Origin of the sequence: Enterobacter cloacae complex sp. P15RS, from assembly GCF_014895905.1 — a bacterium.
Lineage (GTDB): Bacteria > Pseudomonadota > Gammaproteobacteria > Enterobacterales > Enterobacteriaceae > Enterobacter > Enterobacter quasihormaechei.
Map to the genome: position 1 here is coordinate 1 of NZ_JADBQL010000004.1, position 57,671 is coordinate 57,671.

The following is a 57,671-nucleotide window of genomic DNA, read 5'->3' on the forward strand; positions in this document are numbered from 1 at the left end:
TAAGTAGTAAGCCGGTGCATCAATCCGGTGGTTACAGAAGTATTCGGTGGAGCGGTAGTTCAGTCGGTTAGAATACCTGCCTGTCACGCAGGGGGTCGCGGGTTCGAGTCCCGTCCGTTCCGCCACTTATTAAAAGCCCTGAGCTAACGCTCAGGGCTTTTTTCTTATCTACCGTTTAACTATTGCGAAATTAGCAAAAATCCTCTGCGTTTTAAGATCTTTTTCGACATAACAACCACAGCGATAATCCTCCTCAGTTTACGAACATAACGATTGAGGAATCATATGACTATCCCTGCACTGGGTCTCGGCACTTTTCGCCTGAAGGACGACGTTGTTATCGCATCTGTTAAAACCGCTCTGGAACTGGGCTATCGCGCCGTTGATACGGCGCAGATTTATGACAACGAAGCTGCCGTAGGCCTGGCCATCGAAGAGAGCGGCGTACCGCGCCACGAGCTTTTCATCACCACCAAAATCTGGATTGAAAACCTCAGCAAAGACAAGCTGATCCCAAGCCTGAAGGAAAGTCTGAAAAAGCTGCGTACTGATTATGTTGATCTGACGTTGATCCACTGGCCATCACCTGGCGATGCCGTCTCCGTAGAAGAGTTTATGCAGGCGCTGCTGGAAGCAAAAGAGCAGGGCTTAACGCGTGAAATTGGTATCTCAAATTTCACTATTCCATTGATGGAAAAAGCCATTGCCGCAGTGGGTAAAGAGAATATTGCTACTAACCAGATTGAACTCTCTCCCTACCTGCAAAACCGCAACGTAGTGGACTGGGCGAAACAGCATGGTATTCATATCACCTCGTACATGACGCTGGCTTATGGTAAAGCGTTGAAAGACGAAGTGATTGCACGCATCGCTGAAAAACACAATGCGACAGCTGCACAGGTGATCCTGGCATGGGCGATGGGTGAAGGTTATGCCGTGATCCCGTCTTCAACCAAACGTGAAAACCTGGCAAGTAACCTGTTAGCGCGGGATCTCCAGCTTGATGATGAAGATAAAAAAGCGATCGCAGCACTGGAATGCAACGATCGTCTGGTCAGCCCGGAAGGGTTAGCACCGGACTGGGATTAATAAAACCCTCCCTCTGTGACCTTAACCCTCACACAGCTCCTCCGGGAGCTGTTTTTATATGCTCACTCAGGAAGTCGATAAATGCGCGTATGCGCGTACTTACCGCTCGGTCACTGTAATACACCGCGCTAAAAGGCATCTCTACAGGCAAGCGTTTATCAGCCATTAGCTCAACTAGCTGGCCAGCTGCAATTTCCTTATCAATCATATAGTCGGATAAGCAGGCGATCCCATTCCCTTGCAGACACAGCTGCTTCAGCGTTTCCCCGCTGTTAGAAGAGATACCGCAGGTGATTTCATGAAGCTGGCCGTCATGGCAGGCGACAGGCCAGGTGTTCAGGCTTACAGGCTCCGTAAAACCCAGACACAGATGCTGCTTCAGCTCTTCAACCGTCTCCGGTCTGCCATGCTCGGCAATATATTGCGGTGACGCGATAATTTTGCGGTAGCTGGCGAACAAGGGGCGCGCGCGTAAGCTTGAGTCCGTCAGAGTGCCCGCGCGGATCGCCACGTCAACTTTACGCTCAATCAGGTTAATGAATGTCTCAGAAGAGACCAGCGACAGGGTCATCTCCGGGTAACGCTCCCGGAAGGGCTTGATTAACGGCATCAGGAAATGCAGCACGACCGGCGTCGCCGCATCTATGCGCAGCAGTCCACGCGGCGTGCTGCGTGATTCAATAATTTCCGTTTCTGCCGCCGCCATCTCCTGCAAAACCGACTGCACGCGTCGAAAATAACGCTCACCTTCTTCCGTCAGGCTGAGCTGGCGCGTTGTCCTGTTAAGCAGGCTTACCCCGAGCTTCATCTCAAGCTTTTTTACCGAGCGGCTGATGGCTGAGTTCGCCTGCCCGAGCTGTTCGGCGGCGCGGCTAAAGCTCCCGCTTTCGACCACGGCGACAAAGATAGTCAGTTCTTCAGATGTAGCCTTCATTATTGCACCACCTGCAAAATTCTATTGAGATTCTAACCATTTTTGTTATTTAAACACTGGCGCATACTGCCTGTCATCTTAATCCTGAAGAGACGGAGTATTTTATGCCACTGGCGCTTCTTGCCCTGACGATCAGTGCCTTTGCAATTGGCACGACCGAATTTGTTATTGTAGGACTGGTCCCTACCATTGCTCATCAACTTGCCATTTCGCTGCCCTCAGCCGGGCTGTTGGTATCTATTTATGCGTTAGGTGTCGCTGTTGGGGCGCCTGTGCTGACGGCGTTGACCGGCCGATTCCCGCGTAAACAACTGTTAGTCGCCCTGATGGTGCTCTTTACCGCCGGCAATATTCTGGCCTGGCAGGCACCGGATTACGCCACGCTGGTCATTGCCCGCCTGCTGACAGGCCTCGCGCACGGAGTCTTCTTCTCTATCGGTTCCACGATTGCAACCAGCCTGGTGCCAAAAGAGAAAGCGGCGTCAGCCATTGCGATTATGTTTGGTGGCTTAACCGTCGCGCTGGTCACCGGCGTGCCGTTAGGCACGTTTATCGGACAACATTTTGGCTGGCGTGAAACCTTCCTCGCGGTATCGCTGTTGGGCGTCATTGCTCTGGTGGCCAGCCTGCTGTTGGTCCCGTCGAATATCCCGGGGCGAGCGAGTGCCAGCCTGAGCGATCAGGTTAAGGTTCTTACACACCCGCGCCTGCTGCTTATCTATGCCGTAACGGCGCTGGGCTATGGTGGCGTGTTCACTGCGTTCACCTTCCTTGCGCCGATGATGCAGGAGCTGGCTGGTTTCTCCCCGGGGGCAGTGAGCTGGATTTTACTGGGCTACGGTATCTCCGTCGCAATCGGCAATATCTGGGGCGGCAAGCTTGCGGATAAGCATGGTGCGGTACCGGCGCTGAAGTTTATCTTCGCCGCACTGGTTGTTCTGCTGATGATTTTCCAGTTCACCGCATCGATGCAATACGCCGCGCTGGTAACGGTATTGGTTATGGGGGTATTCGCGTTTGGTAACGTACCGGGATTGCAGGTCTATGTTGTGCAGAAAGCTGAACGCTATACCCCCAATGCGGTGGATGTCGCATCCGGCCTGAATATTGCCGCATTCAATGTCGGTATCGCACTCGGCTCGGTTATCGGTGGGCAGACGGTTGAACACGTTGGATTAACCCAGACGCCGTGGATTGGCGCAGTGATTGTGCTTGTCGCTTTCTTCCTGATTGCTCTGAGTGGACGTCTTGATAAACCTGCTCGCGTCGCGCTGGGATGAGTATCAGTAAGTGCTTGCTTACAAAACTGGAAAGCGGTTTCTCAGTAATTGCGTTGAAAGTGTGACCTAAAATCCCTATAACATTAGAACCAGTCCGTTTTCCGGGCTGGTTCATGTTACAGAGGCCGTTTCCAAAAGTGCGAAAAAATACCTATGCCATGCGTTATGTTGCCGGAATGCCTGCGGAGAGGATCTTGCCTCCGGGGTCGTTTGCGAGCCTCAGCCAGGCATTACCTGCGGGCACTCCCTTAAGCAGTGACGATAAAATTCGCGTGCTGGTGTGGAACATCTTCAAGCAACAGCGTGCGGAGTGGTTATCCGTACTTCAAAATTTCGGCAAAGATGCGCATCTGGTTCTGTTACAGGAGGCGCAAACCACGCCTGAGCTGGTAAGGTTTGCAACAACAAACTATCTTGCAGCCGATCAGGTGCCTGCCTTTGTTCTGCCACAGCATCCATCTGGGGTGATGACCCTTTCAGCCGCACATCCGGTCTATTGCTGCCCGCTGCGTGAACGTGAACCGATCCTGCGTCTGGCAAAATCGGCGCTGGTCACGGTTTATCCGTTGCCTGATACCCGTCTGCTGATGGTGGTAAACATACATGCGGTGAACTTCAGCCTGGGCGTTGATGTGTATAGTAAGCAGTTACTTCCCATTGGCGATCAGATTGCTCATCACAGCGGGCCAATCATTATGGCCGGCGACTTCAATGCCTGGAGCCGTCCGCGCATGAACGCGTTGTACCGCTTTGCGCGTGAAATGTCGCTGCGTGAAGTGCGTTTTGGCGATGACCAGCGCAAGAAAGCGTTTGGCCGGCCTCTCGATTTCGTTTTCTATCGTGGTTTAAGCGTGCACGACGCCTCCGTACTGGTGACGCGCGCCTCCGATCATAATCCTCTACTCGTTGAATTCAGTCCCGGCAAATCTGATAAATAATGGTGCGTCAGGTCTGCCGTGGGGCAGGCCTGTGCGGGTGCTGCCCTTTATTATTTAACCCATAAAAGGACAGCAACATGACAACAACACACTCCCATCATGACAACGTCGAAAAACAGTTTGGTTCTCAGGCAAGTGCCTATCTGAGCAGCGCCGTGCACGCTTCTGGCCGCGATCTGGTGCGTCTTGGCGAACGGCTCGCCGCCTTTTCTGACGCGCACGTGCTGGACTTAGGCTGCGGGGCGGGGCACGCCAGTTTTACCGCCGCACAGCATGTCGGCCAGGTAACGGCGTATGATTTATCGAGCCAGATGCTGGACGTGGTTGCTGAGGCGGCAAAAGCGAAAGGGCTGAATAACGTCACGACGCGCCAGGGCTACGCTGAATCTTTACCCTTTGAGGATGCGTCGTTTGAGGTTGTGATTAGCCGTTACTCTGCACACCACTGGCATGATGTGGGTCAGGCATTACGGGAAGTGAAACGCGTGCTCAAACCGGGCGGGATCTTCATCATCATGGACGTGATGTCTCCGGGACATCCGGTGCGGAATATCTGGCTTCAGACGGTTGAAGCGCTGCGTGATACCTCGCACGTGCAAAACTACTCCAGTGGAGAGTGGCTTACGTTTATCACCGAAGCCGGCCTGATTTCACGCTCGTTGATAACCGACCGTTTGCCGCTGGAGTTTACGTCATGGATTGCGCGGATGCGCACACCGGAGGCATTAACGCAGGCGATCCGATTGTATCAGGAGAGCGCCTCTGCTGACGTGAAGGCGTACTTTGAATTGCATGGGGATGGTTCGTTTACCAGCGACACCATCATGGCCGAAGCGCATAAAGCGGGATAAACAAAAAAGGCACCGAGGGGAATCGGTGCCTTTTTAACAAGCGATCGTACTATCAGGAATCTGGCGTAGCGCTGTTTTTCACAAACAGCGTTAACTGGTCGCCAGGTTGCAGGTTGGCCGTATCGTTGTTCCAGCGCATCACATCTTTGATGTTTACGCCGTGACGCTTAGCGATACTGGACAGCGAGTCGCCTTTACGCACGCGATAGGTAATGCTATCGCTGTTTTTAGCGAGACGCTGTGCGCTGCTACCTGCACCTACGGTCAGCGTTTGACCCACTTTCAGACCCGACCCGCGCAGATTATTCCACTGCTGGAGATCTTTCGTATTCACGCCAAGACGTGATGCAATACCTGAAAGCGTATCACCTGAACGCACCTTATAGCTGCGGCTGCTTACAGGCGACGTATCAGCGATCAGCGTAGACTGAACGGCTGCAATTTCACCCGAAGCTAAAGACTCACGTAACTGTTCTGCGTGTTTCTGCGGAACCATCACATAGCGCGGGCCACTTGCACCCAGCGTAGAGCCTTTAACACCTGCATTAAAGGTTTTCAATTTACTTACCGACATACCCGTCATATCGGCAACCTGTTGAATATCAACCGGGCTGCTGAGGCGGACACGCGCCAGTGCACGACTTTCGTCTGGTGTTGGCAGTTGTACACCGTAACGTTTGCTGTTCTTGAGAATATCGCTCAGGGCCAGCATTTTCGGTACGTAAATCTTTGTTTCCTGTGGCAGTGAGAGCGACCAGAAGTCTGTGGATTTACCACGCGCTTTATTCGCTTTCATTGCCTTCAGTACACGACCTTCACCACTGTTATACGCTGCGACAGTCAATAACCAGTCGCCATCAAACATCTTATTCAGACGTTGCATCATGTCGAGAGCGGCTGTCGTTGAAGCGACAACATCACGACGCGCATCGTAGTTGCGGGTCTGCTTTAAACCATAATTTCGCCCTGTGCTCGGAATGATCTGCCAAATGCCTGCGGCATTGGCGCCAGACGTCGCGTGCGGGTCAAAAGCGCTCTCCACTATGGGTAGTAGTACCAGTTCCATAGGCATGTTACGTTTCTTAACTTGCCCGGCTATCCAGTACATATACGGCTCTGCCCGTAATGTTACATCGTGGAGATAGCTCTTATTTCTTAAATACTTCTGCTTCTGTTCGCGAATCCGGGTGTTCTCCGGAATTCCCATCTTTAGCTCGTCGCCAATAGAGGCCCACAAGTCTTGTTCCTGCGCGAAGGATGTCCCATCGTCCAACCATCGCGCCTGACTCGTAAACTTCCCTGCTTCCCCTTGACCAGCCGCAGAAAGGCTCTGTGCGTGCTGCTGTACGTTGCCGCCGTTCTGTGACTGGCAACCAACAAGCAGGACAGAGGCGAGTAATATCGCTTTTGCCTTCATGTGTGTGTCAATAGTTGCTTAAAAGACGAGCGATGATAACGGCGAAATTTTGAAAAGGCAACCCGCATTTATCTGAAGTTATCTTTCTTTGACCTTAACCATGCAAAACGCGCTTCTGGTTGTTGCAAATTTGTTTCTTGATTAATTTTATTAATTAAATCAACGTCATTCGTTCTTAAAAATAAATTTATTTGGCGCTCATTTTTCAGAATTACGGGGAGTGTTTTTTGGTTTTTTGCACGTAACTCCTTCACTTTCTGGTAATAATCCTGAATCGCCCGATCCTCGGGTAAGATGCTCGCAGCAAACTTCATATTTCCTAATGTATACTCGTGCGCACTACAAATAATGGTGTCGGCAGGCAATGCATTAATTTTTTGTAAAGATTGATACATTTGTTCTGGCGTGCCTTCAAAAAGCCTTCCGCATCCCCCTGAAAACAGCGTGTCGCCGCAAAACAGATAAGGTTTACTGTAGAAACAAAGATGTCCAGAAGTGTGACCTGGTGTAGCAAATACGGAAAACTCCCACCCAAGAATCTGGACACTTTCGCCCTCGCTAACGACTTGCGTTGTGCCCTTGTTTTGTGTCTCAGCCGGCCCATACACGGCAAGACCAGGATATTGCGCAAGCAGATCGGGAACTCCGCCCACGTGGTCATTGTGGTGGTGGGTGAGGAGAATCGCCTCCGGCTGCCAGCCGTTTTCATTTATTGCGTCCAGGATCGGAGTGGATTCGCCGGGATCGACAATGATGCATCTGCGATCGTCGTCGACTAAAACCCAGATGTAATTGTCCTGAAAGGCGGAAATACTGATAAGATTCATGCATTACCTCTTATAGCGTGGCGGGTGTTTTGATGAAACCGGCAAGGATACCTCAGACTGTCGCACCACCGGATCGTTGGGCAGAGTTGCCCTGGGGTGAATATTATCGCGAAGCTTTAGAACTTCAGCTTAAACCCTGGCTCGCGAAAATGTATGGTTTTCACCTGCTTAAGATTGGCAATCTCAGCGCAGAAATCAATACCGAAAGCTGCGCTATCTCGCATCAGGTTAACGTATCGCTTAAGGGTTCCCCGGTTCAGGTGAAAGCAGATCCGTTGCATTTGCCGTTTGCGGAAAAATCCATCGATGCCTGTCTGCTCGCCCACGCGCTGCCCTGGTGTAACGATCCCCATCGTCTGCTGCGGGAAGCCGACCGCGTGTTGATTGACGACGGCTGGCTGATCCTGAGCGGTTTTAATCCGCTGAGTCTGATGGGGCTGCGCAAGCTAACGCCCGTGCTGCGCCGCACGCCGCCGTATAACAGCCGGATGTTTACTATGATGCGCCAGCTGGACTGGCTTTCACTGCTGAATTTTGAAGTGCTGAGCTACGGCGGTTTTCAGGTCATTCCCTGGACGCGAAAAGGCGGTGTTTTACTCAGCACCCATTTACCCGCGCTGGGCTGCATGCAGTATATTATCGCGCGTAAGAGGACGATCCCCCTTACGCTTAATCCGATGAAGCAAAGCAAATCAAAAACGCGGATCCGCCAGACCGTGGGTGCCACGCGGCAGTACAAAAAACCGTGATCAGGATTCAGGCTGATAACCTGCGTCCTCATGGGTCGGGTTGGATGCCGCCGCGCGAGCCAGCTCATCACAGCGTTCGTTTTCAGGGTGCCCGGCGTGCCCCTTTACCCATTCCCATTTGATTTCGTGCTGACCGAGGGCGGCATCAAGACGCTTCCAGAGGTCGACATTTTTGACCGGCTTTTTCTCTGCCGTTTTCCAGCCGCGTTTTTTCCAGTTGTGGATCCACTGGGTGATGCCCTGGCGAACATACTGGCTGTCGGTACTCAGCACCACGTCACAATGTTCTTTTAACGCTTCCAGCGCCACGATGGCCGCCATCAGCTCCATGCGGTTGTTGGTGGTGAGAAAATAGCCTTCACTAAAGGTTTTTTCATGCTCACGATAACGCATAATGGCGCCATAGCCGCCGGGCCCTGGGTTACCGAGACAAGATCCATCGGTGAAAATTTCTACCTGTTTACGCATCTCTGGTAGACTTCCTGTATTTGAAACGTTCAGTAAAACGATAAGTCTGACATAAATGACCGCTATGAGCACTGCAATTACTCGCCAGATTGTTCTTGATACCGAAACCACCGGTATGAACCAGATTGGCGCCCACTATGAAGGGCACAAAATCATTGAGATTGGTGCCGTTGAAGTAGTGAACCGTCGTCTTACGGGCAACAACTTCCACGTTTACCTCAAACCCGATCGGCTGGTGGATCCGGAAGCGTTCGGCGTTCACGGGATTGCCGATGAGTTTTTGCTGGATAAGCCCACCTTCGCCGATGTCGCGGATGAATTTCTCGACTACATCAGAGGTGCGGAACTTGTCATTCATAACGCGTCGTTCGATATCGGCTTTATGGACTATGAGTTCAGCAAGCTCAACCGCGATATTCCAAAGACCAATACGTTCTGTAAAGTCACGGATAGCCTGGCGCTGGCAAGGAAGATGTTTCCCGGCAAGCGTAACAGCCTTGATGCCCTGTGCTCTCGCTATGAGATAGACAACACCAAGCGAACCCTGCACGGCGCATTGCTCGATGCCCAGATCCTGGCCGATGTTTACCTGACCATGACCGGCGGGCAAACGTCGATAAAATTCAGTATGGAAAATGAATCCCAGCAGACGCGGGACGAAGGCGGTATTCAGCGGGTCGTGCGTCAGGCGAATCGCCTGCGGGTTGTTTTAGCCAGTGATGAAGAGCTGATGAACCACGAATCTCGCCTCGATTTAGTTCAGAAGAAGGGCGGAAGCTGTCTGTGGCGTGGGTGAAAAAAGGCGGAAACGTTTGTTAAATCACCGTTTGGGTGATTTTTGCAGCAAACGATTCAAAACCTGAGAAAAAGCGTTGACGAGTTACGAGGCAGACCGTAATATTCGCCTCGTTCCCCAAACGGGAACAGTGGAGCGGTAGTTCAGTCGGTTAGAATACCTGCCTGTCACGCAGGGGGTCGCGGGTTCGAGTCCCGTCCGTTCCGCCACTATTCAGTTTTCGGGTGTTTCATAACATCCGATATAGTAAAGAAAACCGTATCACTGTTTACAGGATACGGTTTTTTTTCGTCTGTACTCTTCTCTCTCCGATACTGGGGAAGCCAAAGCCAACAGTCCTGCACTCAAAAGACATAAATTTCGCAGTCCCATTTCAGGCTTTATGCGGAGAAAATTCAAAAAAAAACAGAATATTGCTTACTTCTTCACTGAGATTGAAGGAGTGCGTTTTATGGCTGTTCTTACCCGTCCGTTATCGACTTTCTAAGTTCAGAAAATAAAACCCGCAGAAAAGTTAGTTGAACGGGAATATTCGGTGAGATCCCAGGCATGGCTGGAATGCCATAAGAATCATTAGATAAAGCTGTCCGGTCTTTTTCTTCAGTTTTGTCACAGGCTGAATACTACCAAGAGGAACTTACGGAAGAGGGGGAACTATCAGTCTGGTTTTTTTCTTTATGCGGTGCGAACAGCGAAAACGCGAAATCAGCAGTTGCAGCAGTGTGGCAACGGGCAGCCCGGCGTCCGGTTGCTGTCGGTGTCACGGAGGCCAAATCTATTTATTAAAGATCATAACCTCGATATCGGTGCCGATTTCACCCACCTCGTCCAGCATCGAGGCGTAAATAATACCGACAGTCTATGTTTCGGCTTTCTGACGTTAAAATTCAACTGGTTCTTGTCTTTGCTATAACTAAGTTGAATTTGTTATTGTTTACAAACACTACATGCCTTTCGTCCAGAGATGTGTTGTCTGTCTTATCTGGGTCACCTGTGACTAAAAGGTTGAGAGGAACAGCAACTTCTGACGCTAGTCCTCTGTTTTGGGATATGACAGTTATTAATTTATTCTTTGTTATGGGCGGCGTCATTTTTCTTGCTCCCATATACATAATGCTTTTGAATGATATATTAATGATATAGTTGTATCATTTATATTACTGCTTCGATTCATTTCTTTAAATAAGAAACAATAGGGGTCGTACAGTTATTTGCGTTGTGCTTTATGTAAAAAAATCCCCTATCTATCAGACTATTGGGCCTCTTGTGGGGAGGAACGAGCTTTATAAATTTAAAAGTATAATGCTGCAAATAAGTTTGCATGATCTTGGTCAAGTATATTAAGTGGGCGTTATTGGATACTTAAATTAATTTTTGAGTAGACGATTGAATGGTTTGCCTTATATTTATGAGATGAATGTATGTTGTTCAATGATGTAGGGTATGGTTTTTCCTCGATTCTCTCATAATAGGTGGCTGGTTTTACAAGTCTTTTTTTTTGTTATGCAGTAAAGTAAAGGTTGAAGAGTATTTATTTTTGTGATGTTTACGTCTTAATTATTTGTTTTTTCCCTTATCCAGCTAATATGGATGCGGAGATTCATTTTCCATTTGTCGGTTAACTGACTGATTAATCTCTTCCGGTTATGTGCCAGCCAGTAGCAGATTTTGACTTAAATGTTGTGGATACGTAAGGGAGTTAAGGATGCCAACGCCGTGTTATATCGCTATTCCCGATCAGACCAAGAGTAACATCACAAAGGGGCATTTACTGCGGAGCATGTGGGTATTATCTACGTTCAGGGGCATGAAGATGAGAGGCTGGTTCAGGAGTTTCAGCATAACGTCACAGTGCCAATCGACTCTTAGTCCGGCCAGCCTGCTAGTCTACGTGCGCATAAGCCGTGTTTTTTTACAGTGGCGCTAAATAAAGCCATTTTGATGCTGTTAAACGCGCTGGCTTCCGGTGAAATGTTGCCAAAGACAGAACGTCTGTTGAAGGGAAACAGGAGCACTTTTCATGACTCGCCTGACTCACTCGACCATTGTGGATATCGACTGCGATATGCCGCATTGTCAGGATTCGGCGAAGCTTGAATTCTTTCAGTTGATTAAGGTTTCGCTGTCTTATTGCGAGATTTAATGGAAACACGTTACCGCGGCATTTCTGGTGCCGACGACTGGCGAGCTGCGCTGGTAGCATATTTTTTATAGCTGGAAAGACATGCCGTGAAGTTACGGTATACCTCAGTTATTTGCGGGATCAGGAAGGTTGTTATGTCATCACAAGGATTACGTTTTACTCTGGATGTTGAAGGGCTCCCGCCGAATATGTTTCCGGTGGTCGATTTTAACCGGAACGAGTCGCTCTCTTCACTTTTTCGTCTTGATGTGCGCGTTTCCAGTGAATATTTCACCTCCCTTAGCCACGAGATGGTGACGGAGAAAACGGCAATTCTGAAAATATGGGAAGGGGAAACCATCCTTCGCCAAGTAAAAGGTATTGTCACCGCTTTCAGCCGGGGTGAGTTCGATGGTCAGCGGACGGATTACTGGCTGGAAATCCGTCCCCCGTTCTGGCGCAGCGCCCTGCGGCAGAATTTTCGCAGTTTTCAGAATCAGGATATCGAAACCATCATCGACACACTGCTGGGCGAGAATGGCGTCACTTGGTGACTCAGGCGTTAATAGTTCAATAGGCGCAAGCTGGAATCAAGAAGGAAGGTTGGCAACCTTAGATGATGCTTCTGAACAACATATTAAGTCAGAATTGTGCCGGGGTAGTGGAATTCGAGGATAAAGAAAATGCGCGATCAATATGTTAGAGAATACTCCATTTGAAGAAATGGATTCTTACCATGTTATAGTAAAAATGCTTTTGGCAACCTTTATATTTTCGGGGAGGCAATTGGTAGGGATATTAAAGTATTACCAATCCTGAATCGAATTTTATTTAATAAGGCTGATTGTTTAAGGAAAATATCAGAAGATCTGAATAGTGAAATAGAATCATTTTTCGCATTTTCAAGTCCAGATGAGTTTGATTTGCTCGATTGCAATGATAATTATATTTTTAATAAGCAGTAGAGATATACGGTCTTTTAAAGAAAAATGAGATATTTGGTTTGAAGCCTGCTTATGTCTTAGGGGGGGCGAATAAAAAAGAGAGCTTAAGGAAAGTAGACTGCCAGGTTCATTTGTCAATCCTTAGGGAGTTAGTTTCACCAGAATAGTTAAATTCTAGATTTTAGGGATGAAGTATTATATGAGTTAGGTGAGCATTTTTATGCATTACCTAACTCATTAGAATATAGGAAATGCATTTTTATGGCTAATGATAATATTTTTATAAGTACGCGCGCTAACAAAAATCCACTGACAAACTATCATTTTTACCTGACACCAAAAGAATCGCTCTATTTAAAAATAAATGGATTTGGCAGCGATGGGCAGCATCTCGTTTTAGGAGCGTCCGTCCAGGGAATCGTTTCAATCACACAGTCTTCCCGCCAAAATCAACGGGAGCAAAGCATTCAGATTACTGCGATAAAAGAAGGTTTCGTCATAATCCATGCTCGTGAGTCGTCTGCTAAATCAAGCAAATATATGAATAGTTGTATTCCTGCTAATGGACATTTTAATGGTTGTTTTCCAAATTTAACAATAGAGGTAATGAGTACAATCTCAATGCCAAAAGACTTAAATCCTGAACAAAAGGCTATGTTACTGGTATTATTAGCAGAAACCAAAAGACCAAGTGGTTCAGGATATAACGAAACAGATGCTATTAAGGCTATGCAATATATGAGGCAGGCATTATATAATCGTTTTAAATTCTCCCATCCCTATTTGCTTGATATTCCAAAAAATAATCCAACCCTGATCGGATTAATCAAGTCTGGAAGAGTTATTGAAGGCTTTCGGAATTACCCAGTTCTGAAACCAAGTGTCCAGAAAAATATTGACGCATTCTTCAATGAATGTAATAAGGGTAACAGTAAAAATTTTACAAAGTATCGTAATCTACTTCAGGCTGCAATCAAGATTGCTAGCGTGGAAAATTCAGGTGTTACCACTGGTGAAAAGGTTTATAGCTGGCGAACTCAGGGGAGTTCCAGCCCAGGGAGAAATTTTAAGCACTTGTTTGATCTGTCAGGTCAGAGTTTCTATGGGCTGCAAAAGAAATTTATCGATAACCCTAATAAACCCAACAATGATTGAGGGCTGTTATGAGATCTGTTCTTATCGTTATTTTCCTGTTTAGCTCTTTTGTGTCAAAGGCTGATGACTGGGGGATCTTTAATTCAAAGCCAGTTGCCAGATACAAAATAACTGCGACAACACCCTATAAAGAGGTCTATAAGGATGCTCTTGAATATTTTATATTAAAGGAAGGTAAAAGTCAGAATGATAATCATTTTTGCATGCTAGGTTATGACTGGCCTGATGGTCGCCGAAGTGCAGTCGTTTTCTGGAAAGAGAATAATTATATATTTTCTAATTGGACGCTGGGCCGTAATCTTGGTGAAAATGATTATATGTCTTTAAATGATGCCAATATTATTGATCAAGAAACGTCTGTCTTTACAATGGAAAAACTTCGAAAAATTTATACTGAAGAAGAAATTCGTCGCAATCCTGATGTCCTCCCGATGTATGGATATCGCCAGAAAGATGTTGATTTACAACGTCGTGATTGTGATGAATATGGTGAAAAAATAGTTATTCAGGCTTTTGCTCGGCCAAAAGATTGTAGGGATGCAGATGATCCTGAAGTGGCGCATCTTTGTGAAGCCGTTGGCGAATAAAGTCATATATGTAGATTAAAATCCAGCTAGCAAAGGGAGAAAGCGTCAGGTTGATATATGATCAGAGACAAAATCATAATAACAGGGAAAAGCGGATATATCGGAAAACGGACAGAAGACAAAGTATCAATGCTGGGTAAAAAAAAGTGGCCCGAAATCACTGTATGGCTGGAGTAAGCAGGAACAGTGATACCCTGAGGTAGGAATGGTTGTGGCTGACCAATTTTTTGAAAACAATAAAAATGGCGGTAAGGCAAAGAGAGTATGCGATGGGGCTCAATTTAGCGGATAATGAAGTAAGTTAGTTTCAAAAGTGGAGCTGGAAGAATAGCTGATGTTGGAAACAGTAAAGGTGAGTTACTGTATAGTAAAAAGTCTTCACATATCGAATGAGACGTGGCGAAAGTCATATTATCGGATTCAAAGGCATCTTTGATGAAAAACGGTGTCAAGAATTATTCAGCGCGTTTTCGGCGTTTATCCACAGAACTGAAACGTAAGACAAGTTGTTTCATGGTAAATAATTTCCATTCTAATGTTCAATTTTCTGGCAGTCATATCTGTACACATGGAAGAGAGCTTCCTGTATGGAAATGTAGCTACACACTGTAGAATGGTGATATCAGGATAACTGGTCTCGTCTAAAAAACGCCCGCTTTTCAGTTTTTGAAAATGAGCCTACAGTGAAGGTGAGATGAACTTTATCTATATTTTCAGGGTTCGAGTTCCGTCCGTTCCGCCACTATTTAGAAAGCCTGAATCAGAAATGATTCAGGCTTTCGTCGTTTTATACTCCCTACACTTGCTTATCTCTCTTCTTATTTCAGTTAACAAAAAGTTAATATATCCGGTGCAATTTATTAACATATGCACGGTTTTAGTGCATTATTTGCACTGTTTTTGTGCATTGTTTGCCCATCCCCTCTCCGAATCCCACTCTGTTATGTAATAATTATGTAAGAATAATTCATAAGAAATCATTCGGTTACCGATCATTTTTCAGAAAACACCTGAACCAATACGCTATTGGTTCGCTTATTGCTTAATCATTAGCACGATAAGTAGTGCGTCATATCAATAACTTATCTTTGATAAAAATAAAGTGATGATGAAAGCGAGCGAACCAATATGGAAAAGCCTTCACGGTTTTTAGCAAATTCCAGCACCGCGCTTGAGCAGTTGCGCGGTCTTATCAACCAGCACGAGTCAACACCAGGCATTCCGCTGCCCACTGAACGTGAGCTGTCGGACACGCTCGGCGTAGGGCGACGTGAAGTGCGTCGCGCGCTGGACGTGCTGGAAGAGGAAGGCCGTATCTGGCGCAAGCAGGGCAAGGGCACCTTCATTGGTCCGGCTGCCCCTGTTGAGCCGTTGGCGCTTCAGGGATTGGTTCAGCAAACCAACCTGCTTGAAGTCATGGAAGCTCGACTACAGCTCGAACCCGGCTTAGCCCGACTTGCGGCACTGCGTGCCACCAGGGAAAACCTCGCGCTCATGCAGCGCATGCTGGAACGCATTGATAAGGTCAGCCCGGATGACCGCGATCTCAACGAACTGTGGGATAGCGCCTTTCACCGCGCCATTGCGGAAGCAGCAGGCAACCGCCTGATGCTAGGGCTTTTCGATGCGATAGATGCCGTCCGCCGGGAGCCCGGCTGGCAGCATTTACGCGAACTTGCCCGCACCCCTGAACGTGTCGATAGCTACAACGACCACCATCACAACATCATGTCAGCGATTATTCATCGCCAGCCTAATGAAGCAGCCGCCGCCATGCGCGAACACCTGCTCAGCCTGCAAACCGCCCTGATTCAGGCTATCCACCTTGAGGACGATTCCACGCTATGACGACGATACCCTTTAAGGACTCCACGCCCGTACTGCGGCTGCAAAACCTCAACGTTAAATTCGCGGGCTCGCCGGTGAGCGTCCTCGAAGACATCTCGCTGACGGTCAGAGCGGGAGAGACGCTGGCGCTGGTGGGCGAGTCCGGCTGCGGCAAAAGCATCACTTCCCTGGCGCTGATGGGGTTATTGCCTGCCAGCGCCCGGATCGTTAGCGGGGAGATGCATTTCCGCCGCCACGATCTGCGCAAGCTCTCGCCACGCGAGTATGCCGATCTGCGCGGCAGCGAGCTGGCGATGATATTCCAGGAGCCCATGACCTCGCTCAACCCGGCCTTCACGCTTGGCGATCAGCTCAGTGAAGCGGTGATGCGCCATCAAACGATCTCCCAGGCTGAGGCGATGACGGTTGCGCTACAGATCCTGGAGAAGGTGCAGATCCCGGCCGCAGAGATGCGCCTCAAGTCTTACCCGCATCAGCTTTCCGGCGGTATGCGCCAGCGCGTGATGATTGCGATGGCCCTGATAAACCACCCCAAATTACTTATTGCTGACGAACCCACTACCGCTCTGGACGTGACCATTCAGGCGCAAATTCTCGCCCTGCTCAATACCCTAAAAGAAGAAACCGGCACGGCGGTGCTGATGATCACTCACGATTTAGGCGTGGTGGCCGAAGTCGCGCAGCAGGTGGCGGTAATGTACGCCGGACAGGTAGTGGAGCAGGGGAGCGTCGAGGCGATATTTGCCGACCCGCAGCACCCGTACACAATTGGCTTGATGGGCTCGATCCCCTCCCTTGGCGCACGCAAGGGCCAGCTTTCCACCATTCCCGGATCGGTCCCGCTGCCGGAATCCATGCCTCAAGGTTGCCGCTTTGCCACCCGATGCCCCTTCGCGCAGACGCGCTGTCATGCTGAAAAACCACCGCTCACTACGCTCGGCGCGGGCCATCAGGTTGCCTGCTTCCGCGTGCCGCTGGAACAACACATTGCCCTGGGAGAAATTGCATGACCACGCCCATACTTGAAGCCCGCGATCTAAGCAAGCTTTTCCCCGGCCCGAAAAAACTGTTTACGCCGGCCCGTTTTGTTACGGCTGTCGACCGCGTTTCGCTGTCGGTGATGCCTGGCGAAACGCTGGCCATTGTCGGTGAATCCGGTTCCGGAAAATCCACCCTCGGTCGTCTGCTGCTGCGCCTGCTGAGTGCCAGCGAAGGGCGCGTATTTTATCAGGGTGAGGAGATCACCCACGCCTCAGGTACTCGTCTGAACCAACTTCGGCGTGAGTTACAGATCATCTTTCAGGATCCCTTCGCCTCGCTGAACCCGCGCATGACGGTAGAGCAGATTGTTGGTGAGCCGCTGTGGCTGCATCAGAACATGAAAAAAGTGGATCGCCAGTACCGCGTTGCCGAGCTGCTCAGGACGGTCGGCTTGCCCGCGGCCTGGGCCGGGCGTTATCCGCACGAATTTTCCGGCGGGCAGCGCCAGCGTATCGGCATTGCGCGCGCGCTGGCGTCGGGCCCAACGCTGCTGCTGGGCGATGAACCGGTCTCTGCGCTGGACGTTTCCGTTCAGGCACAGGTGGTGAATTTACTGGAAAGCCTGAAGCACCAGCTGGGGCTAACGATGGTGATCGTCGCCCACGGGCTGGCAGTTATCCGTCATATGAGCGACCGCGTGGCGGTGATGTATCTTGGGCAAATCGTCGAGCTGGCCACCGTCGACGACATCTTCGACGCGCCGCTGCATCCTTATACTCAGGCGTTAATCGCCTCAGCACCGCAAATGCAGCCAGGCGTAGCGCGGGATGCGCCGCTGTTGCAGGGTGATTTACCGAACCCGGCTAATCCGCCCTCCGGCTGCCGTTTCCACACCCGTTGCCCCTACGTTACCGATGAATGCCGTCAGGTCGAGCCGATTAACCAGGTCATCGACGGCGGGCGTCAGGTCGCCTGCCACCGCTGGCAGGAGATTAACCGCGATCGCAGCGTTATCCAGATCGCACCGCCATCCGCCGCATTTTTGCGCCGCCGCGCGCTGTTTGAACACGCGGCCACTCACTCCTCCCTTCCTTCAAGGAACTCATGATAATGACAATGCGTAATTCTCTTTTGACCGTACTGGGAAGTGTTATGTTGCTTGGCGCGGCGCTGCCCGCCCATTCTGAAAGCGTGCTGCGAATCGGCCTGGGCGCAGACCCGGACATGCTGGACCCGCATCTGGCGCGTACCTATTATGGCCGCTTCGTGTTTGCCTCCCTGTGTGACCGGCTGGTGGACGTGGACGAACATCTCAAGGTGGTGCCGGGACTGGCAAAATCCTGGGCGTGGAGCAATGACGGTAAAACGCTGACCCTGGATCTCCGTGATGGCGTGACCTTCCACGACGGTGAAAAATTTGATGCCGCCGCCGCGAAATATAACCTCGACCGTGCCCTGACGCTAAAAGGTTCTCTGCGTAAAAGTGAACTCTCTTCCGTTGAGTCAGTGGAGGTCACCGGCCCGATGCAGATAGCCCTGCACCTGAAAACGCCGGATGCCGCACTTCTGATGCAGCTCACAGATCGTGCAGGCGCAATGATGGCGCCAGAAGCCGCGAAAAAAGCTGATTTTGCCGCGCATCCGGTCTGTTCCGGCCCGTATAAGTTCGACAGCCGCGTGTCGCAGGATCGCATTGTGCTGACCCGCTTCGACAACTACTGGAACAAAGACGCCTACCACTTCGATAAAATAATCTATCTGCCGATCCCGGATGCTTCCGTGCGCCTGGCGAACCTGCGCGCGGGCGATCTCGATCTGACCGAAGGCATTGCCGCCAGCGACGTCAAAACCGTCGAGGCCGACAGCAAGCTGGCGCTGGCGAAGGTAACGGGCCTCGGATACCAGGGCATCACTTTCAACATTAACAATGGCAAAGTCCCGGCGAACGATCCCTTCAAAGATGCCCGCGTGCGTGAAGCATTTTCTCAGGCCATCGATCGCGATGCTTTAAACCAGGTGGTGTTCGAGGGACTTTACACTCCGGCAAACCAGGCGTTTTCGCCGGTAAGCCCGTACCACGTCAATCTTCCGGTTCCCCCGCGTGACGTCGACAAAGCCAAAGCGCTGCTGAAAGCCGCAGGCGTCACCACGCCGCTGACCGTCAATCTGCTGGTGCCGAACAACCCAACCTCGCAGCAGGTGGGCCAGGTATTGCAGGCGATGGTGGCAGAGGCGGGCTTTAACCTGAACCTGCAAATGACCGAGTTCGCCACGCTGCTGGATCGCCAGCAGAGCGGTGACTACCAGTTGAGCTTCTCCGGCTGGTCGGGTCGCCCGGATCCAGATGGCAGCATCTACGGCTTTATCAACAGCAAAGGCACGCTTAACGATGGCCGCTACAGCAATGCTCAGGTGGATGAATGGTTAACGCAGGCGCGTCAGAGCACCGATCAGGCCGCCCGCCAGCCGCTGTACGACAAGGTGGTGAAGCAGCTGCAAACCGACATGCCGATTGCCTATCTCTACTTCGAACCGCGCATTTTTGGCCTGAACAAGCGCGTACAGGGCTTCAAAGCGTACCCGGACGGCATTGTGCGTCTGGCTGGCTTAACGCTGGCGAAATAAACCTCCTGAGGAGAACCCATGCTGGAACTGATTTGCAAACGTCTGCTGCTGGCTATTCCCACTCTGCTGCTGGTGAGCATGATGGTGTTCGGCCTGCAAAAGCTGCTGCCCGGCGACCCGCTGATCGCCATGGCCGGGGAGGAGCGCGATCCGGCGGTGATCGCCCAGCTGCGTGCTGAGCTGAATCTGGACGCGCCGATCCCCGTGCAGTATTTCAACTGGCTGACGCGCGCGCTGCAAGGCGATCTGGGTGTCTCCTTACGCACTCATGAGCCGGTCACGCAGCTGATTGCCAGCAAGCTGCCGGTCACGCTGGAGCTGTCGCTGCTGGCGATGATTATCGCGCTGGTGTTTGGTATCAGCATGGGGATCCTCGCGGCGGTGAACAAAAACAGCTGGGTCGATCACGGGGCGAATTTTGTGGCGATCTCGGGGATCTCAATACCGCACTTCTGGCTGGGGATCCTGCTGATTCTGGTCTTTTCAGTAAACCTGCAATGGCTGCCTGCGTCCGGTTATGTGCCGTTCAGTGAAGATCCGATCCAGAACCTGCGGACATTGCTGCTGCCCGCGTCCGTGCTCGGGACCGGCCTGGCGGCAACGCTGATGCGCCATACCCGTGCGTCGATGATTGCGGTGCTGAAAGCGGATTACATCCGCACCGCGCGCGCTAAGGGGTTGCTGCCGAAAGCGGTGGTCCTGAAGCACGCCTTTCGCAACGCGCTGGTGCCGGTGATCACCCTCACCACGCTGCTGTTCGGCGAGCTGCTGGGCGGGGCGGTGCTGACCGAGCAGGTCTTCACCATTCCGGGCTTCGGCAAAATGATCGTCGACTCGGTGTTCAACCGCGATTACGCGGTGGTGCAGGGCGTAGTGCTGATCGTGGCGATCGGTTTCCTGATGCTCAACCTTCTGGCTGACGTGCTCTACGTCCTTATCAACCCGAAAATGCGAGGTTAATCATGGCGGAACTGACGACGCAAACCGTAGCGCCCGCGCTGCCGCGCGCGCAAAACCGGGTGCTGAAAAAATTCCTCGCCAATAAAAGTGCGGTGATTGGCGCGATTGTGGTGGGCTTTTTTGTGCTGGTGGCGCTGCTGGCACCGTGGATCGCGCCGTTTGACCCGGTAAAGGCTAACTTCCTCGCGGTGCGCAAAGCGCCCTCGGCGATGTACTGGTTCGGCACCGACGAACTGGGGCGCGATATCGTGTCCCGCATTATCTGGGGGGCGAGAACCTCGCTGATGGCGGGCTGTATGTCGGTGGCGATCGCGGTGGTCATCGGCGTGCCGCTGGGGCTGGTGGCGGGGTATTTCCAGAAGATGTGGGACGGGGTGATCTCCCGCTTTATCGAGGCACTGCTGGCCTGTCCATTCCTGATCATGGCGATCGCGCTGGGGGCATTTTTAGGCCCAAGCCTGACCAATGCCATGATTGCCATTGGGCTCTCGGCGATGCCGATCTTCGCCCGCCTGACGCGCGGGCAGGTGATCGCCATTCGCAACGAAGAGTATATCGACGGCGCGCGGGCGATTGGCCTGCCGGACCGCTGGATCATTATCAAATACGTTCTGCCTAACGTGATGTCACCGATTCTGGTACAGGCCACGCTGGCCATTGCCTCGGCGATTATCGCCGAAGCCAGCCTCTCATTTTTAGGGTTAGGGCAACAGCCGCCCAACCCATCCTGGGGCTCCATGCTCAACACCGCCAAAGGGTTTCTGGAGCAGGCGCCGTGGATGTCCGTTTTCCCCGGCGTGGCGATTTTCCTTGCCGTTCAGGGCTTTAATTTACTCGGCGACGGGCTGCGCGATGCGCTCGATCCGCGCCACGACTAAGGAGTCATGATGACCAAAGCGCTCGATTTTACAACCGGTTACGATTCACGACGCCCGCCGATGATGGGCCACAACGCCGTTGCCACCTCGCAGCCGCTGGCGGCACAGGCGGGAATGAAGATGCTACAGCTGGGCGGAAACGCCGTTGATGCGGCGGTTGCCACCGCCATGGCGCTGACCGTTGTCGAGCCGACCGGCAACGGCATCGGCAGCGATGCTTTTGCGATTGTCTGGGACGGTGAAAAACTTCACGGCCTGAATGCGTCCGGTCGTTCGCCGGCCAGCTGGCATGCGGATCTGTTTGTCGGAAAAACCGCTGTACCGGAAATCGGCTGGGACGCGGTAACCGTACCGGGGGCGGTATCGGGCTGGGTAGCGCTGGCTGAACGTTTTGGCACATTGCCGCTGACCACCCTGGCGCAGCCGGCCATTGAGTATGCGCGTAACGGTTTTCCCGTCTCTCCGCTCATCGGGCACCTGTGGCAGCGCGGTTATAACAAGCTGAAAGATCAGCCGGGCTTTAGCGCCTGCTTCGCGCCGGAAGGCCGCGCGCCGCGCGTGGGCGAGATCTTCCGTAACCCCGCGCAGGCGAACACGCTGGAGCTGATCGCCAAAACCAACGGCGACGCGTTTTACCGTGGCGAACTGGCGCAGAAAATTGCCGCCTTTGCCAAAGCACACGGTGCACACCTGACGGCTGAAGATCTGGCAAACCATCGCGTGGACTGGGTAGAACTGCTGTCGCGCGACTTCGCGGGCGGGTCGGTGCAGGAGTTGCCGCCAAACGGTCAGGGGATCGCCACCCTGATTGCGCTCGGCATTCTGGAGCAGTGCGGCATCGAGAAACATCATCCGGACTCCGTGCAGGGGCTGCACCTCTCCATTGAGGCAATGAAGCTGGCGCTGGCGGATCTCGATCGCTACGTTGCGGATGAAGAGCATATGGAGTTCGCGGCCAAAGTGCTGCTGAGCGACCATTATCTGAAGTCGCGCGCCGCGCTTATCGACCACGATAAAGCCTCTGATTTTGTGTACGGATCGCCGACGCAGAGCGGCACGGTCTACATCAGCACCGCGGACGCCAGCGGGATGATGGTTTCGTTTATTCAGTCCAACTTTATGGGCTTCGGTTCAGGCATTGTGGTGCCGGATACCGGAATCAGCCTGCAAAACCGCGGCTGCGGCTTTGTGCTCGATCCCCAACACCCGAACGCGCTGACGGGCAGCAAGCGTCCTTTCCACACCATCATCCCGGGTTTTGCGATGGACGGTAACGGCAAGCCGCTGATGTCCTTCGGCGTGATGGGTGGCCCGATGCAGGCGCAGGGGCACATGCAGATGGCGTTGCGCATTATGCTGCACGGGCAAAACCCGCAGGCGGCGATTGATGCCCCGCGCTGGCGCGTGGTGCAGGGCAGGGAAGTGATTGTTGAATCGACCTTCGATCGCAATACCATCGCGGCGCTTCGCGAGCGCGGACACCAGATCGTGGTGGAAGATCCGCTCCAGGATTACAATTTTGGCGGCGCGCAGGTGATTTACCGTATGCCGGAAGGGCACTACGTGGCTGCGACGGAGAGCCGCAAAGACGGGCAGGCGTTGGTGAGCTGATTTGTAGGCCGGGTAAGGCGCAGCCGCCACCCGGCTTTTATTCAGCCAATGCTAAACGGATCCGCATCCTGCCACGCCGGAAACTTCTCCCGATACTCCCTTAACGCCGTTAACGAAATCTCCGCATCAATTCGTGTCGCCTGATGCGGCTCGGCGGTGGCAATAATTTCACCCTGTGGACTGATCACCCGGCTGTCACCGCGATAGTGATGCCCGTTGCCGTCCGTTCCTACGCGGTTACAGCCAACGACGTACGCCTGGTTTTCAATCGCGCGCGCTGTCAGTAGAGCCTGCCAGTGCAGGGAGCGTGGGGCGGGCCAGTTGGCGACATACAGCGCCAGATCGTAATCGTTGCGGTTGCGTGACCACACCGGGAAGCGCAGGTCATAGCAGACCAGCGGCAGAATACGCCAGCCGCGCCATTCCAATACCACGCGTTCGTTGCCGGCTTCATAATGCTGATGTTCATCCGCCATGCGGAACAGGTGGCGCTTATCGTAGAAGTGGACGTTCCCTTCCGGCTCGACGAGCAGGAAGCGGTTAACCGCTCCGCGCCCGGTCTGGAGCGCGACGCTTCCGGCAATCAGCGCGTTGGTATCCTGCGCCCTGGCGTGCATCCAGGACACCACCTCGTCCTGCGGCATAGACTGTGTTGCCGCCTCCATCGCGAAACCTGTGGTGAACATCTCCGGCAGAACAATCACGTCGCGTCCGGTTATCTCTTCCAGCTGGCGATCAAAATGGCGAAGGTTGGCGGGGCCGTCCATCCACACTAAAGGTTGCTGCAAAACAGAAATCTTTAAACCAGGCACGATACAGGCTCCTAAAAAAATACCTTTTGACACTGTAGCACGTCATTACGAGAAAATGTGGCAATAAAAAACCCCGCACGGGGCGGGGTTTGTGGGAGCGGGATGCCTTATGCCGCTTCAGGTTTGCGGTGCTTCTCCGGCAGCTTTACCGGCTGCGTTGCCAGCTCTTCTGGTTCGAAATCATCCACATTAATACTGCGCAGACGGCTCTCTTCGGCTTTCACCAGAAGCGCAGCTTCGCTGTTGTCGATGATGCCACCCGCCAGCGCCTGTTTTGCCAGCTCGTCCAGTCGTGTAAACGGCAGGTTTTTGCCCAGCTGTTTACAGATTTTCTGATGAATCGGGTCGGCGGCCATGACGTCCAGCAGCGCCTCTTCCAGCAAACCTACCGGGTTATGCGGGGTAGGCGCCAGGTATTGACCGCGGCCGATACGGGAACGGGTTGCGCTCGGTACCTGGAGGATCTTCGCCACTTTGTGATCCAGCTTGTCGGACGGCGCCAGATAATGACGTCCGGTCGGGAAGATCGCCACGCGCAGGGCGCCGGCCACAAAGCGGTTCGGGAAGTTTGCCAGCAGATCGTCAATCGCCTGTTCGGCCTGATACAGCGCATCCTGTACGCCCCAGTGCACCAGCGGCAGATCCGCTTCCTGACGGCCTTCATCGTCGTAGCGTTTCAGCACCGCAGAGGCCAGGAAAATCTGGCTCAGCACATCACCCAGACGGGCAGAGATGCGCTCGCGACGCTTCAGGCTTCCGCCCAGAACGGCCATGGAGACGTCAGACAGCAGCGCCAGGTTAGCGCTCAGACGGTTCAGGTGCTGATAGTAACGTTTGGTTGCATCGCGGGTCGGCGTCGCGCTGGTCAGCCCGCGCGTCAGGCCGAGCCAGAAGCTGCGAACTTCATTGCTGCCGACGTGACCGATATGTTTGAACAGCAGTTTGTCGAAGGCATCCACGTCGTTATTCTGCGCGGCGGCCATCTCTTCCAGCACGTAAGGATGGCAGCGGATCGCCCCCTGGCCGAAGATCATCATGCTGCGGGTCAGGATGTTTGCCCCTTCTACGGTGATGGCAATCGGTGCGCCCTGATAACCGCGCGCCAGGAAGTTGCCTTCGCCCAGCATAATGCCTTTACCACCAGCGATATCCATTGCATCAATAATTGACTGCTGGGCGCGGTGGGTACAGTGATACTTCACAATCGCCGACAGCACGGCAGGTTTTTCGCCCAGCATAATGCCGTAAGTAATCAGCGAGGCTGCGGCGTCCATGACGTAAGCGTTGCCCGCGATACGCGCCAGCGGCTCTTCGATGCCTTCCATCTTGCCGATAGAAATTTTGAACTGGCGGCGGATATGAGCGTACGCGCCAATCCCCATCGCCACGGACTTCAGACCACCGGTCGAGTTCGACGGCAGGGTAATGCCGCGGCCCACAGACAGACATTCCACCAGCATACGCCAGCCCTGGCCGGCCATTTTCGGGCCACCAATGATGTAATCAATCGGGACAAAGATATCCTGACCGCGGGTTGGGCCGTTCTGGAACGGCACGTTCAGCGGGAAGTGACGACGACCAATTTCCACGCCCGGCGTTGAGGTTGGGATCAGCGCACAGGTAATGCCCAGGTCTTCTTCGCCGCCCAGCAGTTTTTCCGGGTCGGAGAGCTTAAAGGCCAGGCCCAGCACGGTGGCGATAGGCGCCAGGGTGATATAGCGTTTGTTCCAGGTCAGGCGCATGCCCAGCACCTGCTGGCCCTGCCATTCGCCCATGCAGACCACGCCGGTATCCGGGATTGCGCCGGCATCAGAACCGGCTTCCGGGCTGGTCAGCGCGAAGCACGGGATTTCCTGACCGCGCGCCAGACGCGGCAGGTAGTGATCTTTCTGCTCTTCCGTACCGTAATGCTGCAACAGCTCGCCCGGACCTAAGGAGTTTGGTACGCCAACGGTGATCGCCAGGATCCCGGAAACGCCCGCCAGCTTTTGCAGGACGCGAGCCTGAGCGTAAGCGGAGAATTCCAGGCCGCCGTACTCTTTTTTGATGATCATCGCGAAGAAGCGATGCTCTTTCAGGTACGCCCACAGCTCCGGCGGCAGGTCGGCCATTTCATGGGTGATCGCAAAGTCATTGGCCATGCGGCACGCTTCTTCAACCGGGCCATCAATAAAGGCCTGTTCTTCGGCGGTCAGACGCGGCTGCGGATAGTTGTGCAGCTTTTTCCAGTCCGGGTTGCCCTGGAACAGATCGCCTTCCCACCAGGTGGTGCCGGCATCAATCGCTTCTTTCTCAGTACGCGACATCGGCGGCATCACTTTACGGAAGCCCTTAAACACCGGCGCGGAGATCATCGACTTACGCATCGGCGTCAGGTTGAACGGCAGCAAAATAATTGCCAGCGGGACGAGGACCCAGATATTCCACAGGCCAGCGACGCCAAGTGCAGCCGTCCAGGCCAGAAGAATCAGGCTGCTCAGGAATAAACTGACGCGGTGATAGAACAACACGCCGATCAGAACAACGGTTGCGAGAATGCTCAAAATCATCATAAAGAAAAGCTCCCTTGCTTGTAGGAGGTCTGACCACTTGTGATGATATGGTTGTAGTTGATGTCATTTCCTTTAGCAATGTGTTTACAAAATAATTACAACCTGGTTCACATTGTTCGCGTTTTAGCCGGCACAAAAAATCAAAACGCCGGACGATTCGCATGGCTTTAGCTTCTCGCTTTTAGCGCTATCCGGTACACTCCACTGTGTTATTTCATCAATACTGAAGGATTATCCTCATGTACCAGGATCTTATTCGTAACGAACTGAACGAAGCGGCGGAAACGCTGGCGAACTTTCTGAAAGATGATGCCAATATTCACGCTATTCAGCGCGCGGCGGTCCTGCTGGCCGACAGCTTCAAAGCCGGTGGCAAAGTGCTTTCGTGCGGTAACGGCGGCTCCCACTGCGACGCCATGCACTTCGCAGAAGAGCTGACCGGACGCTATCGCGAAAACCGTCCGGGCTACCCGGCGATTGCGATTTCCGACGTCAGCCACATCTCCTGCGTAGGCAATGACTTCGGTTACGACCACATCTTCTCCCGCTATGTTGAAGCGGTAGGCCGCGAAGGCGACGTGCTGCTGGGGATCTCCACGTCCGGTAACTCCGCTAACGTGATCAAAGCGATTGACGCGGCGCGTGAGAAAGGCATGAAGGTGATCACCCTGACCGGGAAAGATGGCGGTAAGATGGACGGTACGGCGGACGTTGAAATCCGTGTTCCACACTTCGGTTATGCCGACCGCATTCAGGAAATTCACATCAAAGTGATCCATATCCTGATTCAGTTAATCGAAAAAGAGATGGTTAAGTAAGGCTTCGCTGGGGGGCGCCGGTGCCCCCCGCTGTTGTGGAGGTAATCTATGTGCGAACTGCTCGGGATGAGCGCCAATGTGCCAACCGATATCTGCTTTAGCTTCACCGGGCTGGTTCAGCGCGGTGGAGGAACCGGGCCGCATAAAGACGGCTGGGGCATTACCTTCTACGAAGGCAAAGGCTGTCGCACGTTTAAAGATCCGCAGCCCAGCTTTAACTCACCCATTGCCAAACTGGTGCAGGACTACCCAATTAAATCCTGTTCGGTTATCGCCCACATTCGTCAGGCTAACCGCGGTGAAGTGGCGCTGGAAAATACTCATCCGTTTACCCGTGAACTGTGGGGCCGGAACTGGACCTACGCGCACAACGGCCAGCTAACGGGCTATAAGTCGCTGGAAACCGGGAATTTTCGACCGGTTGGCGAAACCGACAGTGAAAAAGCGTTTTGCTGGCTGCTGCACAAGCTAACCGAGCGCTACCCGCGCACGCCCGGCAACATGGCCGCCGTCTTTAAATACATTGCGTCGCTGGCGTCGGAATTACGCGAGAAGGGCGTTTTCAATATGCTGCTGTCAGACGGGCGTTACGTGATGGCGTTTTGCTCGACGAATCTTTTCTGGATCACGCGCCGCGCGCCGTTTGGCGTCGCCACGTTGCTCGATCAGGATGTGGAAATTGATTTTCAGAAGGAGACCACACCGAACGATGTGGTCACCGTCATTGCAACGCAGCCGCTGACGGGCAACGAAACCTGGCAAAAGATCATGCCAGGCGAGTGGGTGCTATTTTGCCTCGGGGACCGCGTAATTTGACGCAAGCTGCGGCTGAACCACTTCGTGGCTGAGCGGTTTACTCACCACGTAACGGCCATTGACGATGGATACCACCGGCGGCTTATGGGTCTGCTCGAAGTAGTCATAGCCCGGTTTTAGCTGTTTCCAGAAATCCGTGTATACAGAGTACTTATGGCGCGCCATGTTGGCATCCGTCATACGGAACGGATAAATGCTGACCTGAACATTCGGCTGACCAAAGACCAGAGCGCCGGTAACAAACTGGAAAATCTCATCAATGCCGGAATCCGTCATCGCATAACAGCCGACAGACACGCAGGCGCCGTGGATCATCAGGTATTTACCCTCGTAACCGTGAGCGCGGTCGAAGGCATTAGGGAAACCGATGTTAATCGCTTTATAGAAGCGGCTGTCCGGTTTTAGCTGATTACGCTGAACGTTATAAAACCCTTCCGGACTTTTGAAGTCGCCCTGACGCTGTTTTGGCCCCAGCCCGCCAGAGTAGTTACAAATTTTGTAGCTATCGAGCAGCTGATACGTCTCGCCCATTTTGACAAACAGATCGAGTGTGCGCTCTTCCTTGAAGATTTGAATATAAACCGGGGACCCCATCAACTGCTGTTTATATTCTTTGCTGACCGGCGTCGTTGAACTGTTACTGCTGAGCAGCCCGGCAAACGACATGCACGGTATCAGAAGCATCGCAATGAACAATGCGATTTTACGCATACTACTGGTTCCTTGATAAAACAATGACCAACTTGCCAGAACGGCAAAAGACACCCGAAATCAGACTAATCTGGACAGGAGCGCTCACATTAGCACCGATGGAGATTTTCGCAAGAGCCAACCTTTGCGTTTACAAATTAGTTTTACTTTATAACCCATTCAAATTGCCGTGACTCCAGGAACTTTGCGCAATAGCTCGCATTTCAGTGCGCCAGACGGCGGATTTGCTGCCCTTGCAGGGGCGGGAAATGGTACACTCCGGCCACTCTGGATTGTTGTTCATGGATACCTGCTAACCACATGTTTAGAATCAGAAAAGGACTCGATCTGCCAATCTCTGGCGTGCCTGAACAGCACGTAACAACCGGCGCCAGTATTCACCATGTCGCTATTGTGGGTGATGATTACGTGGGCATGCGTCCTGCGATGCTGGTACAGGAAGGCGATCGCGTAATAAAAGGCCAGGCGCTCTTCGAGGATAAAAAAAATCCTGGCGTTATGTTTACAGCCCCTGCCAGCGGCACCGTCGTGGCCATCCATCGTGGTGAACGTCGCGTCCTGCAATCGGTCGTTATTCAAATTGAAGGTGATGAAAAACGCGAGTTTGCGCGTTTTGACGCCGCCGATCTCGCTACCCTCAGCCACGACGCGGTGCAGACGCAACTGCTGGAGTCCGGTCTGTGGACGGCGCTTCGCACGCGTCCCTATAGCAAAACGCCCGTGCCAGGCACCGTACCCGCCGCTATCTTCGTCACGGCCATCGACACCAACCCGCTCAGCGCGGATCCGCAGCCTATTATCCTGGCCGAACGAAAAGCTTTCGATGCCGGTCTCACCGTGTTAACGCGCCTGACGCCGGGCAAAGTGCATGTCTGCCAGGCCAGCGGCGGCAAGCTGGGCGGGCATCCGCAGGGGCAGGTCGCTTTTAATGAATTTGCCGGCCCGCATCCGGCCGGGCTGGTGGGAACGCATATTCACTTCCTCGAGCCGGTGAGCCTGACGAAACAGGTCTGGCATCTCAATTACCAGGACGTTATTGCTATCGGTAAGCTGTTCACCACGGGTGAGCTGTGCGCGGAACGCATTATTGCCATCGGTGGCCCTCAGGCAACCCAGCCGCGTCTGGTTCGCACGCTGCTTGGATCAGATTTAACTGCGCTGCTGGCTGGCGAAACGAAAGAGGGCGAAAACCGCATTATTTCCGGTTCGGTGCTGAGCGGCAGGCACGCGACAGGCCCGAAGGCCTGGCTGGGCCGCTTCCATCTTCAGGTGAGCGTAGTGCTTGAAGGGCGCGAGAAAGAGCTGTTCGGCTGGGTGCTGCCTGGCGCGGAAAAATTCTCCGTGACCCGCACCACGCTGGGCCACTTCCTGCGTCATAAGCTGTTTAACTTCTCCACCAGCACGAACGGCGGCGAGCGCGCCATGGTCCCGATTGGCAACTACGAACGCGTTATGCCGCTGGATATTCTGCCTACCGTGCTGCTGCGCGATCTCCTGGCCGGCGATACCGACGGTGCCCAGGCGCTGGGCTGCCTGGAGCTGGATGAAGAAGATCTGGCGCTGTGTACCTATGTGTGTCCAGGTAAATACGAATACGGACCCGTATTGCGCGAGGTGTTAACCCGCATTGAGCAGGAAGGATAACCATGGGCTTAAAACACCTCTTCGAAAAAATTGAGCCGCATTTTACCGAGGGTAAGCTGAAGAAGTACTACCCGCTGTATGAAGCGACAACGACCATTTTCTATACCCCTGGGCTGGTGACGAAAGGCGCGGCGCACGTTCGCGACGCCATCGACCTCAAGCGAATGATGATTCTGGTCTGGTTTGCGGTCTTCCCGGCGATGTTCTGGGGGATGTATAACGTTGGATTGCAGACGATTCCGGCGCTGCATCATATGTACGATGCAGAGCAGCTGGCGCAGGTGATTCAGTCTGACTGGCACTACCGTCTGGCGCAGTCTCTTGGCGTAAGCTTTGCGGCAGATGCCGGCTGGGTCAGCATGATGACCCTGGGCGCCGTCTTCTTCCTGCCGATCTATATGACCGTCTTTATCGTGGGCGGTTTCTGGGAAGTCCTGTTCGCTATTATTCGCAAGCATGAGATCAACGAAGGTTTCTTTGTTACCTCTATTCTGTTTGCGCTGATTGTTCCGCCCACGCTACCGCTCTGGCAGGCGGCGATGGGGATCAGCTTTGGCGTGGTCATTGCTAAAGAGATCTTCGGCGGGACCGGACGTAACTTCCTCAACCCGGCGCTGGCGGGGCGCGCGTTCCTGTTCTTTGCCTACCCGGCGCAAATCTCTGGCGACCTGGTGTGGACGGCTGCGGACGGATTCTCCGGCGCGACGCCACTTTCACAGTGGGCGGCAGGCGGCGGCGAAACGCTGGTCAATAATGCCACCGGCCAGCCTGTCACCTGGTTTGATGCGTTTATCGGCAATATTCCGGGTTCTATCGGTGAAGTGTCTACCCTGATGATCGTGATCGGCGGGGCCATCATCCTCTTTGGCCGCGTGGCCTCCTGGCGCATTGTCGCAGGCGTCATGCTCGGGATGGTACTCACCGCCACGCTGTTCAATTTCATTGGTTCAGACACTAACCCGATGTTCTCCATGCCGTGGTACTGGCACCTCGTGCTGGGAGGCTTTGCGTTTGGCATGATGTTCATGGCCACCGATCCCGTCTCGGCTTCGTTTACCGACAGGGGTAAATGGTGTTACGGCGCGCTCATTGGGGTGATGTGCGTACTGATTCGCGTGGTCAACCCGGCCTATCCGGAAGGGATGATGTTGGCCATTCTGTTTGCCAATCTGTTTGCGCCGCTGTTCGACTACCTGGTCGTGCGCGCCAACATTAAGCGGAGGAAGGCGCGTGGCTGAAATTAAAAATAACGACAGCATCAGCAAAACGCTGCTGGTGGTGCTGGTACTGTGCCTGGTCTGCTCCATTGTCGTGGCGGGCTCTGCCGTAGGGTTAAAACCGCTACAGCAGGAGCAACGCGCGCTGGATAAACAGCGTAACATTCTTGCCGTTGCCGGGCTGATGCAGGAAGGCATGACGAAGGATGACGTCGCGGCCGTGTTTGCCGAACGCATTACCGCCCGGCTGGTGGATTTAAAAACCGGCGAACTGATGGATAAAGACCCGGCGAAATATAACCAGGCGCTGGCGTTAAAAGATCCGCAGATGAGCACCGTGCTTGACGCCTCGCAGGATCCGGCTGGCATCAAGCGCCGCAGCAATGTCGCGGAGATATACCTCGTTCGTGACGAGCAAAAGCGCATACAGGAAATCGTGTTGCCCATATACGGCAACGGCTTGTGGTCAATGATGTACGCCTTTGTGGCGCTGGATACGGATGGCCGCACGGTCAAAGGCATTACTTATTACGATCAGGGCGAAACGCCGGGGCTGGGGGGCGAAGTTGAGAATCCTAACTGGCGCGCACAGTTTGTCGGTAAAAAAGTGCTCGACGACAACGGCCAGCCTGCGCTCAAGGTGGTGAAAGGGGGCGCACGTCCCGGCGATGAGTTCGCCGTTGACGGTCTTTCCGGCGCCACGCTCACCTCTAACGGGGTGCAGCACAGCTTTGATTTCTGGATGGGTGAACTGGGCTTTGGTCCCTTCCTGAAGAACGTACGTGAAGGAGCGCTGAACAATGGCTGATACGGGTGAACTGAAAGAAGTTAAAAAGGTGCTGATTGGCCCACTGTTAGCCAATAACCCGATAACGCTTCAGGTGCTGGGCGTGTGCTCGGCTCTGGCGGTGACCACCAAGCTGGAAACGGCGGTGGTGATGACGCTGGCGGTAACGCTGGTGACGGCGTTCTCCAGCATGTTTATCTCAATGATTCGCCACCATATTCCCAATAGCGTGAGGATCATCGTCCAGATGGCGATCATTGCCTCGCTGGTGATTGTGGTCGATCAGCTCCTGCGCGCCTTTGCTTATGAAACCTCGAAGCAGCTTTCGGTGTTTGTCGGCCTGATTATCACCAACTGCATCGTGATGGGGCGTGCTGAAGCCTATGCGATGAAAATGCCGCCGCTGGCAAGCTTTATGGACGGTATCGGCAACGGGCTGGGTTACGGCGTGATCCTGCTGACGGTCGGTTTCCTGCGCGAGCTTATTGGCAGCGGCAAGGTGTTCGGCATTCCGGTGCTGGATACAGTACAGAACGGCGGCTGGTATCTGCCGAACGGCCTGTTCCTGCTGGCCCCAAGCGCATTTTTCATTATCGGTTTGCTGATCTGGCTGATTCGTACGCTGAAGCCTGAACAGCAGGAAAAGGAGTAACCGACAATGGCTCATTACCTGAGTTTATTTGTGCGCGCGGTGTTTGTTGAAAACATGGCGCTCGCGTTCTTCCTGGGCATGTGTACGTTCCTTGCCGTTTCTAAAAAGGTCTCGACGGCATTTGGTCTGGGCGTGGCGGTCACCGTTGTGCTGGGGCTTTCCGTTCCGATTAACAACCTGGTGTTCAACTTCGTGCTGCGCGATGGCGCGCTGGTGGAGGGCGTTGATCTCAGCTTCCTGAACTTTATCACCTTTATCGGAGTGATTGCGGCGCTGGTGCAAATCCTCGAGATGATCCTCGATAAGTATTTCCCATCGCTGTACAACGCGCTGGGGATCTTCCTGCCGCTGATCGCCGTGAACTGCGCCATTTTTGGCGGTGTTTCATTTATGGTTCAGCGCGATTACAACTTCAGTGAATCGGTGGTGTATGGCTTCGGCTCCGGTATCGGCTGGATGCTGGCGATTGTCACCATGGCGGGGATCCGTGAAAAAATGAAATATGCCAACGTGCCTGCGGGGCTTCGTGGCTTAGGGATCACCTTTATCACCACCGGCCTGATGGCGCTGGGCTTTATGTCCTTCTCCGGTGTGCAGCTATAAGGGCTAACAGATGGAAATTATTCTTGGCGTGGTGATGTTCACGCTGATAGTACTGGTGCTGTCAGGGCTGATTCTGGCGGCGCGCGCAAAGCTGGTTAATTCCGGGGATGTGATCATTGATATCAATGACGATCCGCAGAACCAGATCCGCACTCCGGCAGGGGACAAGCTGCTTAATACGCTCTCCGGGAACGGGATTTTTGTCTCGTCAGCCTGCGGTGGAGGCGGCTCATGCGGGCAGTGCCGCGTGACGGTGAAAGAGGGTGGCGGCGATATTCTGCCAACGGAACTGTCGCATATCACGAAGCGTGAAGCGAAAGAGGGCTGCCGTCTGGCGTGTCAGGTCGCGGTGCGCCAGAACATGAAGATTGAGCTGCCGGAGGAGATCTTCGGCGTGAAAAAATGGGAGTGCGAAGTTATCTCTAACGATAACAAAGCTACGTTCATTAAAGAGCTCAAGCTGCGCGTTCCCGAAGGGGAGAGCGTCCCGTTTCGTGCGGGTGGTTATATCCAGATTGAGTGTCCGGCACACACCGTAGCGTACGCTGACTTCGACGTGCCGGATGAGTACCGGGCCGACTGGGATAAATTTAATCTCTTCCGCTTTGTTTCCGAGGTAAAAGAGCCCGCGCTGCGCGCCTATTCCATGGCTAACTACCCGGAAGAGAAGGGGATCATTATGCTCAACGTGCGTATCGCCACGCCGCCGCCGAATGTGCCCGATGCCCCGCCGGGCGTGATGTCGTCGTATATCTGGTCCCTCAAGCCTGGCGATAAGGTGACGATTTCCGGCCCGTTTGGGGAGTTCTTCGCCAAAGATACCGATGCGGAAATGGTCTTTATCGGCGGCGGCGCGGGTATGGCGCCGATGCGTTCGCATATCTTTGACCAGCTCAAACGGCTTAGCAGCAAGCGCAAGATCAGCTTCTGGTACGGCGCGCGTTCACTGCGCGAAATGTTCTATGACGATGAGTTTGAACAGCTGGCGCGTGATAACCCTAACTTTACCTTCCACGTGGCGCTATCCGATCCGCAGCCGGAAGATAACTGGACAGGCTACACGGGCTTCATCCACAACGTGCTGTATGAAAACTACCTCAAACAGCATCCGGCACCGGAAGACTGCGAGTTCTATATGTGTGGTCCGCCAATGATGAACGCCGCCGTGATTAAGATGCTCAAAGATCTGGGCGTGGAAGATGAGAACATCATGCTCGATGATTTCGGAGGCTGATTATGTTGACCTTTCTGGCGACCTTTGCGGTGTTTGTGCTGGTGATATTCGGTATGTCTTTAGGCTGGATCATCAAGCGTAAAAGCATTCAGGGCAGCTGTGGAGGCATCTCTTCCATCGGAATGGAGAAAGTTTGCGACTGTCCGGAACCGTGCGATGCGCGGAAAAAACGAATGGCCCGGGACCAGCAGAGGATCATCTAAAAAAAGGCCGCTTCGTGCGGCCTTTATCATTTATTTTGCCCAGCTTTTGGCTTTGGCTGGTGAGTCTACAAGAACCCCTTCGGCACCCAGTGTTTTCGCCTTCTGGTAATCCTCTTCAGAGTTCACGCCGATAAAAATCAGATGGGCATTGCCCTGAGAGCGGAAGCAGTCCACGGCCTCTTTATCCCACGTTAACGTTGCGGGGGAAACACCTTCGCCTAAGGTGAATTTCTCTACCACCTCTACTTTTCGGTTTAACTCAAGCCCATACCAGTAATCGTCCATTTTTTGGGAAGGCGGCAGGCATTCGTGGCTCAATGACACTGTGGCCAGTCGTGTACGGGTTTCACTGCGTGTGACAAAGCGGGGGATTTCGACAGGCAATGCTGCCATATAGCGATCTTCGGTGGAATAGACGCGAACCCGGCTCAGGCTGTTGGTCTCTTTCAGTACGTTAAGCAGCGCGTTGCCCATTGTTGCCGGATCGGCATCTGGAGATTTGATATCAATAAAAAACCGCGTGTCTGGCCAGGCCGTCAGTACCGACTTGACCGTAGGTACTGACGTATTCAGCATGTTTTTAGCCAGGCCCTTATCTTTCCATTTTACGCTGGCATCCGCCTTTGCCAGTTCTTCAGCGGTAAACTGTGATACTTTTCCCTGCAAGCTGCTTAACGCTTTCAGGTCAGCTGGTCGATACAGAACCGGCACGCCATCCCGACTAAGCTGCACGGTTATCCAGACAATATCGGCTTTATTTTCGAGCGCGAGCTTAATTGCAGGCAGGGTGTTTTCAGGGGCATCCGCCGTACCCCCCCGGTGAGCAACGATCTCGGGATGAGCCGATGCCGCACTCGCCAGAAACAGTAACGACACCGAAAGTATTTTCCTCATCAATGATAACCCTCTATGTATTTTAATTAACTATATGAATATAAAGACTTTATTCGGGTTATTTGTAACATGGATTTATGACAATCGTGAGAAAGGAAAATAGCTGACGCATTTTTTGCCTTTTGTTATACTGTATATAAATACATGTGTGGTGTAATCAATGCGCAAAATAATCCATGTCGATATGGACTGTTTTTTTGCCGCAGTGGAGATGCGTGACAACCCCGCGCTGCGGGACATCCCTATCGCCATTGGCGGCAGTCGTGTCCAGCGCGGTGTGATCAGCACCGCCAACTATCCTGCACGCAAATTTGGCGTGCGCAGCGCCATGCCGACGGCGATGGCGCTGAAGCTGTGCCCGCACCTCACCCTTTTGCCGGGGCGCTTTGAAGCCTACAAAGAAGCGTCGAGCCATATTCGTGAGATCTTTTCTCGCTACACTTCGCTGATTGAACCCCTGTCGCTGGATGAGGCCTATCTGGACGTCACCGACAGCCTGCACTGCCACGGCTCCGCCACCCTGATGGCGCAGGAGATCCGCCAGACTATCTTTAACGAGCTGAATCTGACGGCATCGGCGGGCGTCGCGCCGGTCAAATTTCTCGCCAAAATCGCCTCCGATTTAAATAAGCCCAACGGCCAGTACGTCATCACTCCGGAAGAGGTGCCGGCGTTTTTGAAAACGCTGCCCCTCAGCAAAATCCCCGGCGTGGGTAAAGTCTCCGCCGCGAAGCTGGAAAATATGGGGCTACGCACCTGCGAAGACGTCCAGCGAAGCGATCTGGCCCTGCTGCTTAAGCGTTTTGGCAAGTTTGGCCGCGTACTGTGGGAGCGCAGTCAGGGCATTGACGACCGCGATGTAAACAACGAACGGCTGCGTAAATCGGTCGGGGTTGAACGCACGCTGAGCGAAGATATTCATGACTGGTCGGCATGTGAAACCATCATTACGGAACAGCTCTATCCAGAGCTGGAGCGACGGCTGATCAAAGTGAAACCGGATTTACTGATTGCCCGTCAGGGCATCAAGCTGAAATTCAACGACTTTCAGCAGACGACGCAGGAGCACGTCTGGCCGCGCCTGAACAAAGAAGATCTTATCGCAACAGCAAAAAAGGCGTGGGAAGAGCGACGAGGCGGGCGAGGGGTGAGGCTGGTGGGACTGCACGTCACGCTGCTGGATCCGCAGCTGGAGCGTCAGCTGGTTTTGGGACTGTAGATTGCACTCATCGTAGGCCCGGCAAGCGTAGCGCCGCCGGGCAACAGACGACAAATTACTTCGCAGGGATCGCCTTCAGCAGTTCAGTCAGCAGCGTCCAGTAATGCCCAACGCTTTCAATGTGAACCTGCTCATCCGGCGAGTGTGGCCCGGTGATGGTTGGCCCAATGGAAACCATGTCCATGTCCGGATACGGTTTTTTGAACAGACCACACTCCAGACCCGCGTGAATAACCTGAATGTTCGGGGTGCTGTTGAACAGGCGCTGATAGGTTTCACGCACCAGTGCCATAACCGGAGAACTTGCATCCGGCTGCCAGCCCGGGTAGCTGCCTTTGGCAGACGTTTTCGCGCCCGCCAGGGTACCCAGAGATTCCAGCATGCTCACCACGTACTCTTTACCGCTGTCGATCAGGGAACGGATCAGGCAGATGATTTCCGCGCTGTCGTCGCCCATGGTGACCACGCCCACGTTCAGGGAGGTTTCCACCACGCCTTTCGCGACGTCAGAGTTACGGATCACGCCGTTTGGCGTCGCGTTCAGCAGCTGAACAAACGTGTCACGAGACTGCGCGGTCAGCGCGGCTTTATCCGTCGTAACGGACTCCAGCACCACGGTCAGGTTTTTCTCTTTCTCAGACAGCTCGTTTTTCAGGATATCCAGATATGTGCTGGCGAGTTTTTTCAGCTCGTCCGCTTTCGCCGCGGGTACCGCCACGGTCGCGAAGGCTTCGCGAGGGATTGCGTTACGCAGGGTACCGCCGTTGAAGTCCACCAGGCGCAGATCCAGCTCAGCCGCGTGGCCCGCCAGGAAACGTGCCAGCAGTTTGTTGGCGTTGCCCAGGCCCAGGTGAATATCACCGCCGGAGTGGCCGCCTTTCAATCCTTTCAGCGTCAGCTTGAAGGTTTCGAAGCCGGCAGGAACCGCTTCGCGGGACAGGGGCAGGGTAGAGATGAAGTCGATCCCGCCCGCGCAGCCCATGTAGATCTCACCTTCTTCTTCAGAGTCGGTGTTGATCAGAATGTCCGCTTGCAGCCAGTTCGCCTGAAGGCCGAACGCGCCGTCCATGCCCGCTTCTTCGGTCATGGTCAGCAGCACTTCGAGCGGACCGTGCTCGACGCTGTCGTCAGCCAGCACGGCCAGCGCGGAAGCCATACCAATACCGTTATCCGCGCCCAGCGTTGTGCCGCGCGCCTTCACCCACTCGCCGTCGATATACGGCTGGATCGGATCTTTGGTGAAGTCGTGAACGGTGTCGTTGTTTTTCTGCGGAACCATGTCCAGGTGCGCCTGCAAGACAACCGGCTTGCGGTTTTCCATTCCTGCGGTGGCAGGTTTGCGGATAAGAATGTTGCCAACCTGGTCACGCTCGGCGTGCAGACCTTTTTCCTTTGCCCAGCCCATAATATGTTCGGCAAGCTGTTCTTCGTGATAGGAAGGGTGCGGAATGGAGCAGATTTTGGCAAAAATATCCCACAGCGGCTGCGGAGATAATTGAGACAGTTCAGACACGATAGGTCTCCTTGTCGATGCGCTGCAAAACAATGTTGCAGGTCACAGGGTTAGCAGGTTGATTGTTACCACAAGACGGGCTTGCGAGATGCAACTGAGAATACCACTTTCTCCCGTGGCTGGTAGCATAAAGCATGTAAAAACTCAGGCTGTTGGCGCGTAACACTGGTTTTTAGTGCGTCAGATCTCTATAATCTCGCGCAACCTGGTTCACCCTCATTTTTTTTAAGCCGTATATAAACAGGCTGGGACACTTCACATGAGCGAAAAATACGTCGTCACCTGGGACATGTTGCAGATTCACGCACGCAAACTGGCTGCGCGTCTGATGCCTTCCGAACAGTGGAAAGGCATTATTGCCGTCAGCCGTGGCGGTCTGGTACCGGGGGCGCTGCTGGCACGTGAGCTGGGTATTCGTCATGTCGATACCGTCTGTATCTCCAGCTACGATCACGACAACCAGCGCGAGCTGAAAGTGCTGAAACGCGCGGAAGGCGACGGTGAAGGCTTCATCGTTATCGACGATCTGGTGGACACCGGCGGTACCGCGGTAGCCATCCGCGAAATGTATCCTAAAGCGCACTTCGTCACTATCTTCGCGAAACCAGCGGGCCGCCCACTGGTTGATGATTACGTCATTGATATCCCGCAGGATACCTGGATTGAACAGCCATGGGATATGGGCGTGGTCTTCGTACCGCCTATCTCAGGCCGTTAATTTCAGTACGTAACTTTACACGCCCGGCTATGCCGGGCGTTATTCTTTTTGGCCTGCCACGCGTTACAATGGTTTTCATATGACGTATCCATGGAGGCAACGCAATGACGCAGGCGAATCTCACCGAAACTCTCTTCAAACCTCGTTTCAAGCACCCTGAAACGTCGACGCTGGTGCGTCGGTTTAATCCGGGAACAATGCCTGCTGTTCAGTCAGCGTTAGACGGTAAGAACGTGCCCCACTGGTATCGCATGATTAACCGCCTGATGTGGATCTGGCGCGGCATCGATCCGCGTGAAATTCTCGACGTACAGGCGCGTATCGTGATGAGCGAGTCTGAGCGCACCGACAGCGATCTCTACGATACGGTGGTGGGCTACCGTGGTGGGAACTGGATCTACGAATGGTCGAAGCAGGCCATGCTCTGGCAGCAGAAAGCGAGCCAGGAAGAGGACGCGGCGCTCAGCGGCAAGCACTGGCTGCATGCGGCAAACCTGTATAGCATCGCTGCTTACCCACATCTTAAGGGCGACGAGCTGGCGGAGCAGGCACAGGCGCTGGCCAACCGCGCCTATGAAGAGGCCGCCCAGCGTTTGCCTGGCCGGATGCGTGAAATTGAGTTCACCATTCCCGGCGGCAGCCCGGTAACCGGGTTCCTGCATATGCCGGAAGGCGAAGGCCCGTTCCCGACGGTTCTGATGTGCGGCGGTCTGGATTCGTTGCAAATCGATTATTACAGCCTGTATGAGCGCTACTTCGCACCAAACGGGATCGCCATGCTGACGCTGGATATGCCTTCGATCGGTTTTTCATCCAAGTGGAAGCTCACTCAGGATTCCAGTCTGCTGCACCAGCATGCGTTAAAAGCGCTGGAGAATATTCCGTGGGTGGACCACACCCGGGTGGGCGCGTTTGGTTTCCGCTTCGGCGCTAACGTGGCGGTTCGGCTGGCCTACCTTGAATCTTCCCGCCTGAAGGCCGTCGCCTGCCTTGGCCCGGTGGTGCATGCGCTGTTAAGCGATCCCGAGCGTCAGAGTAACGTTCCTGAGATGTATCTGGACGTGCTGGCGAGCCGGCTTGGCATGCATGATGCTTCAGATGAAGCGTTACGCATTGAACTTAATCGGTACTCATTAAAAACGCAGGGCTTACTGGGCCGCCGGTGCCCAACCCCGATGATGTCCGGATTCTGGAAGAACGATCCGTTTAGCCCGGAAGAGGAGTCACGCTTAATCACGTCGTCATCTTCGGATGGCAAATTGCTGGAGGTACCCTTCAGCCCGGTGTACCAGAATTTTGACAAAGCGCTGAAAGAGATTACACGCTGGATCACGCAGAGATTGTGTTAATAGTTTGCTAAATTTCGTTGGTTTGGTAAAACAGTGCTTCACAAAAGGAGATCGCAATGACGTTACCGAGTGGACACCCGAAAAGTAGACTGATTAAGAAGTTCATGGCTCTTGGCCCGTATATTCGAGAAGAGCAGTGTGAAGAGAATCGCTTTTTTTTCGACTGCCTGGCTGTTTGCGTCAACGTGAAGCCTGCACCCGAAAAACGTGAGTTCTGGGGCTGGTGGATGGAAATGGAAGCACAGGAAAACCGTTTTACCTATAGCTATCAGTTTGGCCTGTTTAATAAAGATGGGTACTGGCAGGCGACGTCCATCAAGGATCAGGAGGTGATTGACCGCCTGGAACACACGCTTAAAGAGTTCCACGGCAGGGCGCGTGATTTGCTGGCCACCCTGGATCTGAAGCTGGAACCTGCGGATGATTTTTCCAGCGAAGCGGTGAAGCTGACCGCCTGATGATGTCACCGCGCCGGGTGGCGGCTACGCCTTGCCCGGCCTACAAGATGTTCTTTCCTGTAGGCCCGGTAAGCACAGCGCCACCGGGCACAAAAAAAACCGGCTTATCGCCGGTTTTTTTATTACCACAGCATCAGAACTGGTAGGTCAAGCCCAGCGCAACGATATCATCGCTGCTTACGCCCAGTTTATTATCGTCATCGATCTGGTTGATTTTATAATCAACAAACGCAGACATATTTTTGTTGAAATAATACGTTGCACCGACGTCGATGTATTTCACGATATCTTCATCGCCGATACCTTCGATATCTTTGCCCTTAGACTGCACGTAGCCCAGAGATGGACGCAGACCAAAGTCAAATTGATATTGCGCGGCCACTTCGAAGTTTTGCGCTTTATTCGCAAAACCGCCGGAAATAGGGGCCATGTTGCGGGTTTCGGAATAGATAGCAGCCAGGTAAATATCGTTGGCATCGTATTTCAGACCGGTCGCCCAGCCTTCTGCTTTTTTACCTTCGCCGCGCGCCTGAAGGTTTTGCTCGTTGGTGCGATCGGAGCTGGCATATGCACCAATCACAGAGAAATCGCTGCCGCCAAAGTCATAGCTCAGAGAGGTACCGAAGCCGTCTCCGTTTTGTTTCTTCACGTCGCGGTTTTCATTTTTGCCCTGGTATTGCAGGGTCATATTCAGACCGTCAACCATACCAAAGAAGTCGGTATTGCGGTAGGTAGCCAGGCCGGAGGCGCGTTTGGTCATGAAGTTATCGGTCTGTGCCAGGCCGTCACCGCCGAACTCAGGGAACATATCGGTGTAGGCGGCAACGTCATACAGCGCGCCCAGGTTACGACCGTAATCCAGAGAGCCGAAGTCTTTCAGTTTCAGGCCAGCAAATGCCAGACGTGTTTTTTGAGAAGAATCGCTTTCTGCTTTGTTACCCGCGAATTCTGCTTCCCAACGTCCGTAGCCCGTCAGCTGATCGTTAATCTGCGTTTCACCTTTAAAGCCGAAACGAACGTAAGTCTGGTCACCATCTTTAGCGTCATCATCACTGATGTAGTGCATTGCTTTTACTTTGCCGTACACGTCCAGTTTATTACCGTTTTTATTATAAACTTCTGCTGCGTGAACAGATGCGGAAGCAACTACGCCCATTACCACTAATGCCAGAGTGCTCTTTTTCATTTTCAATCCTGATTTTATACAAACGCGCTAATATTCGCTGAGCAATAAGATTCAACTTATTACCCCGTGAAAAACAGGAAGGGTTTTATCGCCCGTGGGTGAAACTTTTATGACAAAGTAAGAATATGTCTAAAAAAGTATGTTTTAATTTTTCGGTAATAAAATTGTCAAAATCTGCCGCTACGCTTCCTGATCCCGCGCAACAAAGTGACGGGTGATGTGCTAAGGCAGTTGGCAACGGGGCTGACACCTGTTAAAACGTCTGACTGACATCATTTTCCCTTATTGTTGAACGGCAGAGAATCATGAGTGACAGCCAGACGCTGGTGGTAAAACTCGGTACCAGTGTGTTAACGGGCGGATCGCGCCGCCTGAATCGTGCCCATATTGTTGAGCTTGTACGTCAGTGTGCTCAGTTGCATGCCGCAGGGCATCGTATTGTGATTGTGACCTCCGGGGCGATTGCCGCCGGGCGTGAACACCTGGGCTACCCCGAACTCCCCGCGACGATCGCCTCCAAACAGCTGCTGGCCGCCGTGGGACAAAGCCGACTCATCCAGCTCTGGGAACAACTGTTCTCCATCTACGGCATTCACGTGGGGCAGATGCTGCTGACGCGCGCGGATATGGAAGACAGAGAACGTTTCCTTAACGCCCGCGATACGCTGCGCGCGCTGCTGGATAACAATATCGTTCCGGTCATCAACGAAAACGACGCAGTTGCCACCGCTGAAATCAAAGTAGGCGATAACGATAACCTCTCTGCGCTGGCGGCGATATTGGCAGGGGCCGATAAGCTGCTGCTTCTGACCGATCAGCAGGGGCTGTTTACCGCTGACCCGCGTTCTAATCCACAGGCAGAACTGATCAAAGACGTTCACGGCATTGATGACGCACTGCGCGCCATCGCGGGTGACAGCGTTTCTGGGCTGGGCACCGGCGGTATGGGCACCAAGCTCCAGGCCGCGGACGTGGCGTGCCGAGCCGGTATCGACACCATTATTGCCGCAGGCAGTCGCCCTGGCGTCATTGGTGACGTGATGGAAGGCATCTCTGTGGGCACGCGCTTCCACGCCCAGGCCTCCCCGCTGGAAAACCGAAAACGCTGGATCTTTGGCGCGCCTCCGGCTGGCGAACTGACCGTGGATGAAGGCGCTACTGCTGCTATTCTGGAAAGAGGAAGCTCATTACTTCCAAAAGGAATTAAAAGCGTGACAGGTAACTTCTCGCGTGGTGAAGTGATCCGAATCCGTAACCTTGAAGGTCGCGACATCGCTCATGGCGTCAGTCGTTATAACAGCGATGCGCTGCGTCGGATTGCGGGTCACCATTCCCAGCAGATCGACGCCATCCTGGGTTATGAATATGGCCCGGTTGCTGTACATCGCGACGACATGATTATTCGTTAAGGAGCCTGAACATGCTGGAACAAATGGGCGCAGCCGCGAAAGCCGCCTCTTATAAACTGGCGCTCCTTTCCAGCCGCGAGAAAAACCGCGTGCTGGAAAAAATCGCTGATTATCTGGAATCTCAATCGCAGGAGATCCTGCTCGCTAACGAACAGGATCTGCTGGAAGCGCGTCGCAACGGCTTGAGCGAAGCGATGCTCGACCGCCTGGCGTTAACGCCGGCGCGTCTGAAAGGTATCGCCGACGACGTCCGTCAGGTGTGCAACCTCGCAGATCCGGTAGGGCAGGTGATTGACGGTGGCGTGCTCGACAGCGGGTTACGTCTGGAGCGTCGTCGCGTGCCGCTCGGCGTTATCGGCGTGATTTACGAAGCCCGTCCAAACGTGACGGTGGATGTCGCCACCCTGTGCCTGAAAACCGGTAACGCCGCGATTCTGCGTGGTGGGAAAGAGACCTGGCGCACCAACGCCGCGACGGTCAACGTCATCCAGCAGGCGCTGGAAGAGTGCGGCTTACCGGCGGGTGCCGTGCAGGCAATCGAAAGCCCCGATCGTGCGCTGGTGAACGAGATGCTGCGCATGGACAAATACATCGACATGCTGATCCCACGCGGCGGCGCGGGCCTGCATAAGCTGTGTCGTGAGCAGTCGACGATCCCGGTGATCACCGGCGGTATCGGCGTGTGCCATATCGTGGTGGATGACACCGCAGAGATCGCACCTGCGCTTAAGATCATCGTCAACGCCAAAACCCAGCGTCCAAGCACCTGTAATACGGTGGAAACGCTGCTGGTGCATCAGGGCATCGCCAGTACTTTCCTGCCTGCGCTGAGCAAGCAGATGGCGGAAAGTGGCGTCACGCTGCATGCGGACGAGAAGGCTTTCGCCCTGCTGAAGGACGGCCCGGCGACGGTTGTTCCGGTTAACGTGGAGCAGTACGACGATGAGTATTTGTCGCTGGATCTGAACGTGAAGATGGTTGCGGATCTCGATGACGCCATTGCGCACATTCGTGAACACGGCACCCAGCATTCTGATGCGATCCTGACGCGCACCCTGCGCAATGCCGATCGTTTTGTGAATGAAGTGGACTCGTCTGCGGTTTACGTAAATGCCTCGACGCGCTTCACCGACGGCGGCCAGTTTGGTCTTGGCGCGGAGGTAGCAGTGAGCACTCAGAAGCTGCACGCCCGGGGGCCGATGGGGCTGGAAGCGCTGACCACCTACAAGTGGATCGGCTTCGGTGATGATACCATTCGTGCGTAAATAATCACGGGTGATGCAAAAATAGCCGTTTGATTCAAAAGGGCATTGACGCATCACCCGGTTAGATCTACTCTTTTGCCCCGTGGTTACGCTCGTAACCGGCCTCTCAGGGCCGATATAGCTCAGTTGGTAGAGCAGCGCATTCGTAATGCGAAGGTCGTAGGTTCGACTCCTATTATCGGCACCATCTCATATCACATACTTACAAAAGATTTAAATAAACTACATTCTCCTCTTGTACTGTATTTGTGACATTGCGGTCAATAATCGCGCCAATTTTGCTAGCGAGCTTGGGGAGATGACCGGCGGAAAGGTGAGCGTATCACTGGACCATTTCGATTGACTCCCATCGAACTATTTCCTGCAACAATTCCAGATTGATGATGTTCGAGCGGCTTAAGCCAGTAGAAAGCGCAAACTCTACGACTGACTTAAGCGGCTCCGGACATTCATCATTCAACCTTCTCGCCTCATGAGGTTCAAGCCGTCTGAAACGTTTGTTCTTTGGTTGAGGAACTTTGAGGATCGGAGCCTTATCAAGCATCTTCTATTCACGCTCTGCCGCCCTAAGAAGCGCCTTAATGAATGAGAGGTGTGGCTACCGCTGCCGGGTTGGGTCTGTATTCTGGAGGCTGCTTTCCTTTCTTGTGACATCCCTCTTTCATGAGCATCCAGTTTTCCTCATGACTGAATCGCCACGGGTCTAACAGACACACCAGAATCATTTAAGATGACTTAAAGGGAGGTGTTCATAAGGGGTAGGCGTTATCCTGAAGACTTTTAAAATGAAGCGGTAAATTTCTTTACTGACTGAACGTCAGTAGCGTAACGGCCCACTAGCTAGCTAACGTAGCTACAGCGGGCATGGAGAGCGTAGTAGTTAGAGTAAGCCATTGAATACTTCAAATGTGATCCATATGTTAAATTTTCTTGAAAAAAATTAATTCTTGGTCATAATCCGCACACAAAATGTTAACATGTGTTTAATGCAATTATGGATCAACAAAGAGAATCCTGGCCAGATGCAATTCGCGCTGTTGCGTGTTTAATGGTTATCATCTTGCACAGTTCTGTGTGGTATGTGGTTTCATATGGAAAAATCCCACTTTCTGACTGGATGTCAGGGAATATAGTTGATTCGTTTGTAAGACCCTGTGTGCCGCTATTCTTTATGATTTCAGGTTATATTTTTCTTGGAGAAAAGAAAGTAAAAGCCAAGAATATATTACGAATTCTGTATTGTCTTTTATTTTATAGCGCGCTGTGCATAATTTATATGTTAGCTACCGACCGCTATAACCCGACAGAAAGAATATTAAATATACTTTCTAAGCCAGTATTTTATCACTTATGGTTTTTTTATACTTTAATTGGTTGCTACATACTTTTCTCTTTCCTTAAGGTTAGGGATGTTGGATGGTATAGTGTTATAACTATATTATTGGTTGTGTTTGTTCTGTTAAATCCGTTCACTTCTAATTTATTTAAATTCATCGGGATTAGATATTACGGAACTTTTCTTATAGATGGTGGGTTCATCTATAATTTTATATATTGTGTGTTGGGGTATTTTTTTGGAAGAATGGACACAAGAAGAATTGGAGTTTTGACTCCAGTTGTAGGGTATCTTATTTTTTCAATGCTTACAGCATACTTTATTTATTTGCAAAGTGATAATTTCAATAGGTATGTTGGTAATTTTTACAGCGGAAGTTCTCCTTTCGTAATGGGCGCCTCGCTGTGTATTTTCATTTTCTTGAAAAACTATTACTCAGATCGTAGTGTAAATCCAGTCATAAAATTGATATCAGGTGCATCATTACCTATTTATGGTGTTCATGCCCTGGTTTTAGATTATTTTGTAATGAGAGGTTATCGATCTTTAGATAAACCAGTATTGGATATGGTTTTGATGTCAATTTCCGTTTTCTTATTATCTTTACTAATAGCATTTTCAATAAAGGCAGTTGACAGAAATAAACTGGTTTCATAACAAGGTAAAATCCTGGGGGAGTATGATTCCCCCATTTTATTTAAACACATATCTTTTAGTGCCATTTATCCATGTGATATTTATCCCTGTATGGTGGTAAATTTAATATCGCTCATTAGAAACTACTGGTGGTATATTATTTGAATAAACTAAAAAAATTATTTTCTCGTCCGGCCTGGAAGGTCGGGTAGCTGATTATCGGATGATGACATTCTCCAGCACCAAAGCCTCGGATTGAGTTAAAAGGTATTTACGCGGTGAACAATAACACCTGTTTTTTTTAAGTGAATAGCCAGAGCTAAATATGTGAGCCCGTAGGGGATCACATATTTAGCTGGTTGGGCAAAGGAGATCATTCCAGGCCGTGCTTAATTTTGCTGTCCACCTGAGGCTGTGGTTTGCTGAAAAGATACCCTTGCACCAGCTCGCAACCCAAAGCCTGAAGGCGCTCAAGCTGCTCTTCGGTCTCAACACCCTCGGCAATAACACCCATATTAAGGCTTTTAGCCATCCCGGTAATAAGCTTTACAATATTAAGCGCATCGTCTTGCGTAGATATCGGATTGACAAAAGATTTATCGATTTTGATTTTATCAAAATTCAGTTCACTGAGTCGTGAGAGCGACGAGTAACCCGTGCCAAAATCATCGATGGAAATTCTTACGCCCAATGAGCGTAGCTTTTTGAGAATGGTAATAGGATTATTTCTGTCACTGAAGAGTGATGACTCTGTGACCTCTAACTCAAGACGGTTAGCCGGTAGCCCGGTCTCTGTCAAAACGGACTGCACCGTACTAATAAATGATTTGCTGCCCAACTGGACAGGCGAGACGTTAACGGAGATCCTCGCCGGAACAGCCCAGGAGACCGCTTCCCTACAGGCCAGTTTGAGTACGGTTTTGCCTATCTCGTTGATCATGCACGTTTTTTCAGCAGCGAAAATAAAGCTATCAGGAGAGAGCATTCCTTTTACAGGATGCATCCAGCGAATCAGCGCTTCATAGCCGTAAATTTCCTTGCTGATGGAATTCACAATAGGCTGGTAATAAACAATAAACTCATTGTTCTCTATCGCCTTGGCCATATCGTTTTCAAGCGTTCTGCTCTCCTGCAACTTCTGAAGCATTCGCTGGCGGAAAACTTTAATCTGCTGTGAGCCTGCCTTTTTGGCCTCATAGAGCGCCAGATCGGCGAACTTATAGAGATAATCAGCGCGTCGTTCATTATCTGATAAAACAATGCCCACGCAGGTGGCAATTTTTATGAGCTGGTTATTAATTGTGTAGGGCTTGCTGATATTCTCGCTGATTTCTCTTGCGCGCGAAACGGCTTCGCTTTCGGTTAATCCGCTGGCTAAAAAAGCAAACTCGTCTCCGCCTAAACGGTAAAAAGTGTCTGAAATACTGCTCATGGCGGTCAGTCGTCTGGATACCTGGCGTAACAGTAAGTCGCCAGCATCATGACCATAGGTGTCGTTGACCTCTTTGAACCGGTCTAAATCAAATAACATCACCGTGACGGGAATATGATTTTCCTCGGCCTCAAGATTAAGTTTGCTGAGGTCATCCCAGAAGTAGAGGCGGTTTTTCATGCCGGTGAGGGAATCATGGTAAACGTCATACTCCAGTTTTGAATTTTGAACCTGTAGGGTCTCTTTGGATAACTGGAGCTCTTCTGCCAGACTTTCAACCTGCCTGTGCGCTTTCAGGATATTTTTATTTTGATAAATTGTTAAAAACCCCAGAATAATACTCAGGATGATCAGCAGTAAAGAGAGGGCAGAATAAATATAATACAGGATCTGTATTTTATGGTTGGTGCTATTAATCGTGCTAATATCTTTCGTTAACGCGCTTGATGATAGCTGGCTGAGCGGAGCATCCAGTAAATGCATGGTATGCAGGTATGTTTTTACGTCCGAATGGCTCATTTTTTCGAGGTTACCATCCAGATAGGTAAGTATTTGATCGAGTCTTAACGCGAGGTCACGATGCGCCTGAACGTTTTTAACGTAATGCCCTAAATCCCCCTCCTTAAACAGATCGTTCTGGCTTAGCATAATTTCCAGGCGCATGCGGACCTGGTCTATCGTAACGTCGTCGGAATCGGTTGCGTACAGACCAAGCCATGATTCAAAGCGATAATATTCGGATACCAGTTGGGCGACAGACCATGACTCCGTGTAATGAGTCAGTTTTTGGAGCTCCTGCTGTCGATCGTAAACCAGAAAAGCAATATATCCAGTCGTGATAAAAAGAGAAAAAATGATACCAACCAGTATCCTGTTCATTATGTTCTCCTGAACTGCTATTCAATCTTCATCTTGCTGACCTGCCATGCCGAGCGCGAGTAATATATTTGGTTATTTAATTCAGGAAGACTGTCATAAGGATATACGATGAATGCCGGGCCTTTATCGCGAATGCGCATATATTCGCCATTAACCTTTAAAGCGAGTATGGCATTGTATTTTTTGAAGTCGCTGAGCGGGATGGCTGTCGCGTAATCATTAAGTGCAATAACATTGACCACGTTACCCTTGGCACCCACATAATCCATGAGTTTGCTCATCGGAACACCCTCAAACTTAGTGCGGCCATTGTACCAGGGAGATGACGTCTGGAAGCTCACCATACCGAGTTTTTCAAGGCTGGCGATATCAAACACGGCTTTTCCACTTTCATTCGTGTTCTCAATATTCCCGTAAATGGTTAAAATGGGTTTACCAGCAGGTTTTGGCAACTCAGCAGCCAGGGTGACGCTTTGCACTAAAAAGCAGCACAGCAGTAAGATTAATCGCATTTCAGCCTCCACGTTTTATCATAAGTATAAGAATTATAATTTAGTTATCCTACTAGTTTATATATTTTCTCTCCCCCCAGGTTTATCCATCATGGTCAGGATGTAAAAACGCCACCCGTCGGGTGGCGCAGGGGTATTTAACGATTATTCGGTTGGTCAACAAAGCCGTTCTGCCGGGGTGAACTGACGCAGGCTGTAGCTTGTGCATCAATGTGGTTCCCGGCTGATGGCCAGGCTAACACCTGCCGTTGCGCCTGTAACCAGAGCTTTATTACCGCTGAGTTGAAGATCCATAATTTTTACTTTCTGATGATGCGTGAGGGCGCTTTACTCATTGTTCTGCGGGGATTAAATTAGCGGAAATGAAAAACATTCGTTTGTGAAAGCGTAGAACGATCCAAAAATGTGATTGTCCTGGCGATGCCGGCGTCTTCATTACCGTTGCTGAATATGGCTCATTTACTGCCGCAGCGTCGTCAGTCGGCAGCCACCCGAGCGATGATTAATCTTCTTACCGCAGATGCATGACAAGAAACCGTCCATCATGAAAAAAGATAGCTATGCCTTTTTAATTCCACTCATCGTTGGCGGGTTGGCATTGATATTTGGCTTTGTTGTCTGGTCAATCAAGATTTACCGCGTGACATTCCTTACGGTCCTGGGGGAGCAGTATCTTGCGGCTGGCACATTGCTGCTGCCGCTGGTGGCGATGGTAATATTCATCGCGAAGAGGGTGTTTAAAGACAAAACCATTGTTGATGTTGTCAAAATGTATCTCGGCCTCATCATCTTCAGCCTGCCGGTTGCCATTTTTGTCATCTTTACCGCTGCCTGGCTACTGGGCGGAGAATACTCTGCCTGGAGCCAACCTTACCGGTATGAATCCGGAAGCCGAAATCATTGTTCGGGGGCGGCAGTCTATGAGCCGGAACTCAAGAGAGAGATCCGCATCTGTTATCCGCAGGGATATTATTTTATCGATGGCACCCTGTACGTGGAAAAGCGGAGCAATTCGCTGGGTATGGTGGTGCTTTGGGCGATCGCGCGGTCCTGAACCTGGGGCTCGAATAACCCCGTTAGCCCGCCTCCAGCATCCCAAAGCTGACAATCCGCGAGCGCCCCAGCTCTTTCGCCCGGTAGAGCGCAACGTCCGCCGCTCGCAGCAGGTTATCGCTCTGGGCGTGCTGCGGATAGCTGGCGATCCCGATCGACACATCCACCGGGCCAATCTCCGAAAGCCCGTAGCGTAGCGAAAGGGCATGCACACCGTTGTAGATCTCCGTTGCGGCGGCGTGCGCTGCCTCCTCATCCGCACCGGTGAGAAGCGCGAGAAACTCTTCGCCACCGTAGCGGAAGGCCAGTCCGGTATCGTGTACCGTCCGTTGAATAATGGATGCCACGCTTTTGATCACCAGGTCGCCGGCCTCATGACCAAAGCGGTCATTAATGCTCTTGAAGTGATCGATATCAATCATCAGGCAGCTTACCGGTTCCTCGTTACGCACGGCCTGCTTCATTTGAGTACGTAACGTATCTTCCAGATGGTGGCGATTACGCAGCCCCGTCAGGGGATCGAACAGGGCTTTTTCCAGCAGCGCATCGCGCAGCCGCTGGTTGGCCAGCGCCAGTCCCAACGCCTCGGCCATCAGTTCCAGATAGGCGCGGGACGGCGCGGTTTCAGGCGTGATGTTCTGGAATGAGAGCAATCCAATCGCCTCGCCCTGAGCAATTAAGGGAACGCACAGCGATTGCTGTGCCTGTGATTCAGGCAGATGATAACAGCCGATATCCGGCTCGCCGTTCACCGGCGGATGGCTTTGACCACGCCGGACGGCCCAGCATTCGTCAGGATGGAACGGCTTTTTATCCCCTTCTGGCGACAGCCATTCGGCCGCACAGCGCATCTGCCACGGATCGCGTTCCAGAATATACAGACGCCCGGAAACGCCCGGTGCGATATTGGGCGCAAACAGCTCCGCCACGTTCATCACGTCGGCAAAGTTTTCACAGCCCTGCAACCGCTGGGTCATTCGCGCCAGCAGTTCGCGGATGGCCCAGTCAGCATCGCGCTCTTTTTCCAGCCGCTGCCTTGCCAGACCGTTCTCGCGGAAGATACGGATGGCCTGCGCCATATCGCCGATTTCATCAACCTGGGTGAAGTTCGGCGTTTCGACGGCGTAATCCTGCGATGCCAGACGATGAACCACGTCACTCAGACGCACCACCGGACGGAGTACACGGCGCTTGAGGATAAAGCCCATCACAAACAAGAAGAGCAGGGCGGTCAGGCCGACCATCACCTCCGAGGCAGTTCGAAGCGTTTTGGACGTTTTGGTTGCGGCCTGCACGTCGGCAATAATGCGCTTGTCCAGCAGCATGCGAAAGCGTTCGATATTGTTGTGTGCCCGTTCGAGTTCCCGCTCATAGCTCTTACCAAAAAGCAGCGCAACGGCCTGCTGTTCCTCGCCCCGGGCGATGCCGTCAATGGCTGACTGCTGTTCATCCTGGAGTTCGTCTACAATTTTCAGTCCGTCGTACAGCAGCGCCAGCTCTTCACCCGATGCCCCGGTGTTTTTGAGCTGTCGCAGCGTGTGTTCAATATTTTTCAGTTCGGCTTCTTTCGCCTGGTATTTCTCAAGCACCTCGGGCTCTTTTTGGATGACGTAAAGTCGCGCCAGATCGGAGAGCATCCAGGTGTCTGTCTCGATCTCCTCCGTCAGCTGATCGAAGACCTGGCGTTGTTTAACGGCTTCACGTTCGATGTTATCGGCATGGGAAGCCATCAGCATGACGATGCCGGAGGCAATGGTCAGGCACACCGTGACGCCATAAGCCCAGTTTGTGATCGTGGCGATTCGCACCTGTTGGTTTCCTCTGCGACAAAAATGAAAGAGCGTTCATTCAGATTATAGAAAACCGCTGATTTATGGCGAAAAAAAAGGCGACCTGGGGCCGCCTTTCAGAACGCCTGCTTTAGAGATCCGGAGGGTTTCTTCCCTCTTCGATAAAGTCTGCGTCAAGCTCCTCGGCATTGCCTTCGTGATCGCGCCCGGAGAAAAGGTTCCAGCAGGCGATAAACAGGGCGGCAATCAGCGGCCCAATCACAAAGCCGTTAATCCCGTACAGCTCCATACCGCCCAGCGTGGTGATCAAAATCAGGTAGTCCGGCATTTTGGTGTCTTTGCCCACCAGCAGCGGACGCAACAGGTTGTCCACCAGCCCGACGATAATGACGAAGAAGCCCACAATGAACAGGCCCTGCCACAGCTGGTGGGTGGCAAACAGGAAGATGGCGGCAGGAACCCAGACGATGGCCGACCCGACGGCAGGCACCAGAGAGAGGAATGCCATCAGCGCGCCCCACAGTACGCTGCCGTCAATACCCACGATGGCAAAGGCGATACCGCCGAGCGTACCCTGAACCACTGCCACGACCGCCGTGCCTTTTACCGTGGCGCGCGACACGCCGACAAACTTAGCGAACAGGTGCTGTTTGGCGAAGTCAGACAGCGGCAGCGAGTCGAGGATCTGGCGCACCAGATACGGCCCGTCCTTCAGCAGGAAAAAAAGCAGATAGAGCATAATGCCGAAGCTAATAGCAAAGCCGAATGTCCCTTTACCAATCAGGAACGCGCTGCCCGCCAGATACTGCCCGCCCTGTAACGCGACATCAGAAAGTTTTTTCTGGATCTGCGCGGCGTTGGTGAGGTTGTGATCCGCCAGGAAGCCGCTGGCCCAGTCCGGCAGGCGGTTGAAGATACCGGCGATCACTTCCGGGAACTGCGTATTGTTCTGTTGCAGCTTGGTGTAAACCATGTTCAGTTCCACCGCGAGCGATGAAAGGATCACCATCAACGGAATAAACACAATCAGGCAGATAATGCCGAGAGTGAGGAGTGAAGCCAGCCCGTTGCGATCGCCCAGCGCGGTACGCAGTTTGTTTTTCACCGGGTTGAAAATGATGGTCAGGATCGCGGCCCACAGAATCGCCGAGAAATAGGGAGACAGCACGTCAAAGAAGGCCCAGGTAACAAGGGCCAGGATAAGAATAAAGAAACCTTTGGTCAGTCCGTTAAAGCGCATAGTAAGTCCTGGTGAAGAAGAAACTGTGTCGACTATAGAACTGATTTAGGGATTTACCAATAATTGCGCTGAAGTCGCGGCGGGTGGCTTTTTGTTAACAATCGCGGTATAACACCTCTTCTTTGGATGTTTAGATGTCCATACGTTTAGAAGGTAACATGCAAACACAACAAGAAAACGGGCAGCTTAAGCGCACCATGAAAACCCGCCACCTGATTATGCTCTCGCTGGGTGGCGTTATCGGCACAGGGTTATTCTTCAATACCGGATACATCATTTCGACAACCGGTGCGGCAGGCACGCTGCTGGCGTACCTGATCGGTGCGCTGGTGGTCTGGCTGGTGATGCAGTGTCTGGGCGAACTTTCCGTGGCGATGCCGGAAACCGGCGCGTTTCACGTCTATGCCGCCCGCTATCTCGGCCCGGCGACGGGGTATACCGTGGCGTGGCTCTACTGGCTCACCTGGACGGTGGCGCTGGGATCGAGCTTTACCGCAGCCGGTTTCTGCATGCAGTACTGGTTCCCGCAGGTTCCCGTCTGGACGTGGTGCGTGATCTTTTGCGCGGTGATTTTTGGCCTTAACGTGATTTCCACACGCTTTTTTGCCGAAGGGGAATTCTGGTTCTCGCTGGTGAAAGTCATCACTATCGTCGCCTTTATTATTCTCGGTGGCGCGGCCATCTTTGGCTTTATCCCGATGGCGGACGGCTCTGCCGCGCCGGGGCTGAGCAACATTACCGCCGAAGGCTGGTTCCCGCACGGCGGTCTGCCGATCCTGATGACCATGGTGGCGGTCAACTTTGCCTTCTCCGGGACGGAACTTATCGGCATCGCGGCAGGGGAGACGGAAAATCCGCACAAGGTCATTCCGGTTGCTATTCGCACTACCATCGCGCGGCTCATCATCTTCTTTATCGGCACCGTGTTTGTGCTGGCGGCGCTGATCCCCATGCAGCAGGCTGGCGTGGAGAAAAGCCCGTTCGTGCTGGTGTTTGAAAAGGTCGGCATTCCCTATGCGGCCGATATCTTTAACTTCGTGATCCTGACGGCGATCCTCTCGGCGGCGAACTCGGGCCTGTACGCCTCTGGCCGTATGCTGTGGTCTCTGTCTAACGAGAAAACGCTGCCGCGCTGCTTTGCCCGCGTCAACAAAAACGGCGTGCCGCTGACGGCGCTCTCCGTGTCCATGCTGGGCGGCGTGCTGGCGCTGTTCTCCAGCGTGGTCGCGCCGGATACGGTGTTTGTGGCCCTGTCAGCCATTTCCGGTTTTGCGGTGGTGGCGGTGTGGATCAGCATCTGTGCGTCGCACTTCGTGTTTCGTCGCCGTCACGTGCAGTCCGGCCAGCCGCTATCCGCGTTGCAGTATCGCGCGCCATGGTATCCGCTGGTGCCCGTGCTCGGTTTTATTCTTTGCCTGGTCGCCTGCGTTGGTCTGTGGTTTGACCCCAGCCAGCGTATTGCCCTTTATTGCGGGCTTCCGTTTGTCGCCCTGTGTTATGGTGCGTACTACCTGACCCGAACTCTGACTACGCAGGAGCCTGAACATGTCGCAGAATAATCCGCTTACCGCCCTCCTTGAAAAACAGCCGTTTGTGGTGCTGGATGGGGCGATGGCAACGGAGCTGGAAGCGCGCGGTTGTAACCTTGCCGACAGCCTCTGGTCGGCCAAAGTGCTGATGGAAAACCCTGAACTGATCCGCGACGTGCACCTCGACTACTACCGCGCGGGTGCACAGGTGGCGATCACCGCCAGCTATCAGGCGACACCCGCAGGCTTTGCCGCTCGCGGGCTGGACGAGGCGCAATCCCGGGCGCTGATCGGCAAAAGCGTAGAGCTGGCGCGTAAGGCGCGCGAGGTGTATCTGGCGGAGAACCCACAGGCGGGCACGCTGCTGGTGGCGGGTTCCGTTGGGCCGTACGGCGCGTATCTGGCCGATGGTTCCGAGTATCGCGGCGACTACGTGCGTAGCGCTGAAGCATTTACCGCCTTCCACCGCCCCCGCGTGGAGGCGCTGCTGGATGCGGGCGCGGATCTCCTGGCCTGTGAAACGCTGCCTTCGTTCCCGGAAATCAGGGCGCTGGCCGCGTTGCTGACGGCGTATCCGCGCGCCCGGGCATTGTTCTCATTTACCCTGCGTGACAGCGAGCACCTGAGCGACGGAACGCCGCTGCGGGATGTCGTTTCTGCGCTGGAAAGCTACCCGCAGGTTGTCGCGCTGGGGATTAACTGTATCGCGCTGGAAAACACCACGGCGGCGCTGACGCATCTGCACAGCCTGACGTCGCTGCCGCTGGTCGTCTATCCGAACTCCGGGGAGCATTACGATGCGGTGAGCAAAACGTGGCATCACCATGGTGAAGCCTGCGAAACGCTGGCGGGGTATTTACCGCAGTGGCTGGCGGCGGGCGCGAAATTAATCGGCGGATGCTGCCGGACCACGCCGAAAGATATTGCTGCGCTGACGGTTCAGCGCTGAGGTCTTTGCCGGGTGGCGGCTGCGCCTTACCCGGCCTACAAATTGCACGAACCGTAGGCCGGGTAAGCGCAGCGCCACCCGGCACAAACCAACCGCACAAAATTCACTATCCTTTCCCGCTTTTTTTCTAAAAACGAATCGTCATTAGCGATGCTTTTTTATTCCTTTATCAAAATTCTCGCGCCGGAAATACTGCCCTTATAACAACAAGGGGAGCAGAGAGTATGGCTATTTCATCGCGGATCACATTACTCGGCGCGCTGGCGCTATGGGCATTTCAGGCGCAGGCGGTGGACGTCACCGTGGCGTATCAGACTTCCGCGGAACCGGCGAAAGTCGCGCAGGCGGATAACACCTTCGCCAAAGAGAGCGGGGCAAAAGTCGACTGGCGCAAGTTCGACAGCGGCGCGGCGATTGTGCGGGCGTTAGCTTCGGGCGACGTGCAGATTGGCAACCTGGGCTCCAGCCCGCTGGCCGTTGCCGCCAGCCAGCAGGTACCGATTGAAGTCTTCCTGCTGGCGTCGCAGCTCGGAAACTCCGAGGCGCTGGTGGTGAAGAAAACCATCACGAAACCCGAAGAGTTGATTGGCAAACGCATTGCGGTGCCGTTTATCTCCACCACGCATTACAGCCTGCTTGCCGCGCTGAAACACTGGGGCATCAAGCCGGGGCAGGTGCAGATCATTAACCTGCAACCACCGGCGATTATCGCTGCCTGGCAGCGTGGCGACATTGACGGAGCATACGTCTGGGCGCCCGCCGTCAACGAGCTGGAAAAAGACGGCACCGTGCTGACCGACTCCGAAAAAGTGGGGCAATGGGGTGCGCCAACCCTTGATGTCTGGGTAGTGCGTAAGGACTTTGCCGAAAAACACCCTGAAGTGGTGAAAGCCTTCGCCAGAAGCGCCATTGACGCCCAGCAGCCGTATATCAATAACCCCGATGAATGGCTTAAACAGCCCGCCAACCTGGAGAAACTCTCACGACTGAGCGGCGTGCCGGAAGCAGACGTGCCGGGGCTGGTGAAAGGCAACACCTATCTGACGCCGGCTCAGCAGGCCCAGCAGCTGAACGGGCCGGTGAGCAAAGCGATTGTCGACACCGCAACGTTCCTGAAAGAGCAGGGCAAAGTGCCTGCGGTGGCGGCGGATTACAGCCAGTTCGTGACCGATCGCTTTGTGAAGTAAGGAGGCTG

The 57,671-nt window shown here is 53.0% G+C and carries 51 protein-coding genes, 3 tRNA genes and 2 pseudogenes; 41 read left to right on the forward strand and 15 right to left on the reverse strand.

What is annotated here, in order from left to right; translation table 11 throughout:
• The first annotated feature begins 48 nt into the window (after nucleotides 1-48).
• A tRNA-Asp gene (locus tag IM267_RS02095) sits at nucleotides 49-125 on the forward strand.
• A gap of 160 nt (nucleotides 126-285) precedes the next feature.
• The gene (dkgB, locus tag IM267_RS02100) at nucleotides 286-1,089 is read left to right on the forward strand and encodes a 2,5-didehydrogluconate reductase DkgB (RefSeq protein WP_063451786.1); all 804 of its coding nucleotides are present in this window, start codon (nucleotides 286-288) and stop codon (nucleotides 1,087-1,089) included.
• A 28-nt stretch (nucleotides 1,090-1,117) separates the two neighbouring features.
• Here dkgB and yafC read toward each other — a convergent pair whose 3' ends face one another.
• On the reverse strand, nucleotides 1,118-2,023 hold the full coding sequence (gene yafC / locus IM267_RS02105) for a DNA-binding transcriptional regulator YafC (RefSeq protein WP_107534741.1): 906 nt from the start codon (nucleotides 2,021-2,023) through the stop codon (nucleotides 1,118-1,120).
• A gap of 104 nt (nucleotides 2,024-2,127) precedes the next feature.
• Here yafC and IM267_RS02110 point away from each other — a divergent pair, with 104 nt between their 5' ends.
• The 3 genes from IM267_RS02110 to IM267_RS02120 all read left to right on the forward strand — a co-directional run bounded on the left by IM267_RS02110 (nucleotide 2,128) and on the right by IM267_RS02120 (nucleotide 5,092).
• Complete coding sequence (locus tag IM267_RS02110) at nucleotides 2,128-3,303, forward strand: MFS transporter (RefSeq protein WP_063451784.1); 1,176 nt, start codon at nucleotides 2,128-2,130, stop codon at nucleotides 3,301-3,303.
• A 137-nt stretch (nucleotides 3,304-3,440) separates the two neighbouring features.
• Nucleotides 3,441-4,241, forward strand: a complete 801-nt coding sequence (locus tag IM267_RS02115) for an endonuclease/exonuclease/phosphatase family protein (RefSeq protein WP_193032602.1) — start codon at nucleotides 3,441-3,443, stop codon at nucleotides 4,239-4,241.
• Nucleotides 4,242-4,318: 77 nt separating this feature from the next.
• Nucleotides 4,319-5,092, forward strand: coding sequence for a class I SAM-dependent methyltransferase (locus tag IM267_RS02120; RefSeq protein ID WP_193032603.1), 774 nt, complete (start codon nucleotides 4,319-4,321; stop codon nucleotides 5,090-5,092).
• A 52-nt stretch (nucleotides 5,093-5,144) separates the two neighbouring features.
• Here IM267_RS02120 and mltD read toward each other — a convergent pair whose 3' ends face one another.
• Together mltD and gloB are read right to left on the reverse strand one after the other, a co-directional pair.
• Complete coding sequence (gene mltD / locus IM267_RS02125) at nucleotides 5,145-6,509, reverse strand: murein transglycosylase D (RefSeq protein WP_107534745.1); 1,365 nt, start codon at nucleotides 6,507-6,509, stop codon at nucleotides 5,145-5,147.
• Between the two features lie 68 nt (nucleotides 6,510-6,577).
• Nucleotides 6,578-7,336, reverse strand: coding sequence for a hydroxyacylglutathione hydrolase (gene gloB, locus IM267_RS02130; protein WP_063869190.1), 759 nt, complete (start codon nucleotides 7,334-7,336; stop codon nucleotides 6,578-6,580).
• 32 nt (nucleotides 7,337-7,368) lie between these two features.
• On the opposite strand from gloB, the gene IM267_RS02135 reads away from it, so the two are divergent.
• Nucleotides 7,369-8,085: a class I SAM-dependent methyltransferase gene (locus tag IM267_RS02135; protein ID WP_193032604.1), complete on the forward strand. Its 717-nt coding sequence runs from the start codon at nucleotides 7,369-7,371 to the stop codon at nucleotides 8,083-8,085.
• On the opposite strand, the gene rnhA is transcribed toward IM267_RS02135, so the two are convergent.
• Nucleotides 8,086-8,664 (reverse strand): ribonuclease HI, encoded by a 579-nt coding sequence (gene rnhA / locus IM267_RS02140; protein ID WP_162196835.1) that lies wholly within the window; start codon nucleotides 8,662-8,664, stop codon nucleotides 8,086-8,088.
• Here rnhA and dnaQ point away from each other — a divergent pair.
• From dnaQ to IM267_RS02210, 14 genes and pseudogenes are all read left to right on the forward strand, one after another.
• Nucleotides 8,618-9,349, forward strand: a complete 732-nt coding sequence (dnaQ, locus tag IM267_RS02145; RefSeq protein ID WP_072201000.1) for a DNA polymerase III subunit epsilon — start codon at nucleotides 8,618-8,620, stop codon at nucleotides 9,347-9,349. The two genes, rnhA and dnaQ, sit on opposite strands and share 47 nt — an antisense overlap.
• A gap of 132 nt (nucleotides 9,350-9,481) precedes the next feature.
• Nucleotides 9,482-9,558: transfer RNA gene (locus IM267_RS02150), tRNA-Asp, on the forward strand.
• Nucleotides 9,559-11,054: 1,496 nt separating this feature from the next.
• Nucleotides 11,055-11,563 (forward strand): annotated as a pseudogene (gene tssD / locus IM267_RS02155) (type VI secretion system tube protein TssD).
• Nucleotides 11,564-11,626: 63 nt separating this feature from the next.
• Nucleotides 11,627-12,025, forward strand: a complete 399-nt coding sequence (locus IM267_RS02160) for a contractile injection system protein, VgrG/Pvc8 family (RefSeq protein WP_193032605.1) — start codon at nucleotides 11,627-11,629, stop codon at nucleotides 12,023-12,025.
• Between the two features lie 449 nt (nucleotides 12,026-12,474).
• A complete protein-coding gene (locus IM267_RS21150; protein WP_226847838.1) occupies nucleotides 12,475-12,582 on the forward strand; it encodes a T6SS immunity protein Tdi1 domain-containing protein in 108 nt (35 codons plus the stop codon).
• A 94-nt stretch (nucleotides 12,583-12,676) separates the two neighbouring features.
• The gene (locus IM267_RS02170) at nucleotides 12,677-13,570 is read left to right on the forward strand and encodes a hypothetical protein (RefSeq protein WP_193032606.1); all 894 of its coding nucleotides are present in this window, start codon (nucleotides 12,677-12,679) and stop codon (nucleotides 13,568-13,570) included.
• An 8-nt stretch (nucleotides 13,571-13,578) separates the two neighbouring features.
• Nucleotides 13,579-14,157: a hypothetical protein gene (locus IM267_RS02175; RefSeq protein WP_193032607.1), complete on the forward strand. Its 579-nt coding sequence runs from the start codon at nucleotides 13,579-13,581 to the stop codon at nucleotides 14,155-14,157.
• 1,128 nt (nucleotides 14,158-15,285) lie between these two features.
• Nucleotides 15,286-16,005, forward strand: coding sequence for a FadR/GntR family transcriptional regulator (locus tag IM267_RS02180; protein WP_063451779.1), 720 nt, complete (start codon nucleotides 15,286-15,288; stop codon nucleotides 16,003-16,005).
• Nucleotides 16,002-17,015: an ABC transporter ATP-binding protein gene (locus IM267_RS02185; RefSeq protein ID WP_193032608.1), complete on the forward strand. Its 1,014-nt coding sequence runs from the start codon at nucleotides 16,002-16,004 to the stop codon at nucleotides 17,013-17,015. The genes IM267_RS02180 and IM267_RS02185 overlap by 4 nt, the downstream gene beginning before the upstream one ends.
• Entirely contained in the window at nucleotides 17,012-18,094 is a 1,083-nt protein-coding gene (locus IM267_RS02190) for an ABC transporter ATP-binding protein (RefSeq protein WP_193032609.1), read from the forward strand. The genes IM267_RS02185 and IM267_RS02190 overlap by 4 nt, the downstream gene beginning before the upstream one ends.
• Nucleotides 18,095-18,096: 2 nt before the next feature.
• Nucleotides 18,097-19,611: an ABC transporter substrate-binding protein gene (locus tag IM267_RS02195; RefSeq protein ID WP_193032610.1), complete on the forward strand. Its 1,515-nt coding sequence runs from the start codon at nucleotides 18,097-18,099 to the stop codon at nucleotides 19,609-19,611.
• A gap of 18 nt (nucleotides 19,612-19,629) precedes the next feature.
• The gene (locus IM267_RS02200) at nucleotides 19,630-20,571 is read left to right on the forward strand and encodes an ABC transporter permease (RefSeq protein WP_063451776.1); all 942 of its coding nucleotides are present in this window, start codon (nucleotides 19,630-19,632) and stop codon (nucleotides 20,569-20,571) included.
• A 2-nt stretch (nucleotides 20,572-20,573) separates the two neighbouring features.
• The gene (locus IM267_RS02205) at nucleotides 20,574-21,449 is read left to right on the forward strand and encodes an ABC transporter permease (protein WP_131636036.1); all 876 of its coding nucleotides are present in this window, start codon (nucleotides 20,574-20,576) and stop codon (nucleotides 21,447-21,449) included.
• A gap of 9 nt (nucleotides 21,450-21,458) precedes the next feature.
• Entirely contained in the window at nucleotides 21,459-23,060 is a 1,602-nt protein-coding gene (locus IM267_RS02210; RefSeq protein ID WP_193032739.1) for a gamma-glutamyltransferase family protein, read from the forward strand.
• A gap of 41 nt (nucleotides 23,061-23,101) precedes the next feature.
• Here IM267_RS02210 and IM267_RS02215 read toward each other — a convergent pair whose 3' ends face one another.
• Nucleotides 23,102-23,872, reverse strand: a complete 771-nt coding sequence (locus IM267_RS02215; protein WP_193032611.1) for an amidohydrolase — start codon at nucleotides 23,870-23,872, stop codon at nucleotides 23,102-23,104.
• 107 nt (nucleotides 23,873-23,979) lie between these two features.
• On the reverse strand, nucleotides 23,980-26,424 hold the full coding sequence (gene fadE, locus IM267_RS02220) for an acyl-CoA dehydrogenase FadE (RefSeq protein ID WP_193032612.1): 2,445 nt from the start codon (nucleotides 26,422-26,424) through the stop codon (nucleotides 23,980-23,982).
• A gap of 239 nt (nucleotides 26,425-26,663) precedes the next feature.
• Here fadE and lpcA point away from each other — a divergent pair, with 239 nt between their 5' ends.
• Complete coding sequence (gene lpcA, locus IM267_RS02225) at nucleotides 26,664-27,242, forward strand: D-sedoheptulose 7-phosphate isomerase (protein WP_063869169.1); 579 nt, start codon at nucleotides 26,664-26,666, stop codon at nucleotides 27,240-27,242.
• Between the two features lie 48 nt (nucleotides 27,243-27,290).
• Nucleotides 27,291-28,058, forward strand: a complete 768-nt coding sequence (locus tag IM267_RS02230) for a class II glutamine amidotransferase (RefSeq protein ID WP_102750185.1) — start codon at nucleotides 27,291-27,293, stop codon at nucleotides 28,056-28,058.
• Here IM267_RS02230 and dpaA read toward each other — a convergent pair.
• On the reverse strand, nucleotides 28,029-28,769 hold the full coding sequence (dpaA, locus tag IM267_RS02235) for a peptidoglycan meso-diaminopimelic acid protein amidase (protein WP_063869167.1): 741 nt from the start codon (nucleotides 28,767-28,769) through the stop codon (nucleotides 28,029-28,031). The genes IM267_RS02230 and dpaA overlap by 30 nt on opposite strands.
• A gap of 300 nt (nucleotides 28,770-29,069) precedes the next feature.
• Between dpaA and IM267_RS02240 the strand changes: the two genes are divergently transcribed.
• The 7 genes from IM267_RS02240 to nqrM are packed head-to-tail and all read left to right on the forward strand — an operon-like array spanning nucleotide 29,070 to nucleotide 35,109.
• On the forward strand, nucleotides 29,070-30,413 hold the full coding sequence (locus IM267_RS02240; RefSeq protein WP_193032613.1) for a Na(+)-translocating NADH-quinone reductase subunit A: 1,344 nt from the start codon (nucleotides 29,070-29,072) through the stop codon (nucleotides 30,411-30,413).
• Nucleotides 30,414-30,415: 2 nt separating this feature from the next.
• Nucleotides 30,416-31,651, forward strand: coding sequence for an NADH:ubiquinone reductase (Na(+)-transporting) subunit B (locus IM267_RS02245; protein ID WP_063869163.1), 1,236 nt, complete (start codon nucleotides 30,416-30,418; stop codon nucleotides 31,649-31,651).
• Nucleotides 31,644-32,438, forward strand: a complete 795-nt coding sequence (locus IM267_RS02250; protein ID WP_063869161.1) for a Na(+)-translocating NADH-quinone reductase subunit C — start codon at nucleotides 31,644-31,646, stop codon at nucleotides 32,436-32,438. The genes IM267_RS02245 and IM267_RS02250 overlap by 8 nt, the downstream gene beginning before the upstream one ends.
• Nucleotides 32,431-33,069 (forward strand): NADH:ubiquinone reductase (Na(+)-transporting) subunit D, encoded by a 639-nt coding sequence (locus tag IM267_RS02255; RefSeq protein ID WP_193032614.1) that lies wholly within the window; start codon nucleotides 32,431-32,433, stop codon nucleotides 33,067-33,069. The genes IM267_RS02250 and IM267_RS02255 overlap by 8 nt, the downstream gene beginning before the upstream one ends.
• A 6-nt stretch (nucleotides 33,070-33,075) precedes the next feature.
• Nucleotides 33,076-33,672, forward strand: coding sequence for an NADH:ubiquinone reductase (Na(+)-transporting) subunit E (gene nqrE / locus IM267_RS02260; protein ID WP_003863217.1), 597 nt, complete (start codon nucleotides 33,076-33,078; stop codon nucleotides 33,670-33,672).
• A 10-nt stretch (nucleotides 33,673-33,682) separates the two neighbouring features.
• Nucleotides 33,683-34,906, forward strand: a complete 1,224-nt coding sequence (gene nqrF / locus IM267_RS02265) for an NADH:ubiquinone reductase (Na(+)-transporting) subunit F (protein ID WP_131636042.1) — start codon at nucleotides 33,683-33,685, stop codon at nucleotides 34,904-34,906.
• Nucleotides 34,907-34,908: 2 nt separating this feature from the next.
• The gene (gene nqrM / locus IM267_RS02270; protein WP_063451766.1) at nucleotides 34,909-35,109 is read left to right on the forward strand and encodes a (Na+)-NQR maturation NqrM; all 201 of its coding nucleotides are present in this window, start codon (nucleotides 34,909-34,911) and stop codon (nucleotides 35,107-35,109) included.
• Nucleotides 35,110-35,139: 30 nt separating this feature from the next.
• On the opposite strand, the gene IM267_RS02275 is transcribed toward nqrM, so the two are convergent.
• Complete coding sequence (locus IM267_RS02275; RefSeq protein WP_193032615.1) at nucleotides 35,140-36,003, reverse strand: glycerophosphodiester phosphodiesterase family protein; 864 nt, start codon at nucleotides 36,001-36,003, stop codon at nucleotides 35,140-35,142.
• A gap of 160 nt (nucleotides 36,004-36,163) precedes the next feature.
• Between IM267_RS02275 and dinB the strand changes: the two genes are divergently transcribed.
• Complete coding sequence (gene dinB, locus IM267_RS02280) at nucleotides 36,164-37,222, forward strand: DNA polymerase IV (RefSeq protein WP_112793059.1); 1,059 nt, start codon at nucleotides 36,164-36,166, stop codon at nucleotides 37,220-37,222.
• 55 nt (nucleotides 37,223-37,277) lie between these two features.
• Here dinB and pepD read toward each other — a convergent pair whose 3' ends face one another.
• Nucleotides 37,278-38,735, reverse strand: coding sequence for a cytosol nonspecific dipeptidase (pepD, locus tag IM267_RS02285; protein ID WP_193032616.1), 1,458 nt, complete (start codon nucleotides 38,733-38,735; stop codon nucleotides 37,278-37,280).
• Between the two features lie 259 nt (nucleotides 38,736-38,994).
• Here pepD and gpt point away from each other — a divergent pair, with 259 nt between their 5' ends.
• The 3 genes from gpt to crl all read left to right on the forward strand — a co-directional run bounded on the left by gpt (nucleotide 38,995) and on the right by crl (nucleotide 41,260).
• Nucleotides 38,995-39,453 carry a xanthine phosphoribosyltransferase gene (gpt, locus tag IM267_RS02290; RefSeq protein ID WP_003863205.1) on the forward strand — a complete coding sequence of 153 codons (459 nt, stop codon included), beginning with the start codon at nucleotides 38,995-38,997 and terminating at the stop codon, nucleotides 39,451-39,453.
• Nucleotides 39,454-39,557: 104 nt separating this feature from the next.
• Nucleotides 39,558-40,802 carry an esterase FrsA gene (gene frsA, locus IM267_RS02295; protein WP_193032617.1) on the forward strand — a complete coding sequence of 415 codons (1,245 nt, stop codon included), beginning with the start codon at nucleotides 39,558-39,560 and terminating at the stop codon, nucleotides 40,800-40,802.
• A 56-nt stretch (nucleotides 40,803-40,858) separates the two neighbouring features.
• Nucleotides 40,859-41,260: a sigma factor-binding protein Crl gene (gene crl / locus IM267_RS02300; RefSeq protein WP_063451761.1), complete on the forward strand. Its 402-nt coding sequence runs from the start codon at nucleotides 40,859-40,861 to the stop codon at nucleotides 41,258-41,260.
• A gap of 133 nt (nucleotides 41,261-41,393) precedes the next feature.
• On the opposite strand, the gene phoE is transcribed toward crl, so the two are convergent.
• The gene (gene phoE, locus IM267_RS02305) at nucleotides 41,394-42,446 is read right to left on the reverse strand and encodes a phosphoporin PhoE (protein WP_063869149.1); all 1,053 of its coding nucleotides are present in this window, start codon (nucleotides 42,444-42,446) and stop codon (nucleotides 41,394-41,396) included.
• Between the two features lie 305 nt (nucleotides 42,447-42,751).
• Here phoE and proB point away from each other — a divergent pair, with 305 nt between their 5' ends.
• The 3 genes from proB to IM267_RS02320 all read left to right on the forward strand — a co-directional run bounded on the left by proB (nucleotide 42,752) and on the right by IM267_RS02320 (nucleotide 45,307).
• The gene (gene proB, locus IM267_RS02310; protein WP_063451759.1) at nucleotides 42,752-43,855 is read left to right on the forward strand and encodes a glutamate 5-kinase; all 1,104 of its coding nucleotides are present in this window, start codon (nucleotides 42,752-42,754) and stop codon (nucleotides 43,853-43,855) included.
• Nucleotides 43,856-43,866: 11 nt separating this feature from the next.
• Nucleotides 43,867-45,120, forward strand: coding sequence for a glutamate-5-semialdehyde dehydrogenase (proA, locus tag IM267_RS02315; protein ID WP_193032618.1), 1,254 nt, complete (start codon nucleotides 43,867-43,869; stop codon nucleotides 45,118-45,120).
• Nucleotides 45,121-45,231: 111 nt separating this feature from the next.
• Nucleotides 45,232-45,307 (forward strand) — tRNA-Thr (locus IM267_RS02320).
• Nucleotides 45,308-45,451: 144 nt separating this feature from the next.
• On the opposite strand, the pseudogene IM267_RS21155 reads toward IM267_RS02320, so the two are convergent.
• Nucleotides 45,452-45,806: pseudogene (locus tag IM267_RS21155) on the reverse strand (integrase); the annotation flags it as partial.
• 293 nt (nucleotides 45,807-46,099) lie between these two features.
• Between IM267_RS21155 and IM267_RS02325 the strand changes: the two are divergent.
• Nucleotides 46,100-47,113 (forward strand): acyltransferase family protein, encoded by a 1,014-nt coding sequence (locus IM267_RS02325; RefSeq protein WP_193032619.1) that lies wholly within the window; start codon nucleotides 46,100-46,102, stop codon nucleotides 47,111-47,113.
• 352 nt (nucleotides 47,114-47,465) lie between these two features.
• Here IM267_RS02325 and IM267_RS02330 read toward each other — a convergent pair whose 3' ends face one another.
• Nucleotides 47,466-49,403, reverse strand: coding sequence for a bifunctional diguanylate cyclase/phosphodiesterase (locus tag IM267_RS02330; protein WP_193032620.1), 1,938 nt, complete (start codon nucleotides 49,401-49,403; stop codon nucleotides 47,466-47,468).
• 17 nt (nucleotides 49,404-49,420) lie between these two features.
• Nucleotides 49,421-49,915: a molybdopterin-dependent oxidoreductase gene (locus tag IM267_RS02335; protein ID WP_063869143.1), complete on the reverse strand. Its 495-nt coding sequence runs from the start codon at nucleotides 49,913-49,915 to the stop codon at nucleotides 49,421-49,423.
• A 544-nt stretch (nucleotides 49,916-50,459) separates the two neighbouring features.
• Here IM267_RS02335 and IM267_RS02340 point away from each other — a divergent pair.
• Nucleotides 50,460-50,969 carry a hypothetical protein gene (locus tag IM267_RS02340; RefSeq protein ID WP_193032621.1) on the forward strand — a complete coding sequence of 170 codons (510 nt, stop codon included), beginning with the start codon at nucleotides 50,460-50,462 and terminating at the stop codon, nucleotides 50,967-50,969.
• Between the two features lie 22 nt (nucleotides 50,970-50,991).
• On the opposite strand, the gene IM267_RS02345 is transcribed toward IM267_RS02340, so the two are convergent.
• Both IM267_RS02345 and IM267_RS02350 read right to left on the reverse strand, forming a co-directional pair.
• A complete protein-coding gene (locus IM267_RS02345; RefSeq protein ID WP_193032622.1) occupies nucleotides 50,992-52,776 on the reverse strand; it encodes a diguanylate cyclase in 1,785 nt (594 codons plus the stop codon).
• A gap of 112 nt (nucleotides 52,777-52,888) precedes the next feature.
• Nucleotides 52,889-53,998: an AI-2E family transporter gene (locus IM267_RS02350; protein WP_063451743.1), complete on the reverse strand. Its 1,110-nt coding sequence runs from the start codon at nucleotides 53,996-53,998 to the stop codon at nucleotides 52,889-52,891.
• A 158-nt stretch (nucleotides 53,999-54,156) separates the two neighbouring features.
• On the opposite strand from IM267_RS02350, the gene mmuP reads away from it, so the two are divergent.
• The 3 genes from mmuP (at nucleotide 54,157) to tauA (ending at nucleotide 57,663) form a co-directional block, all read left to right on the forward strand.
• Nucleotides 54,157-55,557: an S-methylmethionine permease gene (gene mmuP / locus IM267_RS02355; RefSeq protein ID WP_193032623.1), complete on the forward strand. Its 1,401-nt coding sequence runs from the start codon at nucleotides 54,157-54,159 to the stop codon at nucleotides 55,555-55,557.
• Nucleotides 55,544-56,476 (forward strand): homocysteine S-methyltransferase, encoded by a 933-nt coding sequence (gene mmuM / locus IM267_RS02360; protein WP_193032624.1) that lies wholly within the window; start codon nucleotides 55,544-55,546, stop codon nucleotides 56,474-56,476. Before mmuP ends, mmuM begins: the two co-directional genes overlap by 14 nt.
• Before the next feature lie 224 nt (nucleotides 56,477-56,700).
• Nucleotides 56,701-57,663: a taurine ABC transporter substrate-binding protein gene (gene tauA / locus IM267_RS02365; RefSeq protein ID WP_193032625.1), complete on the forward strand. Its 963-nt coding sequence runs from the start codon at nucleotides 56,701-56,703 to the stop codon at nucleotides 57,661-57,663.
• Nucleotides 57,664-57,671: the final 8 nt, after the last annotated feature.

Coding starts and splice junctions, on each gene's coding strand:
- dkgB (WP_063451786.1), top strand. CDS start 286: ATGACTATCCCTGCACTGGGTCTCGGCACTTTTCGCCTGAAGGACGAC.
- yafC (WP_107534741.1), bottom strand. CDS start 2,023: ATGAAGGCTACATCTGAAGAACTGACTATCTTTGTCGCCGTGGTCGAA.
- IM267_RS02110 (WP_063451784.1), top strand. CDS start 2,128: ATGCCACTGGCGCTTCTTGCCCTGACGATCAGTGCCTTTGCAATTGGC.
- IM267_RS02120 (WP_193032603.1), top strand. CDS start 4,319: ATGACAACAACACACTCCCATCATGACAACGTCGAAAAACAGTTTGGT.
- mltD (WP_107534745.1), bottom strand. CDS start 6,509: ATGAAGGCAAAAGCGATATTACTCGCCTCTGTCCTGCTTGTTGGTTGC.
- gloB (WP_063869190.1), bottom strand. CDS start 7,336: ATGAATCTTATCAGTATTTCCGCCTTTCAGGACAATTACATCTGGGTT.
- IM267_RS02135 (WP_193032604.1), top strand. CDS start 7,369: ATGAAACCGGCAAGGATACCTCAGACTGTCGCACCACCGGATCGTTGG.
- dnaQ (WP_072201000.1), top strand. CDS start 8,618: ATGAGCACTGCAATTACTCGCCAGATTGTTCTTGATACCGAAACCACC.
- IM267_RS02160 (WP_193032605.1), top strand. CDS start 11,627: ATGTCATCACAAGGATTACGTTTTACTCTGGATGTTGAAGGGCTCCCG.
- IM267_RS02170 (WP_193032606.1), top strand. CDS start 12,677: ATGGCTAATGATAATATTTTTATAAGTACGCGCGCTAACAAAAATCCA.
- IM267_RS02175 (WP_193032607.1), top strand. CDS start 13,579: ATGAGATCTGTTCTTATCGTTATTTTCCTGTTTAGCTCTTTTGTGTCA.
- IM267_RS02180 (WP_063451779.1), top strand. CDS start 15,286: ATGGAAAAGCCTTCACGGTTTTTAGCAAATTCCAGCACCGCGCTTGAG.
- IM267_RS02185 (WP_193032608.1), top strand. CDS start 16,002: ATGACGACGATACCCTTTAAGGACTCCACGCCCGTACTGCGGCTGCAA.
- IM267_RS02190 (WP_193032609.1), top strand. CDS start 17,012: ATGACCACGCCCATACTTGAAGCCCGCGATCTAAGCAAGCTTTTCCCC.
- IM267_RS02195 (WP_193032610.1), top strand. CDS start 18,097: ATGACAATGCGTAATTCTCTTTTGACCGTACTGGGAAGTGTTATGTTG.
- IM267_RS02200 (WP_063451776.1), top strand. CDS start 19,630: ATGCTGGAACTGATTTGCAAACGTCTGCTGCTGGCTATTCCCACTCTG.
- IM267_RS02205 (WP_131636036.1), top strand. CDS start 20,574: ATGGCGGAACTGACGACGCAAACCGTAGCGCCCGCGCTGCCGCGCGCG.
- IM267_RS02210 (WP_193032739.1), top strand. CDS start 21,459: ATGACCAAAGCGCTCGATTTTACAACCGGTTACGATTCACGACGCCCG.
- fadE (WP_193032612.1), bottom strand. CDS start 26,424: ATGATGATTTTGAGCATTCTCGCAACCGTTGTTCTGATCGGCGTGTTG.
- lpcA (WP_063869169.1), top strand. CDS start 26,664: ATGTACCAGGATCTTATTCGTAACGAACTGAACGAAGCGGCGGAAACG.
- IM267_RS02230 (WP_102750185.1), top strand. CDS start 27,291: ATGTGCGAACTGCTCGGGATGAGCGCCAATGTGCCAACCGATATCTGC.
- dpaA (WP_063869167.1), bottom strand. CDS start 28,769: ATGCGTAAAATCGCATTGTTCATTGCGATGCTTCTGATACCGTGCATG.
- IM267_RS02240 (WP_193032613.1), top strand. CDS start 29,070: ATGTTTAGAATCAGAAAAGGACTCGATCTGCCAATCTCTGGCGTGCCT.
- IM267_RS02245 (WP_063869163.1), top strand. CDS start 30,416: ATGGGCTTAAAACACCTCTTCGAAAAAATTGAGCCGCATTTTACCGAG.
- IM267_RS02255 (WP_193032614.1), top strand. CDS start 32,431: ATGGCTGATACGGGTGAACTGAAAGAAGTTAAAAAGGTGCTGATTGGC.
- nqrE (WP_003863217.1), top strand. CDS start 33,076: ATGGCTCATTACCTGAGTTTATTTGTGCGCGCGGTGTTTGTTGAAAAC.
- nqrF (WP_131636042.1), top strand. CDS start 33,683: ATGGAAATTATTCTTGGCGTGGTGATGTTCACGCTGATAGTACTGGTG.
- nqrM (WP_063451766.1), top strand. CDS start 34,909: ATGTTGACCTTTCTGGCGACCTTTGCGGTGTTTGTGCTGGTGATATTC.
- IM267_RS02275 (WP_193032615.1), bottom strand. CDS start 36,003: ATGAGGAAAATACTTTCGGTGTCGTTACTGTTTCTGGCGAGTGCGGCA.
- dinB (WP_112793059.1), top strand. CDS start 36,164: ATGCGCAAAATAATCCATGTCGATATGGACTGTTTTTTTGCCGCAGTG.
- gpt (WP_003863205.1), top strand. CDS start 38,995: ATGAGCGAAAAATACGTCGTCACCTGGGACATGTTGCAGATTCACGCA.
- frsA (WP_193032617.1), top strand. CDS start 39,558: ATGACGCAGGCGAATCTCACCGAAACTCTCTTCAAACCTCGTTTCAAG.
- crl (WP_063451761.1), top strand. CDS start 40,859: ATGACGTTACCGAGTGGACACCCGAAAAGTAGACTGATTAAGAAGTTC.
- phoE (WP_063869149.1), bottom strand. CDS start 42,446: ATGAAAAAGAGCACTCTGGCATTAGTGGTAATGGGCGTAGTTGCTTCC.
- proB (WP_063451759.1), top strand. CDS start 42,752: ATGAGTGACAGCCAGACGCTGGTGGTAAAACTCGGTACCAGTGTGTTA.
- proA (WP_193032618.1), top strand. CDS start 43,867: ATGCTGGAACAAATGGGCGCAGCCGCGAAAGCCGCCTCTTATAAACTG.
- IM267_RS02330 (WP_193032620.1), bottom strand. CDS start 49,403: ATGAACAGGATACTGGTTGGTATCATTTTTTCTCTTTTTATCACGACT.
- IM267_RS02335 (WP_063869143.1), bottom strand. CDS start 49,915: ATGCGATTAATCTTACTGCTGTGCTGCTTTTTAGTGCAAAGCGTCACC.
- IM267_RS02340 (WP_193032621.1), top strand. CDS start 50,460: ATGAAAAAAGATAGCTATGCCTTTTTAATTCCACTCATCGTTGGCGGG.
- IM267_RS02350 (WP_063451743.1), bottom strand. CDS start 53,998: ATGCGCTTTAACGGACTGACCAAAGGTTTCTTTATTCTTATCCTGGCC.
- mmuP (WP_193032623.1), top strand. CDS start 54,157: ATGCAAACACAACAAGAAAACGGGCAGCTTAAGCGCACCATGAAAACC.
- mmuM (WP_193032624.1), top strand. CDS start 55,544: ATGTCGCAGAATAATCCGCTTACCGCCCTCCTTGAAAAACAGCCGTTT.
- tauA (WP_193032625.1), top strand. CDS start 56,701: ATGGCTATTTCATCGCGGATCACATTACTCGGCGCGCTGGCGCTATGG.